This is a genomic window from Azospirillum canadense, from assembly GCF_025961225.1.
GTDB classification, from domain to species: Bacteria; Pseudomonadota; Alphaproteobacteria; order Azospirillales; family Azospirillaceae; genus Azospirillum; species Azospirillum canadense.
On the sequence record NZ_JAOQNG010000001.1, the window covers coordinates 2,445,197 to 2,502,660 of the forward strand.

Here is a 57,464-nt window from a genome sequence, read left to right on the forward strand (position 1 = left end):
TGTTCGACGCCCGCCGGCACCTGGGATCCTTCAAACAGCGGGTCGTCGAAAGCCGGCGCGTGCTGATGGCGCGGTTGCAGGAGGGCCGGATGGGGCGATTAGGCGGAAACCGGAACGTTCCGGATGCGGAAATGCCGGCGGCACCACGGCCGTAGAAAAATCCCCTCGCCCCTCTGGGGCGCGTAGCCGACGGCCGAAGGCCGGACGGGCACCGAAGGTGACCGTAGGTGGAGCGAGGTCGCGAGACTTGCGAGCGACCGGGTTAGGGTGAAGGGGCGGCCGAAGGCCGAAAACGCAGCCTCATTGCAGTGGTTTTCCGCCCTGCGGGCGCCCCCTCACCCTAACCTTCTCCCCGGAGGGGAGAAGGGACTAGGTCACCCCTCCCCGAACCCGCCGCCGCCCGGGGTTTCCACCACCAGCACGTCGCCCTCGCCCATGGCGGTCTTGTCCTGGGGACCGAGTTCCTCGACGGAGCCGTCGGTGCGCTGGACCCAGGTGCGGCCGATCTGGCCGGGGGCGCCACCCTTCAGGCCGAAAGGCGGGATGCGGCGGTGGTTGGACAGGATGGCTGCGGTCATCGGCTCCAGGAACTTCAGGCGCCGCACCACGCCATCGCCACCGCGCCAGCGCCCCGCCCCGCCGGAGCCGCGGCGGATGCGGAAGCTGTCCAGCAGGACCGGGAAGCGCCATTCCAGCACCTCCGGGTCGGTCAGGCGGGAGTTGGTCATGTGGGTGTGCACCGCGTCCGTCCCGTCGAAGCCGGGGCCGGCGCCGGAACCGCCGCAGACCGTCTCGTAATACTGGTAGCGCTCGTTGCCGAAGGTCGTGTTGTTCATCGTCCCCTGGGCCGAGGCCAGCACCCCCAGCGCGCCGTAGAGCGCGTCGGTGATGCACTGGCTGGTTTCCACGTTGCCGGCGACCACCGCGGCGGGGTAGCTCGGCGACAGCATGGTGCCGGGCGGGATGATGATGTCGATGGGCTTCAGGCAGCCCTCGTTCATCGGGATCTCGTCGTCCACCAGCGTGCGGAAGACGTAGAGGACGGCGGCGCGGCAGACCGCGGTCGGCGCGTTGAAGTTGCTGGTCAGCTGCGGGCTGGTGCCGGTGAAGTCCACGATGGCGGACCGGTTCCCCTTGTCGATGGAGATGCGGACCTTGATGACCGCGCCGTTGTCCAGCTCCTGCGTGAATTCCCCGTCGGTCAGCACGTCGATGGCGCGGCGGACCTGCTCTTCCGCGTTGTCCTGGACGAGGCGCATGTAGGCGCGCACGACATCCAGGCCGAACTGGGCGACGATGCGGCGCAGTTCCTGCGCGCCCTGCTCGTTGGCGGCGATCTGGGCCTTCAGGTCGCCCAGGTTCTGCTGGACGTTGCGCGCCGGGTGCTGGCCGGCGGTAAAGAGTTCGACGACGGCCTCCTCCAGGAACTCCCCGCGGTCGACCAGCTGGACGTTGTCGAGCAGGACGCCTTCCTGGTCAATGGTCGTGCTGTCCGGCGGCATGGAGCCCGGCGTGATGCCGCCGACGTCGGCGTGGTGGCCGCGCGACGCGACGTAGAACAGCACCTCCTCGCCGGCTTCGTCGAAGACCGGGGTGACGACGGTGATGTCCGGCAGGTGTGTGCCCCCATGGTAGGGGTCGTTCAGCATGTAGACATCGCCGGGGCTCATCCCGTCCTGGCGCTGCACCATGATGGCGCGCACGCTCTCGCCCATGGAGCCCAGATGCACGGGCATGTGCGGCGCGTTGGCGATCAGCCCGCCGTCGGCGTCGAACAGCGCGCAGGAGAAGTCCAACCGTTCCTTGATGTTCACAGAATAGGCGGTCTTCTCCAGCGTGAAGCCCATCTGTTCCGCGATCGACATGAACAGGTTGTTGAAGACCTCCAGCATCACCGGATCGGCCTTGGCGCCGACGGCGACGCGCTGCGGCAGTTCTTCATAACGGGTGAGCACGAGGTGGTTCTTGCGCGTCACCTCGGCGATCCAGCCCGGTTCGATGACGGTGGTGGCGATCTTTTCGCGGATCACCGCCGGACCGGTGATGCGGTTGCCGGGCTGCAGCAGGTCGCGGTCGTAGACCGGGGCCTCGCGGTCCTCCCCGCCGCTGTGGATGGTCAGCGTGGCAAGGCGGCGCGGCAGGGCGCCGGTGACGTTGGGCAGGTCCAGGTCGTCGGCGCTTTCCGTGCGGCCCACAGCCTCGACGGACACGGCCTCCACCACCAGGGCCTTGCCCTCCATCATGAAGCCGTAGCGCTGGCGGTGCGCTGCCTCGAACGCCGCCTTCATGGCGGCGAGCGGGCCGAAATCGACGATGAGCGGGCTGTCGGAGCCCTCCACCTTGATGTGCGCCTTGCGTAGGACGGACAGCCGGTCCTCCGGCACACCCTGGCGGGCGAGTTCGACGCGCCCCTCGGCTTCAAGGGTGGCGAGGGTTTCGGACAGCTGGCCGACCAGCGCCTCGTCCAGGCGGGCCTCCACCGCGCGTTCGCGGATGGCGACGGTGTCGGCCAGCCCGATGCCGTAGGCGGACAGCACGCCGGCGTGCGGGTGCAGGAAGACCTTCGTCATGCCCAGCGCGTCGGCGACCAGGCAGACATGCTGGCCCGCCGCCCCGCCGAAGCCGTTCAGCGTGTATTGGGTGACGTCGTAGCCGCGCTGGACCGAAATCTTCTTGATGGCGTTCGCCATGTTGTCCACGGCGATCTTCAGGAAACCTTCCGCCACCTGTTGCGGAGTCATGGCGGTGCCGAGCGCGGCGTTGACCTCCTCGGCCAGGGCTGTGAACTTCGCGCGGACGACGGCGGCGTCGAGCGGCTGGTCGGCCTCCGGACCGAAGACGCGGGGGAAGAAGTTGGGGTGCAGCTTTCCAACCATGACGTTGCAGTCGGTCACGGTCAGCGGGCCGCCACGGCGGTAGCAGGCCGGGCCGGGGTTGGCCCCGGCGCTCTCCGGGCCCACGCGGAAGCGCGCGCCATCGAAGAAGCAGACGGAGCCGCCGCCGGCCGCCACGGTGTGGATGTGCATCATGGGTGCGCGCATGCGCACGCCGGCCACCTGGGTGTCGAAGGCGCGCTCATACTCCCCGGCGTAGTGCGACACGTCGGTGGAGGTGCCGCCCATGTCGAAGCCGATGACCCGGTCGAAGCCGGCCATGCGCGCGGTGCGCACCGCCCCGACGATGCCGCCGGCCGGGCCGGACAGGATGGCGTCCTTGCCCTGGAACCAGCGCGCGTCGGTCAGCCCGCCGTTCGACTGCATGAACATCAGGCGGATGCCGTTCAGCTCCCCCGCCACCTGCTCCACGTAGCGGCGCAGGATCGGGGAGAGGTAGGCGTCCACCACCGTGGTGTCGCCGCGCCCGACGATCTTCATCAGCGGGCTGACCTGATGGCTGACCGACACCTGGGTGAAGCCGATGGTGCGCGCGAGTGCGGCCACCTGCCGTTCATGCTCCGGGTGGCGGTAGCCGTGCATCAGCACCACCGCGGCGGCGCGGAAGCCGTCGTTGAAGGCCTCCTCCAGCTGAAGCCGCACGGCGCGGATGTCCACCGGCTTCAGCACCGTGCCGTCGGCCTTGATGCGCTCCGGCACCTCGGCCACGCGCTCGTAGAGCAGTTCGGGAAGCACGATGTGGCGGGCGAAGATCTTGGGCCGCGCCTGGTAGCCGATGCGCAACTGGTCGCCCAGCCCTTCGGTGATGAGAAGCAGCGTCCGCTCGCCCTTGCGCTCCAGCAGCGCGTTGGTGGCGACGGTGGTGCCCATCTTCACGGCCTCGACGTCCTCCGCCGGGATCGGCTGGTCGGGAGCAAGGCCGAGCAGGTCGCGGATGCCCTGGATGGCCGCGTCCGGATAACGCTCCGGATTTTCCGACAGCAGCTTGTGCGTCGCGACCGAGCCGTCAGGCCGCTTGGCCACGATGTCGGTGAAGGTGCCGCCGCGATCGATCCAGAACTGCCACCGGCCCGGCTGTTGGGGCGCCATAAACCACTCCCTGATTTTTTACCTTTGAAGACGGGAGTGTGACCATACGACACCGCAGGTCAAGCCGGGGTGCGCGAAAGGGTGGGATGCACGGAGGTGCAGGGAGCGACTTGCCCTGACCTTTTCCTTGGGTCTAAGCGGCGGCCCTAAGCGGCGGCTTTGAGGATGGCCGGCAGGGTGTCGAGCATCGCGTTGACGGCGCTCGCCCCGTCCTCCAGCGCCTCCAGGGCGAGGGAGAATTGCGTCAGGTGTGGCAGGTCGAAGGCGACGGCGATCTCCCCGTCCTCAAGGGACATGCGGCCGCCGAACTTGCGCGACAGGGCGCGCATGCGGACGTTGTCGGACAGGCACATCATGTGCACGCGCTTGATTCCGCGATTGGTGGCGACGGCCAGCGCGCGGCGAACCAGCGTGGTGCCGACCCGGCGCCCCTGGAGCCCCTTTTCCACGCTGATGGCCAGTTCCGCCTCGTGCGGCCAGATCAAGCGGTCGGTGCACAGCTCTACCGCACCGCGCAGCTCGCCCTGGTCGAAAACGCCCAGCAGGATGGTGCGGCCCCAATCCAGTTTCGCACAGTGCTTCGCGATGGTTTCATCCGACACGGTGCCGGTGAAGCGGGCGTAGCGGTCGGCCCGGTCCAGCCGCAGCAGATGGGCCCGGTACTGGGCGAGTTCCGCGGGGAGAAGCTTGCGGATGACGGACATGGCGAGGGCTCTCGGTGCGTGAAGGTCATCGTGTTCGCACTGCGCAGAGCGTTTGATCCCGGTCGGTCGCCCCTTCTGTGATGGGGCCACTTCGGCCGTTGGCTCGGCCATAAGTCATACTGCACTGCAACATGGGCATAGGCCAAGCACAGACAAGGGCGCTGTGCGCACTGCGGCCGAGCTTGTGGCGCCATCGCAACAGTGGCGGGTGCCGGATGCTGCCGCTATGCTGCGCCACCTTCGGTCAAGGGGCGGAATCCATGAGCATTTGGGGCAAGATCCTGGGCGGGGCCGCAGGCTTCGCCATCGGCGGGCCGCTCGGCGCCCTGATCGGGGTCGCCGCCGGCTATGCTGTGGACCGCGGCGTCGAAAGCGGCTTCGCCGGCAACCTTCTGGGGCTGTGCGGCCCGGCGGACGCCACCAAGTCCGTTGCGTTCACCATCGGCGTGATCGCCCTGTCGGCCAAGATGGCCCGCGCCGACGGCGTGGTGAAGCGGGTGGAGGTCGACACCTTCAACCGCCTGTTCCGCGTGCCGCCGGAGGAGTTGCCGAACGTCGGCCGCGTCTTTGACCTCGCCCGCAAGGACAGCCACGGCTTCGAGGAGTACGCCCGGCAGATCGCCGCCCTGTTCGAGGACCGCCACGCGGTGCTGGAGGAGCTGCTGGACAGCCTCCTGCTGATCGCGGAGGCGGATGACGAGCTGCACGAGACGGAGGTCGCCTACCTGCGCGAGGTCGCCCGCATCTTCGGATTCGCCGACGCCGACTTCGAACGCATCCTGGCCGGGCACCATGTGGCGGGCACCACCGACGACACGGATCCGTACGGCGTGTTGGGCGTGTCGCGTCGTGCCAGCGACGACGAGATCAAGGCCGCCCACCGCCGCTTGGTCCGCGAGCACCACCCCGACGTGCTGATCGCCCAGGGTCTGCCGCAGGAATTTGTGGACCTCGCCACCCAGAAGGTCGCGGCCATCAACGCGGCGTACGACCGGATCGGCAAGGAGCGGGGACGGTAAAGCCTCTCTCCCGCCTTTCGCGCCCGCTCGCGGGCGCTGACGGCGTCAGGCGGCCTTTGGCCGCTGAGAGCCCCGGGAGAGGGTTTGTCGGACGCATCCCCGCCCCGGCGCAATCGGGTGTCGCGGGGGTGGGGGGAGCGCGCTATATAAGCAGCCTTCCGCACACCGATTCGTTGGGTCGCCCCGTCCGTCATGGCTCCTCCTGCTCCGATCACCGCGCTCCAGGGCGTGTCCGTCACCTTCGGCGGCCGGCCGCTGTTCGAAACCATCGACCTGTCCATCGGGCGAGGCGACAAGGCTTGCCTGGTCGGGCGCAACGGCTCCGGCAAATCCACGCTGATGAAGGTGCTGGCCGGCATGATCCAGCCGGACGGCGGGACCGTCTTCACGCAGCCGGGCGCACGCATCGCCTACCTGCCGCAGGAACCGGACTTCACGGGCTGCGCCACGGTGCACGACTACGTCGCCGCCGGCCTGCCCGCCGACGAGCAGGACGAGGCGCACCGGGTCGACGCGGTGCTCGACCGGTTGCAGCTGCAAGGCCACCTGGACCCCGGCACACTGTCGGGCGGCGAGGCGCGCCGCGCGGCGCTGGCCCGCACGCTGGTCGGCAACCCTGACGTGATGCTGCTGGACGAGCCGACCAACCACCTGGACCTGCCGACCATCGAGTGGCTTGAGGAGGAACTGCTGGCCTACCGCGGCGGGTTGCTGCTGATTTCGCACGACCGCAGCTTCCTGAACCGGCTGGCGAAGCGCACGCTGTGGCTCGACCGCGGCACGGTGCGCGCCACCGACCGCGGCTTCGCCGAGTTCGAGACTTGGCAGGCCGAGGTGTTCGAGTCGGAGGAGATCGCCGCCCAGAAGCTGGACCGCAAGATCGAAGGCGAAATGAAGTGGCTGCGCGAGGGCATCTCCGCCCGGCGCACCCGCAATATGGGCCGCGTGCGCGCCTTGTTGCAGCTCCGCACCGATCGCGCGGAGCGGATCAAGGGTGGCCAGCAGGCCAAGCTCGCCATCGCGGAGGCCGAGCGCGGCGGCCGTATGGTGATCGAGGCCGATCGCATTTCCAAGGGATTCGACACGACGGAGGGCCGCAAGCCCATCGTCCGGGACTTCTCTACCCGCATCCTGCGCGGCGACCGGGTCGGGCTGATCGGGCCGAACGGGGCCGGCAAGTCCACCCTGCTGAAGATGCTGACCGGACAGATGGATCCCGACAGCGGAACGATCCGGCTCGGCACCAATCTTGAGACCGCCTACTTCGACCAGCGTCGCGTCGGGCTGGACCCGGAGGAGACGATCCGCCAAGTGCTGTGCCCCTTCGGCGGCGACAGCGTGATGGTCAACGGCCAGTCGCGCCACGTCGCCGGTTACATCCGCGACTTCCTGTTCGACACGCGCCAGCTGGACAGCCCGGTGAAGGCCCTGTCGGGCGGGGAGCGCAACCGGCTTCTGCTCGCCCGGCTGTTCGCGCGGCCCAGCAACATGATGATCCTCGACGAGCCGACCAACGACCTCGACATGGACACGCTGGACCTGCTGGAAGACGTGCTGGGCGACTACCAGGGCACGCTGCTGCTGGTCAGCCACGACCGCGACTTCCTCGACCGGCTGGTGACCTCGACCATCGCCCTGGAGGGCGACGGGGTGGTCATGGAATACGCCGGCGGCTATGCCGACTACTTGGTGCAGCGCCCGCAGACGCAGGCCAAGCCCGCCGCGGCGCCCAAGGCGAAGCCCGCCGCAGCACCGGCCGCCGCGCCCAAGGCGAAGGCCAAGCTGAGCTACAAGGACCAGCGGGAGTTGGACGATCTGCCGGCCCGCATGGAGAAGCTGACCACGGAAGTGGCGAAGCTGGAAGCGACGCTGGCCGACCCCGACCTGTTCGCCCGCGACGCCGCCAAGTTCCAGAAGACCTCGGACCAGTTGCAGGCCAAGCAGATGGAACTGGCCGCCGCCGAGGAGCGCTGGCTGGATCTGGAGGCCCTGCGTGAGGAGTTGGAAGGCGGCCGGGCATGAGCCTGCGCGATTCGCTGCTGACGCTCCTGGTCATGGCGATCTGGGGGCTCAACTTCGTCGTGGCGAAATGGGGGCTGTCGGAATTCCCGCCGCTGTTCATCATGGCGCTGCGCTTCGTGCTGGTGGCGGCGCTGGTGATCCCCTTCGCCCGCATCCCGCGCGGCAAGATGCTGCCCATCGCCGCCCTGTCGCTGACGTTGGGGAGCATCCATTTCCCGCTGATGTTCACCGGGCTGAACGGCATCGACGCGGCCACCGCCTCGCTGGCCGCGCAGGCGCAGGTGCCCTTCTCCTCCCTGTTGGCGTCGATCCTGTTCAAGGACAAGCTGGGCTGGCGCCGGGCGCTGGGTATGGCGACGGCTTTCGCCGGGGTGGTGGTCATCGCCGGCGAACCGCGGCTGGCCGGATCGCTGACGCCGATGGCGATGATCCTAGCGGCGAGCTTCGCCTTCGCCATCGCCAGCATGCAGATGAAGACGATCATCGGCGTGGACGGCTTCGCGCTGAACGGCTGGATGGCGCTGTTCGCCGCCCCGCAACTGCTGGTCCTGTCGCTGATCCTGGAAGACGGGCATGTAGCGGCGCTCGGCAACGCCAGCGCCTGGGGCTGGGGGTCCATCGCCTACATGGCCATCGGGGTGACGATCATCGCCTACGGCCTGTGGTACCCTCTGCTGCGCAAGTACGAGGTGAACCAGACCATGCCCTACCTGCTGACCGTGCCGGTGTTCGGGGTGGCCGCGGGGGTGATGCTGATGGGCGATCCCTTTACGCTGCGGCTGGTGCTGGGCGGTTGCCTGACGCTGGGCGGAGTCGCCTTCATCGTGCAGCGCCGCCCGAACGTGGTCGGCGACAAGGTGACGAATCCGACATGATTCTGGACCACCCCTCCCCCAACCATGGTCCCCGGGCGGACGGCGCGGGGGTGGAGCTTCTGATTCTTCATTACACGGGCATGCCGACCGCGACCTCGGCGCTTGAGCGGCTGTGCGACCCGGCGGCCCAAGTCAGCGCGCACTACACGGTGGACGAGGACGGCACCGTCTACGCCCACGTCCCGGAGGACCGGCGCGCCTGGCACGCGGGCGTGTCGAACTGGCGCGGGCGCGGCGACGTGAACAGCCGCTCCATCGGCGTGGAGATCGTGAACCCGGGCCACGAGTTCGGCTACCGCCCGTACCCCGCCGTCCAGATGCGGGCAGTCGCGGAGCTGTGCCGGGCCATCGTGGGACGGCATGGGATCGCACCAGCCGACGTGATCGGCCACAGCGACATCGCACCCGATCGCAAGGAAGATCCGGGCGAGTTGTTCGACTGGCGCGGTCTGGCGGCGGATGGGATCGGGATCTGGCCGGAGCCGCGGGCGGAGGATGAGGGCCCGGCGGACGAGGCCGAGGTGGCGGCGCTTCTGGGACGCTATGGGTACGACTCGGCGGCCCCCCGCGCGCTGCTGTCCTTCCAGCGCCATTTCTACCCGGAAGCGATGACCGGCACGGCGGACGCCGAGACGGTGCGGCGCCTGCGCGCCCTGGTCCGGATGACGGGACGGTAGGCGTTCCTATACTCCTTATATTTGGGATCGGGCTCCACCGGGGTGGCGCCGGGCTGATGTCCGGAGGGGATTCACCACAGAGACACGGAGACACAGAGAGGTCGGGGCGGCGCCGGCCTCCACGCCGCGAATCGGCTGTGGAAAAGGATATCTCCGTGTGTCCGTGTCTCCGTGGTGACACTGCACCCTTCCACCATTGCGGTTTTCCACACATCTCTATACACAGTGCCCCGCCAGATGGCCGGATGGCCGCCTTCGACTCCGTCGGGGGAGGAAAGTCCGGGCTCCACGGAAACACGGTGCCGGCTAACGGCCGGCGGGGGCGACCCTAGGGAAAGTGCCACAGAAAGCAAACCGCCGTTGGCGTCCAGGCTTTTGCCATGGGGGCCGCGGTAAGGGTGAAAGGGTGCGGTAAGAGCGCACCGCGCCCCTGGCAACAGGGGCGGCACGGTAAACCCCACCGGGAGCAAGACCGAATAGGGGCGGCACGGCCCGCTATCCCCCCTGATCAACGATCGGGTTGGGATGGTATGGGGCCAAGCGCGTTTCCGCGCCGCCGCCCGGGTTGGTCGCGAGAGGCGTCGGGCAACCGGCGTCCCAGATGAATGGCCATCCATCGGGGAAACCCGAAGACAAAACCCGGCTTACAGGCCATCTGGCGTTTATCCACAGCCCAGCCACCCCCTCCGGCGTAGCGCCCTACTCCCTTGTTGCGGGGCTGGGGATGCTTGCGCCCATCTTTCCCCAGCTTCATCCACAGGCGGTGGATAACTGTGGGGCGAATTCCCATGCCATCCCATGACTGACCAGTCCCGGCTACCCCCGCAGGGTAGGCCTTTTGGTGGGTGCGATTCGCCTTTTTGCAGAACCACTTCACGAGTCACGGAAACGGATTGTTAGGAACATCCAGGCAACTCTGCCCCTGGACCGCAGCGTTACGCCCGATAAGGCGCTGAAATGTTGCTGGATCTCGCCGAATCCGCTCACCTATTTGCGCCCTTGCAACACATAGGGCGATAAGTCTTGACAGTCCTGTCTGAATACTGGCGGGGGCGTTGACGCCCATGTTGTCCCATGCTATCCCATGAAAGCCCAGTTCGGGGGGAGACCTACCCAACCAAGGTAGTCGGGTTGGACGGGTTTAGCGGATCGGGCGGATAGGGGCCTCGCGGCGGCGGGTCCCGAACAATGGGGAAGGGGGGCGTTCGTCGGGCCGATGGCCATTTTCCTGTCCACATACGTCAACAAAGTTGACAGGAAAGGTCGCTGCTCCATCCCGGCGCAGTTCCGGCAGTCGCTTGCCAAAAGCTCGGCGCCCGGCACCGTCTACCTGTGGCCCTCGCTGAACCATCAGGCGCTGGAAGGCGCCGACCAGGACTACCTCGACGTCCTCTCCGAAAGCCTGGAGTCCCCCGACCTGGACGCCGACGAGCGGGACATGATCGAAACCTTCATTTTCGGCAAGCTGATCCCCGTCTCCCTCGACAACGAGGGCCGAATCGTCCTGCCCAAGGAACTGGCCGAGTTCGCCGGCATCGGCGAGGAAGCCTCCTTCATCGGCCGCCGCAAGACCTTCCAGATCTGGGAGCCGAACGCCCTGAAGGCCCACGAGCAGACACTGCGCGACCAGGTCGTGCGCAAGGACATCTCGCTGAGCCAGATCGTCGCCAAGGCGTCCCGCGGCGCCGCCAACCGGGCCGGGGAGGGCTGATCCGCCATGACCGCCCCCGCCGCGTCCAACGCCCCGCACATCTCCGTCCTCCTGAACGAGGTCGTTGACGCGCTGTCCCCGCGCGACGGCGGCGTCTATGTGGACGGCACCTTCGGCGTCGGCGGCTACAGCCGCGCCCTTCTCGAGTCGGCCGACTGCCGCGTCTGGGGCATCGACCGCGACCCCGCCGCCATCGAACGCGGCCGCCAGCTCGCCCTCGCCTACCCCGGGCGGCTGGAGGTCATCGAAGGCCGCTTCGGCGACATGGACGCCCTGCTCGCCGAGCGCGGAGTCGAGTCGGTGGACGGCGTGGCGCTGGACGTCGGCGTCTCCTCCCCGCAGATCGACGTGCCGGAGCGGGGGTTCTCCTTCCGCTTCGACGGCCCGCTCGACATGCGCATGGGACGGGATGGGCCGACGGCCGCCGACGTGGTCAACACCACCGACCAGGATGAGCTGGCCGACATCATTTACCACTACGGCGAGGAGCGCATGGCCCGTCGCGTGGCCCGCGCCATCGTCGCCGCCCGCAAGGCGGCACCCATTGAGCGCACCCGCCAGTTGGCCGAGATCGTCCGGTCCGTGGTGCCGAAAGGGAAGGGCGACGCCATCGACCCGGCGACCCGCACCTTCCAGGCGCTGCGCATCCACGTGAACGATGAACTGGGCGAGCTGCGCCGCGGCCTGTCCGCCGCCGAATCGCTGCTGAAGCCCGGCGGGCGCCTTGCCGTTGTCTCTTTCCATTCGCTGGAGGATCGGGAAGTAAAGACGTTCCTGAAGGAACGCTCTTCGCCTCCCCCCTCCCCGTCCCGACACGCGCCAAGCCTCGCGGCCGACGCGCGGTCCCCGTCCTTCCGCCTTCTGTCGCGCAAGCCGATCCTGCCGACCGAAGCGGAATCCCACAGCAACCCCCGCGCGCGCTCCGCCCGGCTGCGCGCGGCCGAACGCACCACGGCGCCGGCATTCCCGGCGCCGGGCAAGGAGGCGGCATGAAGGGTAAATCCGCGCTGTTCTGGCTCGGCCTGGCCGCTGCCGCCGGCGGCGTGCTGTTCCAGACCAGCTACGAGGTTCAGGAGCTTGAGGACAAGCTCGGCTCCCTGAACCGTCAGATCATGGACGAGCAGGAAGCGATCCAGATCCTGAAGGCGGAATGGAGCTATCTGAACGACCCGACGCGCCTGGAATCGCTCGCCTCCCAGCATCTTCAGCTGCAGCCGACCGAGGCGCGGCAGTTCGTCGCCATGGACGTGGTGCCGATGCGCCCCGTCCCGCCGCCCGATGCCCCGAAGGCCGGCGACGGCCTGAAGAACGACGGGAAGCGCGACGGCGTCGCCCCGCTGCCGCCCATGGTCCGTCTGGCGCCGTCGGCGCCGGGCACCGCCGTCGCCGCCGGAAGCAATGCAACCAATAATGGTGGCATTATCCCGGCGTCGCTGCCGTCCGGCATGGGCACCCCGGCCAAGCCGGCCCCGATCAAGCCGTCCGCCCTGATCCCCGGCGCGGGCAAGGCCCCTGCCCTGCCCACCGCCAAGGCGGCGCCCGCGTCGGCGCCGACCGTCAAGCAGGTCGACGTCGCCGCACGTCCCATGCCGTCCCAGCCTGTTCAGACGGCGTCCGTCCCGTCGACGGTGAAATCCTTGGCCGTGCCGAAGCCGCCGGCCGCCCAGCCGGCTGCCGTTGCCGCCGCCCCGGCCCCGAAGGCCACCGACAGCATCGGCGTCCTCGTCGCCCGCCTGGGGGCCAATCGATGAACGACCAGCCGCCCGGCTTCGAATCGGCTCCCGGGGGTTCGGCTCCCGGCCTGACGCCCGGGGGCCCGGCCCCCGGCGCCTACGGCGTGCCGCCCCCGGCCTCCAAGCCGCGGACGTCGCTGTCGGTCGCGCTGGAGCGGAGCCGGAACCGGCTGATGGTCACGGCCGCCATGGTGACGCTGGTCTTCACGGCCATCGGCATCAAGCTGGTGGACGCAACCCTGCTGAGCCACGCGTCGGAGCCGCGCCAGCGCATGGCGGCGGAGATCGACGCGCCGCCTGTCAACCGCGCCGACATCGTCGACCGGAACGGCAATCTGTTGGCGACCTCGCTCGCCACGCAGTCGCTCTACGCCGACCCGAAGTTGATCAGCCGGCCGGACGAGGTGGCCAAGAAGCTGTCCGTCGCCCTGCCGGAACTGGACTACAAGGAGTTGTACGGCAAGCTGAGCGGCGAGAAGCGCTTCGTCTGGATCAAGCGCAACCTGACGCCGAAGCAGCAGGCCGCAGTGTTCCGGCTGGGCCTGCCCGGCGTCTATTTCGAGCGCGAGGAGCGCCGCTTCTACCCGGCCTCCAACCTGACCTCGCACATCGTCGGCTTCACCGGCGTGGACAACAACGGCCTTTCGGGGTTGGAGCAGTCCATGAACAAGCGGCTGGTGAACGAGCCGAACAAGCCGCTCCAGCTGTCGATCGACCTGCGCCTGCAGCACATCCTGAAGAAGGAACTGGCGGCGACCATCCAGGAATTCAGCGCCATCGGCGCCACCGGCATCATCTTCGACGTGCGCAACGGCGAGGTGCTGTCGATGGTCTCGCTGCCCGATTTCGATCCGCATGATCCGCCCGCGCTCAACGACAAGGCGGGCCAGGACGCGCTGTTCAACCGGGCGACGCTCGGCGTGTACGAGATGGGCTCGACCTTCAAGATCTTCAACACGGCGATGTCGCTGGACTCGGGCAAGATCAAGGTCACCGACGTCTTCGACACGACGCACAACGTCTCGGTCGGGCGCTTCACGATCCGGGAATACCACCCGTTCCACCACAACCTGAACGTGGCGGAGATCTTCCAGGAGTCGTCCAACCTCGGTTCGCTGCACATGGCGCTGACCGTGGGCGTGGCGGCGCAGAAGGCGTTCCTGACCAAGCTGGGCCTGACCCGCCCGACCGCGCTGGAGCTGCCGGAGAACGGCTGGCCGCTGGTGCCGAACCCGTGGCGCGAGGTCAACACCATGACCATCGCCTTCGGCCACGGCATGTCGGTCAGCCCGATGCATACGGTGACCGCTGCCGCGTCGGCCATCAACGGCGGCGTGCTGCACCCGCCGACCCTGATGAAGCGCGACCCCGTGGCCGAGGTGCCCGGCGAGCAGGTCATCGCGCCGCAGACCTCCGCGATGATGCGCCGGCTGTTCCGCTTCGTGGTCACCGACGGCACGGCCAAGGCGGCCAACGCCAAGGGTTACGTCGTCGGCGGCAAGACCGGCACGGCGGAAAAGCAGAAGGGCCGGCATTACGAGCGCAACTCGCGCATGTCGTCCTTCCTCGGCGCCTTCCCGATGAACGACCCGCGCTACATCGTCTATGTGCTGGTCGACGAGCCGAAGGGCACCAAGCAGACCTACGGTTTCGCGACCGGCGGCTGGGTCGCCGCCCCGGCGGTCGGCCGCGTCGTGAAGCAGATCGGGCCGCTGCTCGGCGTTCCGCCGGTGGACGACGGCTCGCCCGAGGTCATCAACGCCACCTACATCAACGCCGCGGGTCAGACGACCCCGCCTGGACCGCCGCCTCCGCCCGCGCAATCGAAAGGCAGCACCGTTGCTTCTGTCCCGCCTCCTTCCGGAAAGCAGCGCTGACGCGCCTGCCGGATTCTCCTCCATCGAGGTGACCGGGCTGACCGCGGACAGCCGCGCGGTCAGGCCCGGTTTCGTCTTTGCGGCCCTGCCCGGGGCCAAGGTGGACGGGCGCGCCTTCATCGCCGACGCGCTGGCCAAGGGGGCCGTCGCGGTGGTGGCGCCGCATGGGACCGCCCTGCCCGCCGGCAGCGCCGCCGTGCTGGTGGAGGACGCTGAGCCGCGCCGGCTGTTCGCGCTGATGGCCGCCGCCTTCCACGGCCGGCAGCCGGACACGGTGGTGGCGGTGACGGGCACCAACGGCAAGACCTCCACCGTGCAGTTCGCCCGCCAGATCTGGGAGCGGCTGGGCCACCGGGGCGCCAGTCTGGGCACGCTGGGGCTGATCGGGCCGGGGCTGGACAGCTATGGTGGGATGACGACGCCGGACCCGGTGTCGCTGCATCGCGACCTCGCCGCCGTCAAGGACGCGGGCATCGAGCGGCTGGCTATGGAGGCCTCCAGCCACGGGCTGGAGCAGGCGCGGCTGGACGGCGTGGCCCTGAAGGCCGCGGGCTTCACCAACCTGACCCGCGACCACCTGGATTACCACGGCAGCATGGAGGCCTATTTCGAGGCCAAGGCCATGCTGTTCGGCCGGCTGCTGCCGCCGGGCGGGACCGCCGTGCTGAACGCCGACAGCGACGTCTTCGCACAGCTTTCCGAGATTTGTTCACAACGCGGTCACCGCGTCTTCGGGTACGGTCTGGCCGGCCGCGAGATACGGGTGAACGGGGTCGAACCGCTGGCGCACGGCCAGCGCCTCGCCCTCTCCGTCCTCGGCCGCGACACCACCGTGGACCTGCCGCTGGCGGGCCGCTTCCAGGCGTGGAACGTGCTGTGCGCGCTCGGCCTGGTAATCGGCTCGGGAGAAGACCGCGACGCCGCTTTGGACACCCTGGCGAGCCTTGACGGCGTGCCGGGACGCCTGCAGCACGTCGCGACGCACCCCAGCGGCGCCACGGTCTACGTCGACTACGCCCACACGCCCGACGCGCTGGAGACGGTGCTGCGGGCGCTGCGGCCACACGCCGAGCGCCACCTTGTGGCGGTGTTCGGCTGCGGCGGGGACCGCGACCGCGGCAAGCGGCCGGTGATGGGGGAACTGGCCGGCCGCCTGGCCGACCGCGCCATCGTCACCGACGACAACCCGCGCACCGAGGTGCCGGCGGCCATCCGCAAGGAGGTGCTGGCGGGCCACCCGGGCCTGGAGGAGATCGGCGACCGGCGCGAGGCCATCCGCGCCGCCGTCAAGGGCTTGCAGGCCGGTGACGTCCTGGTCATCGCCGGCAAGGGACACGAGCATGGGCAGACCGTCGGCACGGTGGTTCTGCCCTTCGACGACGCGACCGAGGCAAGGGCCGCCGTAGCGGAGGTTGGAGCATGAGCGACGAGAAGGCCGTTCTTTGGACCGCCGAGGATGCCGCCGCCGCCACCAATGGGCAGGCGACCTGCCCCTGGACGGCCACCGGCGTCACCATCGATAGCCGCAAGGTGGAGCCCGGCGACCTGTTCGTCGCGATCAAGGGGCCGAACTTCGACGGCCATGACTTCGTCGCCAAGGCGCTGGAAGCCGGGGCCGCTGCCGCCATGGTCAGCACCGTGCCGCCGGGCGTGCCCGGCGACGCGTCGCTGCTGGCCGTGGAGCAGGACACGCTGGCGGCACTCGCCGACCTCGGCAACGTCGCGCGGCTGCGCAGCAAGGCAAAGGTGATCGGCGTCACCGGTTCGGTCGGCAAGACCGGCACCAAGGAGGCGCTGCGCCACGTCCTGTCGGCGCAGGGCCTGACCTTCGCCACGGAAGGCAGCCTGAACAACCATTGGGGCGTGCCGCTGTCGCTGGCCCGCCTGCCGGCCGACCGCGAGTTCGCCATCTTCGAGCTGGGCATGAACCACGCCGGCGAGATTGGCCCGCTGTCGCGTCAGGTCATGCCGGACGTCTCCATCATCACGACGGTGGAACCCGCGCATCTGGAGTTCTTCAGCTCCGTCGAGGCCATCGCCGACGCGAAGGCCGAGATCTTCGAGGGCATGAACCCCAACGGCGTCGCCGTGCTGAACCGCGACAACCCGCATTTCGGCCGCCTGCTGGCCGCCGCGCGCACCCAGGGCCTCAGCCGCATCTGGAGCTTCGGCACCCACGAGGACGCGGAGGCGCGGCTGCTCGACTGCTCGCTGCACGCCACCTGCAGCGCGGTCACTGCGGTCATCCTGGGCGAGCGCATCCAGTATTGCCTGGCGCTGCCCGGCAAGCATTGGGTGATGAACAGCCTGGCCGTGCTGCTGGCCGTGAAAGCGGTGGGCGGCGACGTCGCCGCGGCGGCGCGGTCGCTGTCCTCCATCCAGCCGGTGAAGGGCCGCGGCACGCGCAAGCGCATCCACGCCGCGCGCGGCGCCCTGACCCTGATCGACGAGAGCTACAACGCCAGTCCGGCGGCCATGGCCGCGACCTTCGAGGTGCTGGGCAAGATCGACCCCGGCGCCGGCGGGCGCCGCATCGCGGTGCTGGGCGACATGCGCGAGCTGGGGGAGCGCGCCGACGCGTTGCACGCCCAACTGGCCGAACCGCTGAAGGCCGCGCATGTGGACGCGGTCTACGCCTGCGGGCGGCACATGCGCGCCCTGTTCGACCGGCTGCCCGCGGCGATGCGCGGCGGCTGGGCGGAGACGAGCGCGGAGCTGGCCCCCATCGTGACGGGCGCCATCAAGGGCGGTGACGTCGTGCTGGTCAAGGGATCGCTGGGCAGCCGCATGGCGGTGGTGGTGGAGGCGCTCTCCGCGCTGGACACCCGACAGAACAAGAATGACAGCACGCCGGAGGCCTCGACGCAGGCCGCGGCGAACGGACAACGAGGCTGACCGGTTCATTATGCTCTACAACCTGCTCTTCCCCCTGGCGGACGTCTTCACGCCGTTCAACCTGTTCCGGTACCTGACCTTCCGGACGGGCGGCGCGGTGCTGACGGCGCTCGTCATCAGCTTCATGTTCTTCCCGCGCCTGATCGCGTGGCTGAAGAGCAAGCAGGGCGAAGGCCAGCCGATCCGCGCGGACGGCCCGGAAAGCCATATGAAGAAGAAAGGCACGCCCACCATGGGCGGCCTGATGATCCTGATCGCCGTGACGATCAGCACGCTGCTGTGGGTCGACCTGACCAACGCCTACACGTGGATCGTGCTGCTGGTCACGATCGGCTATGGCCTGATCGGCTTCGGCGACGACTACCTGAAGCTGACCAAGCGCAACACCAAGGGCCTGTCGGGCCGCTTCCGCCTGACGTGGGAGATCATCATCGGCGTTGCCGCCGCCGCGGCGATCATGTTCGTGTCGAACCCGCCGCTGTCCGGCGGGCTGGCGGTACCCTTCGTGAAGGACTTCCTGATCCAGCTGTCCTGGTTCTTTATCCCGCTGGGCGCTTTCATCATGGTCGGCGCGTCCAACGCGGTGAACCTGACGGACGGGTTGGACGGCCTCGCCATCGTGCCGACGATGATCGCGGCGGCCTGCTTCGGCCTGATCAGCTACCTGACCGGCAACGCGATCTTCGCGAACTACCTGCAGATTCATCATGTGCCCGGCGCGGGCGAGCTTGCCGTTTTCTGCGGGGCTCTGGTCGGTGCGGGCATCGGGTTCCTCTGGTACAACGCGCCCCCCGCCATGGTCTTCATGGGCGACACCGGGTCGTTGGCTCTCGGTGGCGCACTCGGCGCCGTCAGCGTGGTCACCAAGCATGAGATCGTGCTGGCGATCATCGGCGGCCTGTTCGTGTTGGAGACCGTGTCGGTGATCGTCCAGGTCGCCTCCTTCAAGCTGACCGGCAAGCGGGTGTTCCGCATGGCCCCCCTGCACCATCACTTCGAGAAGAAGGGATGGGCGGAATCCACCGTGGTCATCCGCTTCTGGATCATAGCCTCCATCCTGGCCCTGGTCGGGCTGTCCACGCTGAAGCTCCGCTGAGGGTCCGCTTCCCGATGATCAACCTTTTCTACATGGACGGGCTGCCGGTGGCGGTGATGGGGCTGGGCAAGTCCGGCCTCGCCACGGCCGAGGCGCTGGCCCGCAGCGGCGCCGACGTGTGGGTCTGGGACGACAAGGACGCGTCGCGCGAGGCCGCCGCGGCCAAGGGCTACAAGGTCGTGGACCTGATGACGGCGGACCTGTCGGAGCTGACGACCATCGTCTGGTCGCCGGGCATCCCGCACAGCTTCCCCAAGCCCCACCCCGTGGCCGAGCGCGCCCGCGCCGCCGGGATCGAGCTGGTCTGCGACATCGAGCTGCTGGCCCGCGCGGAACGCGACAGCGCCTATCTCGGCATCACCGGGACGAACGGGAAGTCCACGACGACGACCCTGGTCGGCCACGTCATGGAGGCCGCCGGGCGCCGCATCGCAGTGGGCGGCAACCTGGGCACGCCGGTTCTGACCTTCCCCAGCCTGGGCGGTGGCGGCACCTACGTGCTGGAGATGTCGAGTTACCAGCTGGAGCTGACCGTCTCCATCACCTACGACGTGGCGGTCCTGCTGAACATCACGCCGGACCATCTGGACCGGCACGGCGGCATGGACGGCTACATCGCCGCGAAGACGCTGATCTTCCACCGCCAGACCAAGCCGCGCACCGCGGTGATCGGCGTGGACGACGCGCATTGCCGCAAGATTTATGACGACCTCGTCGCCAAGGGTGACCAGATCGTCTGGCCGATATCCGCCGAGGGGGCCGTCGCCGGCGGCGTCTACGCCGCGGACGGCTGGCTGGTCGACGACACGGACGGCAACGCAGAGCGCGTGGCGGAGCTTTCCCGCTTCCCGGCGCTGCTCGGCAAGCACAACTGGCAGAACGCCGCGGCGGCCTATGCGGCCTGCAAGGCGGCGGGCGTGCCAGTCCCGGCCATCGTCGCCGCCATGACCACCTTCCCGGGCCTCGCCCACCGGCAGCAACTGGTGCGGACCATCGACGGCGTGCGCTTCGTCAACGACAGCAAGGCGACCAACGCCGACGCCACCGAGAAGGCGCTGGCGACCTTCGACCCGATCTACTGGATCCTGGGTGGCCAGGCGAAGGAGACGGGGCTCGACGGGCTGGAAGGCCTGATGGGCCGCGTGCGGCACGCCTTCCTGATCGGCGAGGCGTCAGACCGCTTCGCCGCCTGGCTGGAGGCCAACAAGGTTCCGCACACGCGTTGCGGCACGCTGGACGTCGCGGTGAACGTGGCGGCGGAGCTGGCGTTGGCGGAGCGGCTGCCCAAGGCTTGCGTGCTGCTGTCGCCGGCCTGCGCATCCTGGGACCAGTTCGCGAATTTCGAGAAGCGCGGCGAGGCCTTCGCCGCGGCGGTAGAGGCTCTGGAGGGGGAAGCGGCCTGACATGATGACGTTCGACCGTACCGACCAATCCGTCTTCGGCCGCTGGTGGTGGACCGTGGATCGCTGGCAGCTTCTGGCGCTGGCGGTGCTGATGGCGGTCGGCACGGTGCTGATCACCGCGGCCAGCCCGCCGGTGGCCGAGCGCATCGGCATCCAGGACACCTTCTACTTCGTCGAACGCCACCTGATGATGCTGGTCCCCAGCATCGCGCTGATGTGCGCGGTCTCGCTGCTCAGCCCGCGCGGCATCCGGCGCACGGCGCTGGTCGTCTTCCTGATCGCGGTGGCGCTGGTCTACGCGACGCTCGTGGTCGGGGTGGAGATCAAGGGCGCCCGGCGCTGGATCCACATCCCCGGCCTGTCGATCCAGCCGTCGGAGTTCGTGAAGCCCGCCTTCGCGGTGGTCGGCGCTTGGCTGTTCTCGCTGTCGCGCACCAACCCCGGCTTTCCCGGCGCGCTGCTGTCGATCGTTCTGTACGTCTTCACGGTCGCCGGCCTGCTGATGCAGCCGGACCTGGGCATGACGGTGGTCGTGTCGGCGGTGTGGTTCTCGCAGTTCTTCCTGGCTGGCCTGAACGTGTTCCTGGTCGCCATCCTGGGCGCGCTCGGCGGCGTCGGGCTGGTTGGGGCCTATTTCACGCTGCCGCACGTGCACAGCCGCATCAACCGCTTCCTCGACCCCGCCGCCGGCGACAACTACCAGGTCAGCCGCTCGCTGGAGGCCTTCGCCAACGGCGGGCTGCTGGGCACCGGCCCCGGCCAGGGCACGGTCAAGTTCTCCCTGCCGGACAGCCACGCCGACTTCATCTTCGCCGTCGCCGGCGAGGAGATGGGGCTGATCTTCTGCCTTCTGATCATCATCCTGTTCGCCTTCATCGTGCTGCGCGGCTTCGCCCGCGTCTTCAACGACAGCAACTACTTCGTTCTGCTGGCGGCCAGCGGGCTGCTGATCCAGTTCGGGCTGCAGGCCGCGATCAACATGGGCTCCGCCCTGCACCTGATGCCGACCAAGGGCATGACGCTGCCCTTCATCTCCTACGGCGGTTCGTCGCTGATCGCGCTGGGCTTCGGCATGGGCATGGTGCTGGCGCTGACGCGCAAGCGCTTCGGCCCGACGGAGTGACACGCGCCATGGCGAAGCCCCCCGAAAAGCCCGGGTCCGAAAAGCCCATCCTGCTGGCCGCCGGCGGCACCGGCGGGCACTTCTTCCCGGCGGAAGCCCTGGCGCGGGAGCTGCTGGCCCGCGGCCGTAAGGTGGAGCTGGTCACCGACAAGCGCGGCCAAGCCTTCGGCGACAGCCTGCCGGAGGTGCCGGTCCACCGCATCCGCGCCGCCGCCCCCGGCGGCAGTGTGGTCGGCAAGCTGAAGGCGGCCTGGCAGATGGGCCTCGGCCTGCTGTCGGCCAACGCGCTGATGCGCCACCTGGAGCCGGCGGCGGTCGTCGGCTTCGGCGGCTACCCGTCGGTGCCCACGGTCTACGCCGCGGCGCAGGCCCGCGTGCCGGTGCTGCTGCACGAGCAGAACGCCGTGCTCGGCCGCGCCAACCGCATGCTGGTCGCCGCCGCCCGGCGGCTGGCCGTCGCCTTCCCGGAGATTTCCGCGGTCAAGGACGACCACCGGTCCAAGATCTTGCGCACCGGCAACCCGGTCCGCCCGGCCGTCGCCGCCAAGCGCGACGCGGCCTATGAGCCTCCGCTCGCGGGTGGCCCGATCCGCATCCTGGTCATGGGCGGCAGCCAGGGCGCCCGTGTCTTTTCGGAGGTGATCCCGGCGGCGCTCGGCAAGCTCCCCGCGGACATGCGCGCCCGCGTCCATCTGGCGCAGCAGTGCCGGCCGGAGGATCTGGAGGCCGCGCGCGCCGCGTACGCCGGCATGGGCCTCGGCGGGCTGGAGCTGGAGAGCTTCTTCCGCGACGTGCCGGAGCGGTTGGCCGGCTGCCATCTCGCCATCACGCGGGCCGGCGCCTCGACCATCGCGGAGCTGACCTGCATCGGCCGGCCGGCCCTGCTGGTCCCCTACCCGCATGCCATGGATGATCACCAGACCGCCAACGCAAAACAGCTTGCATCGGCCGGTGCTTCGTGGCTCATGCCGCAAACCGATTTCACCGCCGACGCGCTGGCCGCGCGCTTGACCGACCTGCTGGGCTCCCCCGACGTATTGGCGAAGGGTGCGGAGGCCGCGCGGGCCTGGGGCATGGCCGACGCCGCACGCCGGCTGGCCGACGCGGTACTGGACATGATTGGCGCCAACGGAAATACGAACAGCAGCACCAGGGAGGCCGCGGAATGATCAAGGCAACGCGCAGCTCCATCACGCGCCGCCGGGCTTCCAAGCCCCTGCGGGACTGGCCGGCCGCCACGACCCGGACCGAAGGCGCCTGGAGCGACCGCCCCACCTGCCCGCTGCTTCCCCGCGCGGTGGCCGACCACGGCTTCCTGCGCGACCGCCTGCACATCGTCACCGGGGCCCAGCCCCTGCCCATCGGCCTGTCGGATCCGGCCGTGGACGCCACCCTCAGCCTGATGCTCCGCCGCGGAAAGTAAAGTCACATGCGCGCCCTCCCCCTCTCGATCGGCACCATCCATTTCGTCGGCATCGGCGGCATCGGCATGAGCGGCATCGCCGAGGTGCTGAAGAACCTCGGCTATTCCGTCCAGGGCTCCGACCTGTCCGAAAGCGCCAACGTCAAGCGTCTGCGTGAGCTTGGAATCTCGGTTTCCATCGGCCACCGGGCGGAGAACATCGCCGGGGCCGCGGTGGTCGTCGTCTCCTCCGCCGTCAAGCGCGACAACCCCGAGGTCGTCGCCGCCCGCGCCGCCCTGGTCCCGGTCGTCCGCCGCGCGGAGATGCTGGGCGAACTGATGCGCCTGAAGTGGGCCATCGCCATCGGCGGCACCCACGGCAAGACCACGACCACCTCGATGGTCGGCAACATGCTGGAGCACGCCAACCTCGACCCCACGGTCATCAACGGCGGCATCATCAACGCCTACGGCACCAACACGCGGTTGGGCTCCGGCGACTGGATGGTGGTCGAGGCGGACGAGAGCGACGGCACCTTCGTGAAGCTGCCGGCCTGCATCGCGGTCGTCACGAACATGGATCCGGAGCATCTGGACTTCTACGGCACCTTCGACAACGCGCGGGCCGCCTTCGACAGCTTCGTCCAGAACATCCCCTTCTACGGCTTCGCGGCACTCTGCATCGACCATCCGGAGGTGCAGGCGATGATCCCCCGCGTGTCGGACCGCCGCATCATCACCTATGGCTTCAGCCCGCAGGCCGACGTGCGCGCCGTCAACGTGCGGCTCGGCACCGAGGGTGCCGACTATGACGTGGTGATCGACGACCGCCACACCGGCGAGACGCGCACCATCGCCGGCGTGCGCCTGCCGATGTACGGGCCGCACAACGTACAGAACTCGCTGGCCTGCTTCGCGGTGGGCAACGAGATGGGCCTGCCTGACGTCGTGATGCGCGACAGCATGTCCAAGTTCCAGGGCGTGAAGCGCCGCTTCACCAAGACCGGCGTGTCGAACGGCATCACCGTCATCGACGATTACGGCCACCACCCGGTGGAGATCGCCGCGGTGCTGAAGGCCGCGCGCACCGCCGGCACCGGCCGCACCATCGCCGTGGTCCAGCCGCACCGCTACACGCGGCTGGCCGCCCTGTTCGAGGATTTCTGCACCTGCTTCAACGACGCCGACGCGGTGATCGTGGCCGACGTCTACGCCGCCGGTGAGCAGCCGATCGAGAACGTCAACCGCGACGCCCTGGTGGAGGGCCTGCGCATGCACGGCCACCGCCACGTCATGGCGCTGCACGGCGCCGAGGAGCTGCCGCAGTTGGTGCGCGAGGTCGCGCGGCCGGGCGACCTCGTGGTCTGCCTGGGCGCCGGCAACATCACCCAGTGGGCCAACGCGCTGCCGGGCGAGTTGGACAAGCTGGCCGGCGCGGCGAGCTGAGCGCTGGCTGAATGATGGCGGTTGCCGCGATGACGACTCCTCACCTCATTGACCGGATGCCGGCCTGCCGCGGGCGGCTCAGCGCCGACGCAGCCCTGGCGAACGTCACCTGGTTCCGCGTCGGCGGCCCGGCGGAGGTCATGTTCCGCCCGGCCGACGCCGAGGATCTGGCGGACTTCCTGGGCGCGCTGCCGGAGGACGTGCCGGTGACCGTGCTGGGCGTCGCCTCCAACCTGCTGATCCGCGACGGGGGCATTCCCGGCGTGGTGATCCGGCTTGGCCGCGGCTTCACCGACATCGTCGCCGACGGGCTTGACCTGACGGTGGGCGCTGCGGCGCTGGACCTGAACGTCGCCAACGTCGCGCGCGACGCGGGCATTGCCGGGCTGGAGTTCCTGTCGGGCATTCCCGGCACCATCGGCGGCGCCTTGCGCATGAACGGCGGCGCCTATGGGCGCGAGATCAAGGATGCGCTGGTCGAGGCCCGGGGCGTGACCCGGCGCGGCGAGCGCGTGTCCTACGACAACGCGGCCATGGGGTTCACCTACCGCCACGCGGGCGTGCCGGAGGACGTCATCTTCACCGGCGGCATCCTGCGCGGCGAGGCCGGCGAGCCGCTGGAGATCGGGCGGCGCATGGCGGAGATCTCCGACAAGCGCGCCGACACCCAGCCGGTCCGCTCGCGCACCGGCGGTTCCACCTTCAAGAACCCGCCGGGCCACAAGGCGTGGGAGCTGATCGACAAGGCCGGCTGCCGCGGCTTCAGCATCGGCGACGCGCAGGTATCGGAAAAGCACTGCAACTTCCTGATCAACCAGGGCGGCGCCACGGCGGCGCAGCTGGAGGCGCTGGGCGAAGAGGTCCGGCGCCGCGTGTTCGAAACCTCCGGCGTCACGCTGGAGTGGGAAATCAAGCGGGTCGGCGTCCCGGCCGCGCCAGAGGGAGGAGCGTCCGCATGACGACGCACAAGAAGCACGTCGCGGTCCTGATGGGCGGCTGGTCGGCCGAGCGCGAGGTATCGCTGGTCAGCGGCGCCGGCGTCGCCAAGGCGCTGGAGGAGGAAGGCTACACGGTCACCGCGGTGGACGTGCAGCGCGACCTGACCGGGCTGATCCAGGCGCTGAGCAACCCGCGCCCCGACGTCGTCTTCAACGCGCTGCACGGGCGCGGCGGCGAGGACGGCACCATCCAGGGCGTGCTGGAGTTCCTGGGTCTTCCCTACACCCATTCCGGCGTGCGGGCGGCCGCCGTCGCCATGGACAAGGCGATGACCAAGCAGGTGCTGTCCACGGTCGGCGTGCGCTCCCCCAAGGGCATCGTGCTCACCCGCGGCGAGCTGACCGGCGGCGCGCACCCGATGCCCGCCCCCTACATCGTCAAGCCGGTGGACGAAGGTTCCACCGTCGGCGTCACGCTGGTGCGCGAGGGGCAGAACAGCCCGGTCGGCGACGCCTGGACCTTCGGCGAGCGCGCGCTGGTCGAGGAGTTCATCCCCGGCCGCGAGCTGACCGTCGGCGTGATGGGCGGGCTCGACGACGATTGCCGGGCCCTGACGGTCACCGAAATCCGCTTTGAAGCACAGGTGTATGACTATACGGCCAAATACAGCGCCGGTCATGCCGTGCATACTGTGCCCGCGCAGATCCCCGATGACATCGCGGAGGAAGCCAAGAGAATGGCGATCCTCGCGCATAGGACTTTGGGCTGCCGCGGCGTTTCGCGCAGTGATTTTCGTTGGGATGATAGTAAAACGGGAACCGCCGGTTTGTACTTCCTGGAGATCAACAACCAACCCGGCATGACCCCGCTGTCGCTGGTGCCCGAACAGGCCGCGTCGGTCGGGATCTCCTATGGTGCCCTCGTCGCTTGGATGGTGGAGAACGCCGCATGTCAGCTCGACTGAGCATCGATCCGCAGTTCCGCCCGACCTCTGGCATGGCGATGGGCGCCCGGCCGCGCGACGAGATGCCGGTGCCGCCGCGCGCCATGGCGCAGTCGGCACAAAAAGGCAACCGCCGCCGCGCTTGGCCGCGCTGGACGCGCCCCGCCGTCAAGGCGGCGATCCTGCTGACTCCGGTGCTGGTCATGGGCGGCTTCGCCGGTTCCGCCTGGAAGCGCGGCACCTTCGCGGAGACGGCGGCAGCCGTTCAGGACAGCCTGATCGCGGTCAGCGCCTCGGCCGGCTTCGCCATCAGCGACGTGATGGTCGAGGGCCGGACGGAGACGGACAAGAACGCCATCCTGCGCACGCTGGGCGTGCAGCGCGGCGACCCGATCCTGGCCGTCAACCTGGCCGAGGCCAAGGAGAAGCTGGAGAGCCTGCCCTGGGTGTCCGGCGCCGCCGTGGAGCGCCGCCTGCCCGACGTCCTCTACGTCCGCCTGTCGGAGCGCCAGCCGATGGCGATCTGGCAGCATGACCGCAAGTTCACTGTCATCGACCGCGAGGGACGCCCGCTGGCTGACGCGACCGAATTGGCCCGCCGCGGCAACGAGCGAATTGAGACGCTGCCCCAGGTTCTGGGCGCCAACGCGCCGTTCCAGGTGCCGAAGTTGCTGGCCGCGCTCGACAACGTGCCGTCGCTGCGCGACAAGGTGAGCGCCGCCAGCTGGCTGGGCGACCGCCGCTGGGACCTGAAGCTGAGCAACGGCGTCGTCGTGAAGCTGCCCGAGGCCGGGATGCACACAGCACTTCGCCAACTGGCCGAGATGGACAGCACGGGCAAGGTGCTGGACCGCGACATCGTCGCGATCGACCTGCGCCAGCCCGACCGCGCGGTGCTCCAGACCTCCACCACCGCCGTCCTGCCCTGGACGGAGGAGGACAACAAGAAGAAGCCGGGCAAGAAGACGTGATCCGTCCCCACCACCCACAACCCCACCATCATCCGCATCGCCGTTCGCATCTGGGCGAATGACCGGCCACACAATGATCGGACGCACGAGGCCATAGGGTGTCGAAAATGGGCTTGAACGGCGCGAAGAAGGCGAAGCGCCCCACCCGGGGCGGGATGATCGCCGCGCTGGACGTCGGTTCCACCAAGGTGTGCTGCTTCATCGCGCGCGTCGAGGACGCGGGGGCTGTGCGCATCCTGGGCATGGGCCACCAGATCGCGACGGGCGTGCGCGCAGGCTCCATCATCGACATGGAAGCCGCGGAAACCTCCATCGGCGCCGCCGTTCACGCCGCGGAGCAGATGGCCAACGAGACGATCCGCGACGTGATCGTCAACGTGGCGAGCCCGATTTCCCACGGGTTCAGCGCGGAGATCCCGGTCCCCGGCACGGAGGTGACGGAGGCCGACGTGCGCCGCGCGCTGGCCCACGCCCGCACGTTGCAGGTCGGCCCTGACCAGGCGCTGGTCCACGCCATCCCCGTGGGATTCTCGCTGGACGGCAGCCGCGGCATCCGCGACCCCAAGGGCATGTACGGGGAGAAGCTGGGCGTCCAGGCCCACGTCATCACCGCCCCGGCGGGCGCCGTGCGCAACCTCCAGACCTGCGTCGCCCGCTGCCACCTGGACATCGACACGCTGGTCGCCAGCCCCTACGCCTCCGGCCTCGCCTGCCTGGTGGAGGACGAGATGGAGATGGGCTCCGCCTGCATCGACATGGGCGGCGGCACCACCACCATCTCCGTCTTCTTCGAAGGCAAGCTGATGTGGTCGGACTGCATTCGGCTGGGCGGCAACCACGTCACCAACGACATCGCCCGCGGCCTGACCACGCCGGTCGTCCACGCGGAGCGCATGAAGACGCTGCACGGCAGCGCCATGACCAGCCCCGCCGACGAGCGCGAGATGATCGACGTGCCGCAGGTCGGCGAGGAGGACCGGCTGGGGTCCAACAACCTGCCCAAGTCCTACCTGGTGCGCATCATCCAGCCGCGGCTGGAAGAAATCTTCGAGCATGTGCGCTCGCACCTGGAGCATTCCGGCTACGCCAAGCTGGTCGGCCGCCGCGTCGTGCTGACCGGCGGCGCCAGCCAGCTGCCGGGAACGCGCGAGCTGGCGCAGCTCATCCTCGACAAGCAGGTCCGCATCGGGCGCCCGACGCGGATCACCGGTCTGAACGAGGCCAACGGCGGTCCGGCCTACGCCACCGCCGCGGGTCTCCTTCTGCACGCCGTGCGCAACCCGACGGAACTTCCGGTCGCGAGCCATGAGGCTGGCTCCGGTTCGGGGTTCTTCGGGCGCGTCGGCCTGTGGCTGCGGGAGAACCTTTGACGGGTTCCCAAAAAAGGCTCCTGCCGCAGCGCGTCATTCGTGCCTAAAACGCCCCCGGATCCAACCGTGGGCACCCTTGCTCGCCCAAAGCGTGAACCAATCAAAAGGTTGTGGAGGCCAGTATGATCAACGTGACCATCCCCAGCATCGAACCCGAGCTGAAGCCCCGCATCACCGTCTTCGGTGTCGGCGGCGCCGGCGGCAACGCCGTCAACAACATGATCAAGTCGAACCTGGAAGGCGTGGACTTCGTCGTCGGCAACACCGACGCGCAGGCGCTGAAGGGGTCGATGTGCGAGAAGCGTGTCCAGCTCGGCACCACCATGACCCGCGGCCTGGGCGCCGGCTCCAAGCCGGACGTCGGCCGGGCTTCGGCCGAGGAGCAGCTTGAGGAGATCATCGGTCACCTCGAAGGCGCCAACATGGTGTTCATCACCGCCGGCATGGGCGGCGGCACCGGCACGGGCGCTGCCCCGGTCATCGCGCGCGCGGCCCGCGAGCGCGGCATCCTGACCGTCGGCGTGGTGACCAAGCCCTTCCACTTCGAGGGCGCGCACCGCATGCGCCTGGCGGAATCGGGCATCGCCGAGCTGCAGCAGTATGTCGACACGCTGATCATCATCCCGAACCAGAACCTGTTCCGCATCGCCAACGAGAAGACGACCTTCGCGGACGCCTTCAAGATGGCCGACGACGTGCTGCATTCCGGCGTGCGCGGCGTGACCGACCTGATGGTGATGCCCGGCCTGATCAACCTGGACTTCGCCGACATCCGCTCCGTCATGACCGAGATGGGCAAGGCGATGATGGGCACCGGCGAGGCCGGCGGCGACCGCCGCGCCATCGAGGCTGCGGAGGCCGCCATCTCCAACCCGCTGCTGGACGACGTGTCGATGAAGGGTGCCCGCGGCGTCCTGATCAACATCACCGGCGGCTACGACATGACCCTGTTCGAGGTCGACGAGGCTGCGAACCGCGTCCGTGACGAGGTCGACCCCGACGCCAACATCATCTTCGGCTCGACCTTCGACAGCACGCTGGACGGCGTGATGCGCGTGTCGGTCGTCGCTACCGGCATCGACGCCGCCGCGATGGCCAACCCGCGCGGCCTGCACCCGGTCAACCTGTCGCTGGTGTCCGACCGCAACGGCGGCAAGAAGCCGGGTGGCCCCACCGGCCTGACGCAGGCTGCCCCGACGGGGTTGAGCCAGCCGGCGCCGACCGGCCTGACCCAGGCCGCCCCGGTGTCCCCGGCGATTCCGGGGGCCATCCCGGGCACCATCCCGGCCGGCGGCATCCCGCGCGCCATGGGCAACGCCGCCCCGCAGATGAACGCGCAGCCGCAGCACGTCGCCCACCATATGGAGGCCCCGGCCCCGATGGCGGCGCACGCGGTCGAGCCGGCGCTCCAGCACGCTCCGGCCCACCACCAGGATCTCGGCGCCCACGCGATGGAGACCGCGCCGATGCGCACCGCCGCCACCGGCCCGCTGCACAGCGAGCGCCGCGACGGCCACTTCATCGCCCCGAAGCCGGCCGACCCCGGCCCGCGTCAGCCGATGAACGCGCCGGGCATGCCGCAGACGATGCCCCAGGGCATGCCGATGTCCAGCCAGCTGGCCAACGCCGCGCAGGAGCCCGCCCCGGCCCGCAAGCCGAACTTCCTGTTCGGCCTGGTCACCGGGCTGGCCGGCCGCAAGGCCGAGGCCCCGGCCCCGCAGCCGCAGCCGGCTCCGCAGCCGATGATGCAGCAGCCGGTGATGCAGCCGGTCCACCAGCAGCCCGTCCACCAGCAGTCGCCCCAGATGCCGCCGGCCGCCCCGCAGGCGATGGCCCCCGCGCCGCGTCCGCAGGCCATGGGCATGGACGGCGCCCCGCAGCAGAAGATCGACGAGGAAGCGCTGGACATCCCCGCTTTCCTGCGACGTCAGGCCAACTGACGCGCCAAACGAGGCTGGCCCAATTGATCTGAGGGCAACAGCAACCCGCCGGTTGCCGCCGCCTCTTTGAAGCGGTATCGGCGGGTTTATCCACAACCTGTTCGACTTCAACCGCCTCCGGAATTCCTTCGGGATACTCCGGGGGCGGTCTTTTCGCGTCTGCGATCGGCCCTCCGCCGCCCTGCAACAAACGGTAACAAAGAGTGATTTGTCCTCCACAGGGCCGAATGATACCTAGCATATGTGGTCATAAGCGACGGCGGGTCCCCACCGAACGGAACCCGGACGATCGGCCGACGGACCACAGAAGAAAGACCAAGGCGGGAAGAGATCGTGGCTCATAACCGGATCAAGACTGAAGGCATGCTGCAGCGGACGGTGAAGAAGCCGGTGCGCCTCCAGGGCATCGGGCTGCACACGGGCGCTACGGTCACGCTGACGATTTCCCCCGCGGAGCCGAACACCGGCTTCGTCTTCCTGCGCACCGACCTGACCGGCCCCGCGTCGGTGATCCAGGCCCGTTGGGACCATGTGGTCGACACCAAGCTCTGCACGGTGATCGGCAACTCCCACGGCACCACGGTCGGCACCATCGAACACCTGATGTCGGCGCTTGCCGGCTGCGGCGTCGACAACGCCCTGATCGCGCTCGATAACATCGAGGTTCCGATCATGGACGGCAGCGCCGCGCCCTTCGTGGACGCGATCGAGCGCGTCGGCACCGTGTCGCAGAACGCGCCGCGCCACGCCATCCGCATCCTGAAGCCGGTCACCGTGACCGAGGGCGGCAAGAGCGCCACCTTCACGCCGGATGACGTGACCACCTACAGCTTCGAGATCGATTTCGACAGCGCCGCCATCGCCCACCAGGCCCACACGGTGGAACTGGACGCCGAGAGCTTCAAGGACGAGATCAGCCGCGCCCGCACCTTCGGCTTCCTGCACGAGGTGGAGGGGCTGCGCAAGATGGGCCTCGCCCGCGGCGGCTCGCTGGACAATGCGGTGGTCGTCTCCGGCGACACGGTGCTGAACGAAGGCGGCCTGCGCTTCGACGACGAGTTCGTGCGCCACAAGATCCTGGACGCCGTCGGCGACCTGTACCTGGCCGGCGCCCCGATCATCGGCCACTTCCACGGCTGCCGCGCCGGCCACGCGCTGAACAACAAGCTGCTGCGCGCCCTGTTCGCCGACCACAGCGCCTGGTGCTACGAGACCCCGGCCTCCACGGTCCCGGCCAGCTGGCGCGCGGTCAAGCAGCTCGCCGTCGCGTAAGCGTCATCGCGCAACACGAGTCGTCATCGCCGGCTTCGCACCCTGCCCTCCCCTTCCGGGGAGGGCAGTTTCGTTTTGCGCACCCCCCTCCCCTTCCGGACTCGCGTTGCGCGAGTCTCGCGACCACTCCCCTCCCCTTCCGGGGGAGTCGGATGAGGTGTGTCGTGGCGCGATGGGGTGAATTTGTTTGATATTTGAACTGAATCAAACGGTTGTAGAGGTTTGTTCAGTGGGGGTGTGAGGTGGAGTGGGGAAAGTGATCCCGTTGCCCCCTCCCCCAAACTGCGACCTTACTGCGCGGCAACCCCCGGCCCCGTCGCATACTCACCAAACCGCGTGTCTTCCTTCAGGATGTGCTTGCCCAGCCAGTCGGCGCAGAAGTTGAAGACCTCGTCGCCGGGGATGGTGTCGCGGCTGGCGTGGAAGCGCTCGCGGTAGGTTTCCACTTGGCGGGTCAGGGCGTCGTGCAGGGCCTTGTGCGCCGTGAAGGTCGGGTAGTTGGCCCGCTGCATGTACTCCTCCTCCCGCGCGAAGTGATCCTTGGTGTAGTGGATCAGCTCGTCGAGGATGGCCTCGATCACGTCAGGGGAATTGCGGCTGTCGTCAGCGGAAAGCTTGTTGACGATCTCCACCAGGACGCGGTGGTCGTCGTCCAGCTCTTGGATGCCGACGCTCATCCAGCGCGACCACTGGATCGAATCGATGTGCATGACGGTCCCCCTTCGTCTCGTTCTTGCGACGTTTAGGAAATTTATGGAACCGCCCGCGGTGAAGCGTCAACGCGGCCAAAAGGCGGTGCGACAATGTGCCGACCGCCCTTCGCCATTCCAACTTACCCGGCGATGAGGTCCGACCACTCCTGCTCGGTCAGGATGGCGACGCCCAGTTCGCGCGCCTTGGTGGCCTTGCTGCCGGCGTCCGCGCCGCACACGACATAGTCGGTTTTGGCGGAGACGGAGCCCGCGACCTTGGCGCCCAACGATTCGGCGCGGGTCTTGGCCTCCGTGCGGGTCATGGTTTCCAGCGTGCCGGTGAAGACCACGGTCTTGCCGGCCACGGGCGATCCGGTGGCGGCCTTGGGCCGCTCCGCGTCCACCACGGTGACCCCGGCGGCGCGCAAGCCGCCGATGATGGCGCGGTTGCGCTCCTCCCGGAAGAAGCCGGCCAGTTCCTCCGCCGCGACCGGGCCGACGTCGGGGATGGCGACCAACTCGTGCCAACCGGGCGCGGGCTGCGCGCCGACGGCCGCGATCATCGCCTCTTTCCAGGCGGCGAGCGCCCCATAGCGCTCGGCCAGCGCCTGGGCGGCGCGGCTGTCCACCTTCTTGATGCCGAGCAGTTTGACCACGCTGTCCAGGCGCAGCGCCTCCTGCCCGGCGTAGAAGTCCAGCTTCGACAGGTTCTCGGGATCGGCGAACCAGGCGAGCAACGCGTCGGCCTTCACGGGACCGAGGCCGCTCAGCCCGTGCAGGTCCAGCCACGCTTGGCCAGGCATCGCGGCGATGGCGCGGTCCATGCCTTGGAGCCAGTCATCCATACTGCCGTAGTGGCGGGCCAGCGCCTTGGCCGTCACCTCGCCAACGTGGCGGATGCCCAGCGCGAAGATGAAGCGGTGCAGGTCGATGCGTCGGCGGCGTTCGTTGATGGCGTTGAACAGGTTCTCGACCGACTTCTCCTTCCAGCCCGGCCGGCCGAGGATGGTGTCGCGGTGGCCGTCCAGGGTGAAGATGTCGACGGGGGAGCGGATCAGGCCGATCTCCCAGAACTCCTCGATGGTCTTCTCGCCCAAACCTTCGATGTCGAAGGCGTTGCGGGAGACGAAGTGGCGCAGCCGCTCCTTCGCCTGGGCGGCGCAGATCAGGCCGCCGGTGCAGCGGCGCACCGCCTCGTCCGGCTCGCGCACCGCAAGGCTGCCGCAGACCGGGCAATGGTCGGGGAAAACGTAGGGCACGGCGTCGGCCGGGCGTTGACCCTCCACCACGCCGACGATCTGCGGGATGACGTCGCCGGCCCGCTGCACGGTGACGAGGTCGCCGACGCGGATGTCCTTGCGGGCGATCTCATCCTCGTTGTGCAGGGTGGCGCGGCTGACCACCACGCCGCCGACGGTGATGTCCTCCAGCTCGGCGACTGGAGTCAGGGCGCCGGTGCGGCCGACCTGGATGGTGATGGCCTTCAGGCGGGTCTGCGCTTGCTCCGCCGGGAACTTGTGAGCGATGGCCCAGCGCGGCGCGCGGCTGACGAAGCCGAGCCGCTGTTGCAGCTCCAGACTGTTGACCTTGTAGACCACGCCGTCGATGTCGAAGGGCAGCGAGGAGCGGCGCTGGCCGATCTGGCCGTAGTAGGTCAGCAGCTTTTCCGCCCCGTCGCACAGCTCCGCCGGGCGGTTCAGCGAAAAACCCCAGCCCTTCAGCCGCTCGCGGATGCCCCACTGGCTGTCGGCGATAGGCTCCGACAGCTCGCCCAACGCGTAGCCGAAGAAGCAGAGGGGACGCGACGCGGTGATCTTCGGGTCCTTCTGGCGCAGCGACCCGGCCGCCGCGTTGCGCGGGTTGGCGAACAGATCCTCGCCCTTCTCCGCGTAGCCCCGGTTCATCTCCAGGAAGTCGTCCCGGTTCATGTAGACCTCGCCGCGCACCTCCAGCACCGCGGGGTAAGGCGCGGTCAGGGCCTGCGGCACATCCTTGATGGTGCGGACGTTGGCGGTGACGTCCTCCCCCTCCGCCCCATCGCCGCGGGTGGCGGCGAGCACGAGTTTACCGTTCTCGTAGCGGAGCGAGCAGGACAGGCCGTCGATCTTCGGTTCGGCCACGAACTCCACGGGCGCGCCGTCGGCGAGGCCGAGGAAGCGGCGCACGCGGGCCACGAACTCCCGCGCGTCGTCGGGCTCGAACGCGTTGCCGAGCGACAGCATGGGCACGGCGTGCCGCACCTTCTTGAAGCCGGCCGCCGGGGCGGAACCGACGCGGAGGCTTGGCGAATCGGACCGGCGCAGCTCCGGATAGCGGGCCTCGATGGCGTTGTTGCGGCGGACCAGCGCGTCGTAGTCGGCGTCGGAGATCGACGGCTTGTCGAGCTGGTGGTAGAGCCGGTCGTGATGGGCGATCTCGGCGGCCAAGGCGGCCAGTTCGGCCTGCGCCTGCTCGACCGTCAGCCCCTCCGGGGGGATCTTACGGAAGCTGGCGGGGGTTTCGAACAGGTCGGTCATCGCGGGTCTCTTCTGTCCCTTGCTCTTTGGAGGCGCAGCATAGCGCCCCGGGACCGCAGGGGGGAGTCGAGACTGGCGATGCCCGAGGCCTGGCTTTTCCATGCTGGCTTTTCCCAGGAGGTGCGCCAACCTTGAGAGGTACGAAGGGATGCGGGTTGCGTGTATGATGGCGCCGCACCCGCGAACGGAAGTGCCGCATGACCGAGCCCGCCAACAGCCTCAGCCCCAACGCCTTGAGCATTGATGACCGGTTCGTCATCGCCGCCGCACTCGACCGCATTCTCTACGACGATCCCGACCAGTTCGCGGCGGAGGACGCCCGGCTGCTGCGGCGCATGATCCCGCGCACGCGCACGGCGTGGCTGCGGCTGGGCTTCCGCGCGGAAAGCCAGGGGCCGTCCATGACCGGCCGCGCCGCCGGAGTGGGCGACGTGAAGATGGACGGCGACAAGAAGGTGACGGAGGGCGGAGTCGGCGAATCGGCGGTGTGGCGCTGCGGCCAGTACAAGATCTCCAACCACGGCGACGACCTGGAGATCTGGCAGGTGATGAGCGACGAGTTCGCCGAGGAACCCAAGGGCGCCCGCCTGGAATTCGGCCCCACCGGCACGCCGGAACGCCTGACCTTCTTCCAGCCGAAGGACTTGGAACTGCGCATCCCTTTCACCGGGATCGCGGTCGGGCTGCGGCTCGGTGGCTGGCAGCCCTGGAAGAAAGCGGCGTAGGTAAAGTCACCCTCTCCCGCCCCCGGCGGGAGAGGGGCTATTTGCGATTACGCCGCGTCGTAGTGGTGCAGGTGCGACGCGTCGAGGTGGTGGTCCATCCCGGCCAGATGACCGTACAGGTCGGCCGCGCCCGTGTGGTCGATCGAGGCCGCGGCGAGGTGGTCGGCATGGGCCGCGGCAGTTTCCAGACCCTGGGTGACCAGATGCTGGTAAACGGCGCCCTGCCCGTCCTCGGCCTGCGCGGTCGCCGTGGCGGCGGTCGCGGACGGGAACCAGGACTTGTCGGCGGCGACCTGAAGCGTGCCGTTCCACCACATCCCGGACTGGCCCTTCACCACATCCTGGCCATCGAGCGCGCCCTTGTCGTAGGTGACGTTCGATGCGGTGGACGCCACGGCGTGGCCGTTGATGGTCACCTTGTTGACGAACAGCGTGCGGTCCTGGCCGTTGACGACGGCGTCGTTGTCGTACTGGACCTGCACCTTGTGCGCCTGATCGGCGGTCAGGTTGGTGGTGTAGGTGAAGTCCTTGGCCGTGCTGCCGGCAACGCCCTCGCCCACCTTGTGGCCGTCGACCAGCAGGTTGAAGTGGGCGTTCACGCCGCCAGCGGCGGTTCCCGACGCGTTGACCGTGATGGTCGAGGCGGCGGACGCCACCGGGGAAGCGTTGCCCGACGGGAAGTCGCCGGCCGGGGCCGCGACGACCAGCGTGCCGCCCCACCACATCGACGACTGGCCCTTCGCCACGTCCAACCCGTCCAGCGCGCCCTTGTCGTAGGTCACGGCGGAGTCGGTCGGGGCGAAGGCGTGGCCGTTGATGGTCACCTTGTTGACGAACAGGTTGCGGTCGACGCCGTTCACGCTGCCGTCGTTGTCGTACTGGATCTGCACCTTGTGGGCCTGATCGGCCGTCAGGTTCGTCGTGAAGGTGAAGTCCTTCGACGCGGTGCCGACCGTGGCCTCGCCCACCTTCTGGCCATCGACCAGCAGCTTGAAATGCGCGTTCACGCCGCCAGCCGCGGCACCGGACGCGTTGACCGTGACGGTCGTGCCGCTGGTCTCCGCCGTCGGGGTCGGAGTCGGGGTGGCGTTCTGCGCGATCTTGGCCAGCAGGGCGTCGGTGTTGATCTCGAAATAGCCGGTGGAGCCCATGGCCGTGCCGGTGCTCTTGGCCAGATCCAGGAACTGCTGCTGGGTCAGGCGCTGGCCCGTCAGTTCCATCGACTCTTGCTGGGCAAGCGCCACCGTGGCAGTCACCGTCGGGGCGGCGAAGGAGGAGCCGTTGGCCGCATAGGAGGTGCCGGCGAGATTGGTCAGCTTGATGTCCGTGCCATCCGCGCAGACGTCCGTCAGCAGCGGGCTGCGCTGCGACCAAGTCGGGAAGTCGCCGCTGCCGGTGGTGGCGGACACGCAGATCTGGTTGGGATCGGCCGCGAAGCTCGACACGCCCTGGGTAGCACCACCATCGCCGGAGTTGCCGGCCGCCGCCACGGTCAGGACGCGCTTGGCCGCCAGCGCCGCCAGTTCGTCCGACATGGATGTGGTGGTCACCGACGTCTGGTTGCCGCCGCCGAGCGACAGGTTCACCGCCGTGACGTTGTAGGCGTCGGCGTTGGCGACGACCCACTGCAGCGCCTTTTCAATCGTCGCCTCGCTGGTGGCGCTGCCGTCGTCGGGCATGACCTTCAGCATGACGATGTTGGCGTTGGGATCGGCCGCCGCGATCTCCGACGTCACCATGGCCCCGTGCGTGTTCGCGTTGGAGACGGTGACGTTGTCGTCGTTGTCGTAGAAGTCATGCTGGTAGACGAGATTGCCCGAGTTCCAGGCCGAGGACAGGCCGCTGTCGATCACGACGATCGTGCCAGCCTTGTTGCCAGTGCTTGTGGAGGTGCTCGACATCTTGCCAACCTTGTTCTTTTTACGAACCGACGCCCGGAACCGGACGCGACAAGGCTGGACTATGCGGGTTTTGCTGTGGCCGCCGTGAGACCGCTGTGGGCGAATGCTGTGACTTTGGTGCGTTTGCGGTGGGAATCCGCGGTTGCGCGGGGCGCGACATTATGCACGTCGATAAGCGTAATTTCCTTCAAATACAAAGCGTTTCGACAGCCCCGCCCCGACGCACCCGGTGCCCGCCATGTTCACCATCCTTCTGGTGGAAGACAGTTCCGCCATCCGCGCCATCGTCCGCCAGCAGCTGCTGGGCCTGAAGATGCGGGAGGTCGTGATGGCCGCCAACGGGCAGGAGGCGCTAAACATCCTGAAGAAGCGCGACGACATCGACGCGGTGATCAGCGACTGGCACATGGAGCCAATGGACGGCCTGTCCTTCTGCACCGCCGTGCAAAAGAACCCGCGGCTGAAGGGGCGCCAGCTGCCGGTGATCTTCATCACCGCCGACCCGAAGCTGGCCGACGACGACACCCGGGACAAGGTGATGGAGTCGGCCCGCCGCCTGGGCATCGTGGACATCGTGACCAAGCCCTTCACCCAGGACGCCCTGCGCGCCGCCCTGTCGAAGGGATTGGGGTTCCAGGTGTAGGCAAATCGTTGATGGTTGGTAGGTTGGGTTCCGGCTGCGACTGCACCCAACCTACGTCAACTTCTTCCCCTACCCCCGCCCAGCGATCAGGCTGTCCGCGGCGGCGCGGGCTTCGGCGGTGATGGTGGCGCCGGACAGCATGCGGGCGATCTCCTCGCGGCGGTCGTCGCCGTCCAGCTCGATCACACCGGTGGTCACCTGTTCGCCCTTCACCGACTTCTGCACCTTCAAGTGCGTGGAACCGCGGGCGGCGACCTGCGGGCTGTGCGTCACCACCAGGACCTGGAGCCCATGGCCGAGCGTTTTCAGCCGCTCGCCCACCGCTGCGGCGACGGCGCCGCCGATGCCGGTGTCCACCTCGTCGAACACCAGCGTGCCGACGGTGGAGGTCTGGGCCAGCACCACCTTCAGCGCCAGCATGAAGCGCGCCAGCTCACCGCCGGACGCGATCTTGTTCAGCGCCCCCGGCGGGGAGCCGGGGTTGGTGGCGACCTGGAAGGCCACGCGGTCCAAGCCCGCGGCGGTCCAGTCGGCCTCGTCGGCCAGCGGCTCGACCAGCGTGCGGAACTTGGCCTTTTCCAGCTTCAGCGGGGCGAGTTCGGTGGCGACGGCCTTGTCCAGGCGGCCGGCGGCCTCCTGGCGGGCCGCGCTCAGCGCCTCCGCGGCCTTGCGGTAGGCGGCGCGGGCGGCCTCCGCCTCGCGGGCGAGGCGGCTCAGCAGGTCGCCCTGGTCCTCGATCAGCAGCAGCCGGTCGGCCATATCCTTGCGCAGGCCCGCCAGCGCGTCCACGTCCACGCCGTGCTTGCGGGCGGCGGCGCGGAGCGCGAACAGCCGCTCCTCCAGCTTCTCCAGCGCCTGCGGATCCATGTCCACGTCGGCGGAGACGGCCTGGAGCCCGGCGATGGCCTCCGACGCCTCGGCCGCGGCGCGGTCGAGCCCGGCGATGACCGGGTCCAGCTTGCCGCCGGCCTTGTCGGCGATGCGACTGAGCGTGCGGATGGCCGAGGACAGGGCGCGCTCCACCCCGCGGTCGCCGGACAGGTCGCCGAAGGCGGCGTTCAGGGCGTCGACCAGCTTCTCGCGGTGCATCAGCACGGCGCGGGTCTCCGCCAGTTCCTCCTCCTCGCCCTGCTTGGGGGCGAGCGCGTCCAGCTCGGCCACGGCGTGGCGGAGGTATTCCTCTTCGGAGCGGGCGCGGGCGATCTCCGCGGCGGCGTTGGCGCGGGCGTCCTCCACCTGCCGCCAAGCGCGGTGCGCTGCGGCCACCTGGGCGGCCTGGGCGTCGAGCCCGGCATAGGCGTCGAGCACGCTGCGGTGGGTCTGCGGGTTCAGAAGGCCATGGGTGTCGAACTGGCCGTGCACCTCGACCAGTTCCTCGCCCAGGCGCTTCAGCAGGCCGACGCCGACCGCCTGGTCGTTGACCCAGGCGCGGCTGCGCCCATCGGCGCTGACGGTCCGGCGGACCACCAGACGTTCCTCCGGGTCGAGGCCCTGCTCCTTGAGGATGGCAAGCGCCGGGTGGTCGCCCGATAGCTCGAACTCCGCCGTGACCGAGGCCTGGTCGGCGCCATGGCGCACCAGCCCCGAATCGGCGCGCGCGCCGAGCGCCAGGCCCAGCGCGTCGAGCAGGATCGATTTGCCCGCACCGGTCTCGCCGGTCAGGACGCAAAGCCCCTTCTGGAAGCCCAAGGCGAGGCGTTCGATCAGGACGACGTCCCTGATCGTCAGCGAAGCCAGCACGGATCGGCCTAGAACAGGGAGCTCCAGGCTTTGCTGATCCAAGACTTCTCGTTTCGCTCCGGACGCACGTTGGCGTCCACCAGCAGTGCGTAGCTGTCCGTGTACCATTCGCTGCCGGGGAAGTTGTGGCCGAGCACGGCGGCGGCGGTCTTCGCCTCGTCCGTGATGCCCAGCGCCAGATAGCACTCCACCAAGCGGTGCAGAGCTTCCGGCACATGGGAGGTGGTCTGGTAGTTTTCAATCACCGTGCGGAACCGGCCGATGGCCGCGGTGTACTGACCCTGCTTCAGATAGAAGCGCCCGACCTCCATCTCCTTGCCGGCGAGGTGGTCGTTGGTCAGGTCGATCTTGATCTTGGCATCGCGTGCGTACTGGCTGTCCGGGAAGCGGCGCACGACCTCCGACAGCGCGTCGAGCGCCAGGCGGGTCATGCGCTGGTCGCGCCGCACGTCGGTGATCTGCTCGTAGTAGCACAGCGCCCGCATGTAGTAGGCGTAGGCCACGTCCTGGCTGCCGGGATGGAGCTGGATGTAGCGGTCGAGCGCCAGGATGGCGTCGTCGTATTTCAGGTCCTGGTAATGGGCGTAGGCGGCCATGATCTGCGCCTTGCCGGCCCATTCGGAATAGGGGTGCTGGCGCTCCACTTCGTCATACAGCTTGGCCGCGGTCTTGAACCGCTCCTCCTGCATGGCGGCGTCCGCATCGCGGTAGATGCTTTCGGCCGGACGCTCGACGTATTTGTCTTCGTCCTTGGTCGAGGAGCAGGCGGAGAGGGCCGAGGCGAGGAGAAGGGCCGCGAGCGGCAGACGGGTAAGACGGGAGGGCATGGTCGTCACGATGCTTTCGGAATTGCCCCTGTATAGCACGCCCTGCCACGGACGCGGCAAGTCGCTTGGGCGGACGAAATTTCGGATGCGTGGAGAAAATCCCCTCTCTCCGGGGAGAGAGGGCTTGAGGATCACGCAAACAGGGCGTCGATGTCGGCCTGGCTGATGTTGCCCATTTCCTGGTGGTCGCCGGGGCCGTGCAGTTCCAGGCTCTCGTCCATCTTGGTGACGGTGGGCGGCAGGGGCATCGCTTCGAACTCGCGCTTGTTCCAGTGGCCCATCATGGCGTCGACGCGCTCCTCGATGAAGGTCAGGGCGCGGACGACCTTGGTGATGCGCTGTCCGGTCAGGTCCTGGAAGTTGCAGGCCTCGTAGATGCGGACGATGATCTCGTTCATGTCGTTGACGCGGTCGTTGTGGTAGCCCTCCGGCAACGACGACTTCAGCTCGTGGACGACCTCCTCCAGCTCTTCCGCGCAGGCCATGATGGTGTTCGTCGCGGCCTCCGTCGCGGAAACGACGGCGCTCAGCTCCTGCGAGGCCTGCTGGAACTTGTCGTCACCGGCCAGCGGGTGGCGGATGGCCGCCATTTCCACCTTGGTCGCCTTGATCCGGCCGGAGATGTCGGCGATCTCGACCTGGATCTGGTCGATCTGCTGCGCGTCCATGGTCAGGAAGCGGTCGAGCTTCGAGCCGAGATGGTCGATGGCGCGCATCACCTCGCTGTGGTCCACCTGCAACGGGCCGGCCGGCAGGGCCACGGGTGCCGCCACCGCCTCGTCCGCCGGCGCTTGGTAGGGATGGCCGTTGCGGCGGGCCTTCTGGATCTCGGCCATGAAGGGCTTCGAGGAATTCCTCATGCAGGCTCCGCCTTTCCGATCACGCGGCCAATGGGCCGTCAGGTGGGCACAGCCCGCCGAAGCGTCGAACCGGGTTTGCGGCGACCCCGGCGGGCGGTGATAGGATTACCAAGCTTTTCGTAAAATTTTGCCTACGGTTTCGTGACGGTTGCACGCTCCCACATCCTGGCCGGTCCGTCACCCGAAGAGGGCGTCGATGGCGGCTTGGTCGAGCGGAGTCGGCGGTTCGTCGGCGGCCGGGGGCGGCGGTGCCGCCGGCTTCGCGGCCGGCTTGGGCGGCGGTTTGGGAACCGGCTTCGCCGCCGAGGGCGGCTTGGGCACCGGCTTCTTCGCCGGCGCCGGCGCCGGGGCGTCGAACATGCTGTCGATATCCGCCTGGCTCGCCTGCACCGGAGCGGCGGCGGGGGCCGGGCTGTCGAACAGGCTGTCGATGTCCGCCTGACTGGACTGCACGGGCGCCGGGGCCGGTTCCGGCGCTGGCGGAGGCGGCGGGGGTGCCGCGGCCGGGGCGGGGCTGTCGAACATGCTGTCGACGTCCGCCTGGCTGACGCCGAGCCCGTCCAGCTGCGGGCCGTTGAGCAAATGCGCGTCCGGCCGGTGGTCGGTGACCTCCGCCTGGATCTTGAAGTCGGCGAGCCCTTCCGCGCCCCAGATGCCGATCATCGCGTTGACGCGCTGCTCGATGTAGCGGAGCGCGTTGACGACCTTGCTGGTGCGCTGGCCGGTCAGGTCCTGGAACGAGCAGGCGGTGAAGATGTTGGTCACCTCCCCCTCGATCTCGCCGCACAGGCCCGCGTTGGCGCCTTCCGCCCGCAGCTTCCCGGAGAGGTCCATCAGCCGTTCCGCGGCGTTCAGGATCTCGAAGGAGGCCCGTTCGGTGGAGATGACGATGGCGTCAAGCTCGTTGGTGGCCGAGGTGATCTTGTCGCTCGACCCGTCGGGCGGGCGGAGTGCCGCCACCTCGCGCCGAGCCTGCTCGATGGAGGCAGCCATCTCCATCAGCTCGCGCCGAAGCACCTCGACGTGCTTGGCGGCCTCGACCACCTGGTTCTGCCGATGCCAGGAGTCGCGGAACTCCACGAGCATCTTGCGCACCTCCTCCGCCGCGGCCCCGTGGGCCCGGCGGTGGAAGCGGCGGAGGAAGGCGCGCCCCTTGGTGGAGCGGGCGATCGCTTCCTCGATCTGGTCGAACTCTTCCTCGGAAAGCTGCGGAAGCTGGTCCAAACCGGACTCTCCTTAACCGCCGATACCGGCTTGGCCTTACCCGCCGATGACGGCCTGGATCTTCTGCTTCAGCGTGTCGGCGTTGAAGGGCTTGACGATGTAGTTGTTCACGCCCGCCTGCTTGGCGGCGATCACGTTCTCCGTCTTGCTTTCCGCGGTCACCATGATGAACGGGGTCGGCGCGAGCTTCGCGTCGGCGCGGATTTCCTTCAGGAGCTGCAGGCCGGTCATCGGCTCCATGTTCCAGTCGGAAATGATGAGGCCGAACTTGCTCTCGCGCAGCTTGGCCAGCGCCGAGACGCCGTCGCCGGCTTCGTCGATGTCCGTGTAGCCGATCTGGGTCAGGAGGTTCCGCACGATGCGCCGCATGGTGGCGTAGTCATCGACGACAAGGATCTTCATCTACGCGTCTCCGCATTCTTCCGTTGCTAGGCCCCGGCCCGGCGCTCATCCCGACCGGCCCCTGGGTGCGGCCGGTGCCGCCGCCACGCGCCGATCGTCGAGGACTGGTTCCGACTGTGATACCTCAAGGACTCTGTGCCCTAAGTCTGCCGAAAAGTCATCCCTCTGCGGCACAGTGAAGCACGCTCGTAAATTTCGGGTTACCAACCGCGCCGAAACGTCGCGAATCGTCGGTGGATCGGCAACGGTCACGACCGGGGCAACCCGTACGGGCAGGCAATGCGCCGGGTGCGGACCTTGCCAGATTTCACGCCCGAACGCACGGGATGTTTTGCCGCTCCAGGCTTTACGATGCGTGATATATCAAACCGATGCGCACCCCGGCGGTCACAGGATGATCGGAGAGGTTGCCTGCCCCAGCCACTCTGCCACCACAGGGTCGAGACGGGGTGTCAACGCCTCGCGCACGCGGGCGTGATAAGTGTTTAGCCAGACGACCTCCTCCTGGGTCAGCAGAGTCGGTTCGATCAGGTTGCGGTCGATCGGCGCCAGCGTCAGAACCTCGAACTCCAGCATCGGCCGCTCCGCCATGGGCAGGTCGAGCGGCCGGACGACGACCAGGTTCTCGATGCGGATGCCGTAGGCGCCGGTCTTGTAGTAGCCGGGCTCGTTCGACAGGATCATGCCGGGCTGGAGCGCCACGGTGTTCGGCACCTTGGAGACGCGCTGCGGCCCCTCGTGCACCGACAGGAAGCTGCCGACCCCGTGGCCGGTGCCGTGGTCGTAGTCGAGCCCCGCCGACCACAGCGGCCGGCGCGCCAGCGCGTCGAGCTGCGACCCTGTGGTGCCGCGCGGGAAGCGCGCGGTGCTGAGCGCGATGTGCCCCTTCAGCACCAGGGTGAAGCGCTCCTTCATCTCCGGCGTCGGCGTGCCGATGGCGATGGTGCGCGTCACGTCCGTGGTGCCGTCCCGGTATTGCGCGCCGCTGTCCAGCAGGAAGAGGCTGCCCGGCTCCAGCCGGCGGTCGGTCGCCTCCGACACGCGGTAATGGACGATGGCGCCGTTCGGCCCGGCCCCGGAGATGGTCTCGAAGCTGAGACCGCGGAAGCGGTCGTTGGTGCGGCGGAAGTCGTAAAGGCGCTCGGCCGCGGCGATCTCCGTGACGGTCCCCTTGGGCGCCTCCTCCGACAGCCAGTGCAGGAAGCGGACGAGGGCGGCGCCGTCACGGGCGTGGGCGGCGCGGGTGCCGGCCAGTTCCGCCTCGTTCTTGCAGGCCTTGGGCAGGGCACAGGGGTCCGGCTCGCGCTCGATCTTCGATCCGGCCATGTGCAGCCGGTCGAAGATCCAGGCCGACGTGGAGGCCGGGTCGGCCATCACCTTGCGCCCGCCCCGCCCCAGCGCGTCGAGCGCGGCGCCCAGCTCCTCCGGCGCGCGCACGGCGACTTGGTTGCCGAGGTGCAATTCGACGCCGGGCGCCAGCTTGCGACGGTCGATGAACAGGTCCACCGTCCCGTCGTCCTTCAGGATGGCGAAGGACAGCGGCAGCGGCGTGCAGGGCACGTCGGCGCCGCGGATGTTCAATAGCCAGGCAATGGAGTCGGGCTGGGTCAGCACGACGGCGCCGATGCCGTTGCGCGCCAGATCGTCGGCGAGGCGCGCGCGCTTGTCCGCCGCGGACACGCCGGCGAAGGGAAGGTCCTGCGCCTCGACCGGGGCGAGCGGCGGGGGTGGCTGGTCAGCCCAGACGGAGTCCACCGGGTTGTCTTCGCAGGCGACCAGCGTCAGCCCGGCGCGCTCCGCCTGCTGGCGGGTGCGCTCCACCCAGCCGGCGGTGTGCAGCCAGGGGTCGTAGCCGAGCCGCCCGCCAACCGGCAGCACCTCGGCCACCCAATCCAGCAGCGGGTCTTCGACCAGATGCTTGTATTCATAGAGGTCGCGCGACACCTCGGCCTGGACCTGGAGCGTGTAGCGGCCGTCCACGAAGATCGCGGCGCGCTCCGCCGCCACCACGGCCTGGCCGGCGGAGCCGGTGAAACCGGTCAGCCAGGCGAGGCGCTGGGCGCGCGGCGGGACGTATTCGCCCTGGTGCTCGTCGCCGCGCGGGACGACGAAGCCGTCCAGCCCGCGCCGCTTCAGCGCGGCGCGCAAGGACGCGAGGCGGGCGGCGTGGTCGGGCGCGTGCGTAACCACGTGCGCGGCGGCGACCTCCGCCTTCAAGGCGCGGAGCTGGCCTGCGAGGTCGTCCGGGAACTTGCCCGGGAGCTTGCCGCCTGCCAGCACGAGCCAGGCGTCGGGATCGGTGCCCTCGGGAGCGGCGAGCACGCCCGCCACGAGGTCGCGGATCCCGACGGGGGTCTGCGCGAGCCCCGCCCCCGCCAGAAGTTGCGCCAGAGTTTCGTCGCCGCGGTACGCGCTGGACACGGGCCCTTATCCTCGTCCGGTGAAGCCGATGTGGAACAGGCTAGGCAGGGACGCCGCGGGGCGCAAGCGCGGGAAAGGGCGTAGGCGGGGTGCGGGGTATCGGTTGGGGAAGCGATTCACCACAGAGACACGGAGACACAGAGGGATTTTAAGAAAACCCTACGCTCTTTGACCGCCGGGCGGGTGGCCGGAACGTGTCTCGGAAGAAGACTCTGTGTCTCCGTGTCTCTGTGGTGAAAACCTCCAGCCGGCGCTACAACCCCGTGTCTTCCGGCAGGCCCAGCCGTTCCAGCACGCGCTTGCGGGCCTCGCCGCGTTCGACGTCGGAGACGTGCAGAAGGCCGCCGATGCGGCGCAGCAGGTTGGCTTCCAGGTCGTTCAAGGTGCCGTCGGCGTAGGCCACCTCCCACAGCATCTCGATGATCCAGAGGCGCTTGTCGGGCGGGCAGCGGTCGTTGATGACGCTGACGTAGCGGTAGTAGGGGGAGGCGCCCTCCGTGTCGAACACGGCGGTGGAGAGAAGCTCCTGCGCTTCCTCCTGGGTCAGGTTGAAGTGGCGGCGCGTCACGTCGATGATGCGGTTCCGCTCCGGCGCCGAGATGGTGTTGTCGGTGCGCGCCGCCTCGACCAGCAGGGCCGCGGCAGCGGCCTGCAAGGTCTCGTGGTCGGCGTCGCCGGAGTCGGTCTCGTGGAACAGCGCCCTGATCCGGTTCAGCATCGGTCCTCCGCAAGCTTGTCCTTGGTGCTGGGGACATAACGCTTGTCCCCGGCAAGAGGCGCGGAGGCGCGACGGCAAAAAGCGAATCAGCCCTTCCCGACTTTTCGCTTCGGCCGCTTCATGACGAGCGTGGTCCATTCGCCGATGGGGATGCGGGAGACGAGGTGCAGGCCCTGGGTGCGGTGGGCCTGGATGACGTGGCGTTCCTGCCGGTTCAGCAGGCCGGCCAGCACGCAGACGCCGCCGCGCTTCAGGTGGCGGGTCAGCTTGGGCGCCATGCGGGCGAGCGGGCGGGCCAGGATGTTGGCGGTGATCAGGCCGTAGGGCTTGTGCTTGCCCACGACCGGTGTGTGATAGCCGTCGCCGCCCTGCGCGCGGATGCGGGCCTTCACGCCGTTCAGCGCGGCGTTGACGCGGGTGACGCGCACCGCCTCCGGGTCGATGTCCACCGCGGTGACCGGGATGCCCCAGCGCTTGGCCACGGCGAGCGCCAGGATGCCGGAGCCGCAGCCCATGTCGAGCGCCCCGCCCCGCCCGCCGCGCGGCAGCGCCATGCGCCGCGCCAGCCGGTCGAGCGCCAGCAGGCAGCCCTTGGTCGAGCCGTGCTCCCCCGTGCCGAAGGCGGTGGCGGCGTCCACCAGCAGCGGGATGCTGCCGGCCGGCACGACGCCCTCGTGGTGGGAGCCGTGCACGAAGAAGCGCCCGGCCTGGATCGGCGGGAAGCCCTGGTAACTGTGCGAGACCCAGTCGATGGCCGGCAGTTCCTCGATGGCGAGCGCCGGCTCGGGGATGCCCATGGCCTCCGCCAGCACGGCGACGCGCGCGTTCAGCCGCGCCTCGTCCGGCTGGCCGTAGAGCGTCGCCTCGACCAGCCAGTTACCGCCCTCCTCCAGCTCGAAGGTCGAAACCGCGTCGGCGTGGTCGCCGACCGCGTCGGCGAAGGCGGGGGCATGGGCCTCGGGAACGACGAGCGCGATGCGCCAGAGCTTGGTGGGGGACATGGGGACGGGTCGCTGGTGGTGGGAGATGTCGGATGCCGTGCCGGGGGTTTACCACCAAGACACCAAGGCACCAAGAAGTTCCAAGGTGGATAGGGGCTGGCTTCCGGTGCGGGGGCTACAAGGCGATCCGTCGGAGACCATCCTTGATTTGGGCCACGTTGAAATTGATGAGGAAGCCGAGGCGCAGGCGAGTCAACTTCAGATAGGTCAGGAGTTGCGCTTCGAACACAGGCAGTGCGCGTTCCGCGGCTTTGATCTCGACGACGATCTGGTTTTCGACCAGCAGGTCGATGCGGAATCCCTCGTCGATGCGGATGTCGTCGTAGACCACGGGCACCGTCACTTGGCGGCGGATGGTCATGCCACGCTTGCGCAATTCGTGTTCCAGGCACGCCTCGTAGACAGATTCGAGCAATCCGGGACCGAGCGTGCTGTGCACGCGGAACGCCGCATCCACGATCGTTTTCGCGATCCGGTCAGCTTCCAAGGAAATGGGTGTCGGCATGGCGACCTTGGTGTCTTGGTGCCTTGGTGGTGAATCCTCTTACCACGTCTGGGGCTTCGGCTCACCGCCCCGACAGGCGGTCCGCGATGTCGTGCATGCCCTGTTCGCGCAGGATGGCTTGGCGGTGGCGGATCAGGCGCCGGGCGAGCGCTTTTTCGGAGTCGGGGCTGCCCAGCATCCGTCCCTGCCCGTCGCGCAGGTGGGTGGCGAGATGGTCGGCCAGCAGGGCTTCCTTCTTCGGGTCGCGGCGGTCGAGCGGCTGGGCGCCGTTGAGCGCGTGGCGGATGCGGTCCACCAGCACGGCGCGGCAGCAGGGCGCACGGCCATGCACGATCAGGTCGCCGACGCGGGCCAGCAGCGCGCTTGCCGGCTCCCCCTTCGGGTCGGGGTCGCGACCCACGATGTGGTCGGCCAGCACGCACAGCCCCATGGCGAGGTTCGGCTGAGCGCCCAGCAGGTCCTTCACCACGTCGGCCGAGCCCAGCGTGTCGGCCATCACCCCGTCGATCAGGGCGAGGTGGCGCGGTTCGCTGTCGTCCCCGATCAGCCCGAGCAGCAGGTCGAGCTTGCCGCCCAGCGAGTTGCGGTCGGCCAGATGGTGGGTGAGCTGGCCGAGGAAGACCGCGTCGTGCCCGGCCTCCCCCACCGCGGCGTCGATGGCCCGGCTCGTGGCGGAAAGGTCCTTGGGGTCGAAGACCGGCAGGCGCTTGCGCTCCGCCTGGAAGTCACGGGCGCGGGTCATCACGACGTCGGCGAAGCCGCGCAACTCCCGCGCCCGCGCCGGGACGGCGAAGCCGTGCAGGTCGGCGTGGTGGCGCGCCACCGCCTGGATGGCCGCGCCCAGCAGGATGCCCTGCTCGTCCAGCTTGCGCAGGTAGGTAAAGGAGTAAAGGAGTTCGGTCGGGGTAATGCGGAACTTGTCGAGGAAGGCGCGCAGCAGCCGGTTGATCACCACCCGCGATTCAAAGCTGTAGAGGTCGTCGGGGCCGGTGCAGACCGGCGCCCCTTCCGCCGTGCCGCCCAGCAGCATCGGCTTGTCCTTCACCACCGGCACCGTCTTGTGGAAGAGCAGCGTTTCCAGCGACAGGCCGGCGAGCGAGCGGTGCTTGAAGACCTTCACCTCCTCCACGCCGCCGCTGGTCATCTGCACCCGGGCGCAGGACATCGCCGCGGTCTCCTCCAAGAAGGAGCCCTCGATCACCCAGCGGCCCTCGCGGCGGACCTGGACCTCGAACGCTGTGCTGCTCTTGCCGAACACCGGTTGGGTTCCCGACCAATCTTTGCAACTCGGAAACCCATATTTACCGGTTGGAAAGCCTTTGGGGTGTGATGGCCGTCACCGCAGGCCAGGCTGCGTCAATTTGACAGCATCGAGAGGGTACTTTCGTTGGGGCCCCACCCAACTCCCGACGCTTCCCTCACCCCGCCTTCTCGGCGGGCACCACGAAGCTGTCCATCACCTTCTTCACGCCGGCGTGGTCGAAGTCGATCTCCAGCTTGTCCTGCTCCACCGCGGTGACGGTGCCGTAGCCGAACTTCTGGTGGAACACCCGCGCCCCCTTGGGGAAGGGAGCGTTCGGCCGGGCGCGCGGCTCCACATGGTAGGAGCCGCCGTCGAGCGTGATGGTGCGCGGGGCCGGGGGCTGTTGGCGAGAGGCGCTGCGGAAGGCGGAATAGGCGGAGGATTCGCGGAAGCCGCCGCCACCAAAGCCGCCGCCGTAGGCGTTCCCGCCGCCACCGCCGGGGTAGAGGCCGCTGGCGGCCTCCGCATCGACGTGGTCGTTCGGGATCTCCTCCACGAAGCGGGAGGGGATGGCGCTGACCCAGTTGCCGTAGAGGCGCCGGTTGGCCGCGTGGCTGATGGTGGCGCGCTTGCGGGCGCGGGTCAGCCCGACGTAGGCGAGCCGCCGCTCCTCCTCCAGGCCGGCGATGCCGGTCTCGTCCAGCGCGCGCTGGTTTGGGAACACGCCCTCCTCCCAGCCGGGCAGGAAGACCATGTCGAACTCCAGCCCCTTGGCGCCGTGCAGGGTCATCACGGTGACCTGGTCGGTCCCGGCGGCCTCCGCGTTCTCCATCACCAGCGCGACGTGCTCCAGGAAGCCTGGCAGGTTCTCGAACTCCGCCATGGCGGTGATCAGTTCCTTCAGGTTCTCCAACCGGCCAGGGGCCTCCGGCGTCTTGTCCTGCTGCCACATGCGGGTGTAGCCGGATTCGTCCAGGATCGTGCGGGCGAGGTCGGTGTGCGGGACCGTCGCCATCATGGTGCGCCAGCGGAAGAAGTCCTGGAGCAGAGCGCGCAACGTCGCGCGCACCTTGGGCTTCAGTTCGTCCGTCTCGGTCAGCGCCCAGCCGGCCTCGGTCAGCGACACGCCGCGCCCACGCGCCGCCTGATAGAGGCATTGCAGCGCCGCCGGGCCGATGCCGCGCTTGGGCAGGTTGATGATGCGCTCGAACGCCAGGTCGTCGTCGGGCGAATGCACCACGCGCAGGTAGGCCATGGCGTCGCGGATTTCCTGCCGCTCGTAGAAGCGCGGGCCGCCGATCACCCGGTAAGGGAGGCCCAGCGTGATGAAGCGCTCCTCGAACTCGCGGGTCTGGAAGCCGGCGCGGACCAGCACGGCGATCTGGGAGAGCGGGGTGCCCTGGCGCTGCAGGGCCTCGATCTCGTCGCCGACCCAGCGCGCCTCCTCCTCGCCATCCCAGACGCCGCGCACGCGCACCGGGTCGCCGCCGTCGGCCTGGGTCCAAAGCGTCTTGCCGAGCCGCCCCTTGTTGTTGGCGATCAGGCCGGAGGCGGCGGCCAGGATGTGGCCGGTGGAGCGGTAGTTCTGCTCCAGCTTGATCACCTTGGCGCCGGGGAAGTCGGCCTCGAACCGCAGGATGTTGCCGATCTCCGCCCCGCGCCAGGCGTAGATCGACTGGTCCTCGTCGCCGACGCAGCAGATGTTCTTGTGCGCCTGGGACAGGATGCGCAGCCAGAGATACTGCGCCACGTTGGTGTCCTGGTACTCGTCGACCAGGATGTACTTGAACTTGCGGTGGTACTCGGCCAGCACGTCCGGGTGCTTCTGGAAGACGGAGAGGTTGTGCAGCAGCAGGTCGCCGAAGTCGCAGGCGTTCAGCGTGCGCAGCCGCTCCTGGTACTGGCGGTACAGCGCGACCACCCGGCCGCCGGCCACGTCGCCGCCATCGGCCTCGCCCAGCTTGTCCGGGGTCAAGCCGCGGTCCTTCCAGCGCTCGATCACGCCCAACACCTGGCGGGCCGGCCACTTCTTGGAGTCGATGTTCTCGGCCTCCAGAAGCTGCTTGATCAGGCGGATCTGGTCGTCGGTGTCCAGGATGGTGAAGTTGGACTTCAGCCCCACCAGCTCCGCATGGCGGCGCAGGATGCGCGCGGCCAGCGCGTGGAAGGTGCCGAGCCACCACCCCTCCGGCTCGATCCCCACCAGATGGGCGACGCGCTCGCGCATCTCGCGCGCGGCCTTGTTGGTGAAGGTCACCGCCAGGATCTGGAAGGCCGCCGCCCGGCGCGTCATCAGCAGGTGCGCCAGCCGCGTCGTCAGGACACGCGTCTTGCCCGTGCCGGCCCCGGCCAGCACCAGGACGGGGCCGTCGAGCGCCTCCACCGCCTCGCGCTGGACCGGGTTCAGGCCGTCCAGATAGGCGAAACGCTGCATCGGCGTGGGTGCCGGCGGAGCGGCGTGGCTCAGCGGGTCGTCATAGGCGTAGGGGTCGGACATGAGGCACCGGATTCCTGAAGAGCCCCCGTATATAGCACGCGCGACGGCGCATCGAACCCCTTCGCTGGATGAAACGGGCGCTGGATGAAACGGGCCCTGGATGAAACGGACCGGATCCACGCCGAACGGCCGACCATACGTATGCTTAGCGTCAGTCGGCCGAATCTCCATCGCGGTTAGGCTGTGCGACCTCGGTCTTACATCGACAGCCGCAAATCGCTTCGAGACATGTTCCCAAAAACGCGCCAACGTCACAAGAAAATCACAGGTTTCTTCATCGGTTTGTCTCAGTCATTATTCCACATCTGAAACGCAACGATCAACCGATGAGCGTTTTGTCTTATTTTGGCTTATGACATATGCCCATTGCGAGACACGACTTCTCCTTTGGGGAAATTTTAGTTTCCGCAAATCCGAGGTAAGGTGCATTCAAATCGTGGCACCCCGAAGCCGAACGGTCAGCCGCCCGAAGCGGTCCATCGGCGGAGTGGGTGTCCACGGACGAGACATAAGCGCAATCGACTTGAACCAAACAGAAGGCGGGTTGGAACAATGGATCCCGTGAACGTTTTCCTCATCGATGCGAACAAGCTCTTCCGCGAAGGCATGAAGCGCCTGTTCGAGACCACGCCTTTCCACGTGATCGGCGAGGCCGGCAGCCTGCGTGAAGGCGTTCCGGCGGTGGAAGCGGCCGGCACCCGCCCCGAACTGATCCTCATCGATCTCGCCAACGGCAGCGACGACGAGGTGGAGTTGATGCGCGAACTGCGCACCGAGCACCCGGACATCCGCATCGTCATCCTGACCACCGACCTGTGCACCCGCCGCCTGTCGGGCGCGCTGGGCGCCGGCGCCGACGGCTACCTGATGAAGGACATCGCCTGCGAGGCGCTGATGCAGTCGCTGAAGCTGGTGATGATGGGCGAGAAGGTGTTCCCGACCCATCTGGCCGAGCTGCTGGTCAGCGGCCGCACCGAGGAGCTGGCGACCGAGGTCCCCGCCCGCCGCAAGGGCCTGTCCCAGCGCGAGATCCAGATCCTGCGCTGCCTGCTGAACGGCAACTCCAACAAGATGATCGCCAATCACCTCCACATCACGGAGGCGACGGTGAAGGTCCATCTGAAGAGCCTGCTGCGCAAGATCAACGCGTCCAACCGCACCCAGGCGGCCATCTGGGCGCTGAACAACGGCATCGGCGACCAGCCGGCCGAAGCGGCGGGGGTCAGCGCCAGCGTGGTCTGACGCACCGCTCCCCCTCTCTCCATCCGGTGATCCAGGACGCCGGCCGCGCCATCCCGCGGCCGGCGTCCTGCCGTTTTGCAGCACCCCCCGTGCGGGGCGGCATCCATAGGAGGTGCGTCATTCCCGACGTAGGTGGTGCGCCATAAGACCAAAGACACTCTTCCACGCTGGCGTTGCTTGGATATCCTGCGCAAGACGGCGCAATTTGTTTCTATCTTGCGGCGCAGCAGCAAGGAAGACCATGGACAAAACCTTGGATAAGCCCGCCTTGAACGTTTTGCTCGCCGACGATCATCTTCTTTTTCGTGACGGCTTGCGCCGCCTGCTGGCTCAGTCGAACGAGAACATGACCTTTTTCGAGGCGAGTTCTTTTGACGACGTACGGCGGATGTGCGACGGCGAAACCGCCTTCGACCTGATCCTGCTCGACCTCGGCATGCCCGGCTGGACGGGATTCGAAACGCTGGGGGAGATCCACGCGCGGCTGCCGCGCACCCTGCTGGTGGTGGTCTCGGCGTCGGAGAAGCGGTCCGACTTGCTGGCGGCGCTGGAGAACGGGGCGGCCGGCTTCATCCCGAAGTCGAGCAGCGCCAAGGTCCTGCTGGGTGCGCTTCAGCTCGTGCTGGCCGGCGGCGTCTACCTGCCGGAGCAGGCGATCCGCGGCGAGCGCATGACCGACCACGGCGCGGCCTACAACGTGGGTGGCGGAGGAGCCGGCGAGGACGACGCGCTGGGCCAATTGGCCGGCAGCGAGCAGCTGACGCCGCGCCAGCGCGACGTCCTGAACCGCCTGCGCGACGGCAAGTCGAACAAACAGATCGCCCACGAGCTGGGCCTGACCGAGGGCACGGTGAAGGTGCACGTCACCGCCATCCTGCGGCAGCTCGGCGTGCGCAACCGCACGCAAGCGGCGATCACCGCAAACGGGTTGTGATCGCTTGGAACCGTAGGTTGGGTGCAGCGTCAGCGGAACCCAACATCGCCGTAATCGCGGGGTGTGTTGGGTTTCGCTGACGCTGCACCCAACCTACAAGGCAACCAAGCTTACGCCCCGCCGCGTTCCACCGCGGCGACCAGGGCGGACAGGGCGGTGCGGACGGCGGGCTCGTGCTTGGTGGGCTGGACATGGTCGCCGGGCACGGTGACCACGGTCAGGTTGCGGCAACCCGACAGGGCCTGTTCCAGGAAGGGCGTGCCGAGCACGCCGGGCGGTTCGTCCTTGCCCTGCACCAGCGTCACCGGCACGCGGATGGACGCCAGCAGCGGCCCCATGGACTGAAGCTCCGCCGCGGTGCTGCGGATGGCTGGCGGCATCAGCCGGGCGGCGAGGCGGCGCAGGACGCTGGGCCGCACGGCCTCGGCGACCGTCGGGTCGATCAGCAGCAAGCCGCCGACGAGATCCGGGAAATCGAGCGCAGCCCGCAGGGCCACCGAAACGCCCGTGCCGCAGCCGACCAGCAGCGGCTTGCGCGCCCGCCGCAGCGTCAGGAGCGGACGCAGCGCCGCCGCCTGCAGGCCGGGGTCACCGCCACGCACCAGGGATGCCCCGGAGGTCGGCGCCGGATCGGGACGGGCGACCGACACCCACTCCTGCCCCGCCGGAACGGCGCGCAGAAGGCGGTTCCAGGCCCGCGCCTCGCTGGAATTGGCGTGCACCAGCACGATCCGGCGACCCGCCGGGTCGCCCGCGACGATGCAGCCGGCCCCGGTGTCGCGGGCGCCGCAGCGCGCCGCACCGTCGCCCGACGGCATGATGCCGAATCCGGCACTGGCGTGCCCATCGGCGCTGCTGTGAATGGTCAAGGCCTCGCCCCCGGTTGGCTTCCTCTTGGGCGGGGCTCACCCCCGCCTTTGAGTCCGAAGGTAACGATCCGTTCACATCCTGTCCCGTACCATAAAAAGGCCTGAAAAGGCGCGAACTGTGGCCAGGAACACAGGAAAAATCCGTTTTAAATCCCCTTTATGGGCTCTTTCCGCCGAAAATCGACGCGATGACCGGCGGAAAGTCTTATCAACGGATCGTTCAGGGCACCTCTAAAGCGAACTTCCGTTCGCTTTAGATTCATATGGCCTCACTCGCCGGCTCTCAGCGGATGCCTATGGCATCCGCCTGCCGCCAGCGGGAACGAAGTTCCCGCGAGAGGCCGGGCTTCGACCGCCAATCTCTGAACAGAAAGCTGGCGGCCGGGACCGCGGTCGCGGTCCAAAGCGGATCGCAATCCACTTCAGTGGATCGTCGCTCCACCGGCCGGCAGGACCGTTTCCGGCGCCTCGTCGCGCGGCTCGGTGGGGCGGTGCAGTTCCCGCATCAGGGTGCGCCATTCCGGCACGCCGCCCAGCTGCTGGATCAGCTGCGTGGAAAAGGCGAAGACGGCCAGCTCCAGCGGCGTGTTGTCCTCCGCGTGTGCGTTCACGGTCAGGCAGGACTCGGCCGCGCTGACGAAGATGGCGGCGGAGATGGCGAGGTTGGGCCCCGGGGCCGGCAACGGCACCGGATCAGGCTCGTGCCCGGTGGTGCGCAGGGACGACATGTTCTCCACCAGCAGGCGGGTGCGGATCGCCGTGTCGATGGCCGCGGCCATGGTGTAGCCGGCCTCCGCCTCCGCGGCGGAGCGCAGCAGGCGCAGGCCGGCGACGATGCCGTGCACCACGTCGGCGGTGGCGGCGCGCTTGGTGGCGGCGACGACGGCCGTGCCGAGGATGGCGTTGACCACGGGCGCCATGGTGGCGGTTTCACCCGCGATGGCCGCGACTTCCGTGGACTCGTCGTGGATCTGGACCTCGTTCATGCGGCCTCTCCTCCGATCGTACCGTGGTTGGCGTGCAGCGCGGACTCCGCTCCTTCGAAAACCAGGCGTCCTGGTTCAAGAATCCGTTTCGGGTGAGAGCGTTTTTTGCTCAAAACTTCCCCTTTCGAACTGTGGCGCGCGGGACCGTCCTTCAAGGGGCCGAAGGTCTGCGCCGGGTGCCTCTTTCGATGCGCCACTTTCCGCGACCCCACCCCTGGGCGCACCGGCCCCGCATCCCCACATCTGCGGGCAGAAGGAGATAGACCCCATGCCCCTGATCAACCTGCTTCTCAACGTCCTGTGGGTGGTGACCGGCGGCATCTGGATGGCCGCGGGATGGCTCCTCGCGGCCGTGCTGATGGTCATCACCATCGTCGGCATCCCGTGGGCGCGATCGGCGGTTACGATCGCGTGGTACACGTTGTTGCCTTTTGGTCAAACCGCCGTCCGACGGGATGAGTTCCGCGGCCGCGAGGATATCGGCACCGGCGGGCTGGGCCTCATCGGCAATGTGATCTGGTTCGTGCTGGCCGGCTGGTGGCTGGCGATCGGCCATTTGCTGGCTGCGGCGGCGCTCGCCGTCACCATCATCGGCCTGCCCTTCGCCTGGGCGCACCTGAAGCTGGCGCTGCTGGCGCTGTGGCCGATCGGCACCGAGATCGTGCCCGTGGACGAGGCGGAGACGCGCCGCCGGATGATGGGGCGCGCGTAAGAACTCACCACAGAGGCACGGAGACACAGAGAAGACACCCCTCTGTGTCATTGTGTCTCTGTGGTTGAAAATCTTCAGGACGCTTCTTTCGCCTTCATCCCCTTCAGCATGACCGAGGCGCGCCAGAAGCCGAGTTCGGCGCCGTCGACGAAGTGAACGTGCCTATCGGCGGCGAAGTCGCCGACGAGGCAGGTCACGGTCGTCGACGGCGCCCGCGCCGTGCCGTAGCGGATCAGCCCGGCGTCGGCTTGGGCGCGCAGCAGGGCGTCGATGGCCGCCGCCTCGGCCTCCGTCACGTCGAGCACGAAGCGCGGGCCGCCGGCCGACTTGCGAAAGTCCGACCGCTCCGCCAGGGAGCGGCGGTAATGGTCCGGGTCGAAACGGGATGAGTGCAACCCAAGTTTCAGCATCGTCGCGAGCACCGCCGATTTGGCGAGCGCTGCCGCCATGCTGGCGATCCGGCGCCCGCGCGGGCGGGTCCGCGATTCCAGCCACAGCGACCGCCAGGAGGGCGGCCAGCAGACCTCCAGCCGCTCCCCCATGCCGAGGGGGGCGGCAACGGCCGTGGGCACGATCCGCTCGATGTCCGCCTGGACGCGGGCCAGCGTCGCCAGCCCCTCCGCCCCGCCGGACAGCGGGTCCACGATGACGCACAGGATGGTGCCGCGCCCGGCGCGCACTGGGTTCCAGCGGCAGGACAGGGCCTCCAGCCCGGTCAGGGGGCCGGGCGCGGGCGTCACGCTCCAGCGCGGGTCGGCCTTCACCCAGGCGTCGGCGGCGGCGACCCCGCTGCCCAGGAACAGGCCGAAGGCGTTGCCGTTGCCGAAGTCGTGCAGCGCCGCCAGCACCTCCAGCCCCTGGTCGAGCAGAGCGGAGACGGGCACCAGCCCGACGCGGAGCGGCACGTCCATGTCGGTGGCCGCCCAATGGGCGAGCGCCGCCAGCGCCGCGCGCGCCGCCGCCTCCCGCCCGGGGGGCACGGCGGCGATGGCGCCGTCGCCGCCGAACTGGCAGGCAGCGGGCTCCGGCGCGTCGCGCACCGCCTCCGACAGGACGGCGACCACAGCCGCAGCCACGAAGTTCACGTCGCGGTGACGGCCTTCGGCGGCGAGCCGCGTGCTGGCCACCACGTCGGCAACCGCCAGCGACCAGTCGGCGCCCAGCGCCGCGTAATGGCCGGGGTCCGTCGCCTCCGCGGCGAAATCATGGATGGACGGCAGGCGCATTGCTGGGGTCCGGCAGGGGGCAGACGATGGCAATGTACGCCCGCGGCGGTCCCGGGCGGAGCGCAAAAACGCCGCCCCACGAAGACGTGAGGCGGCGTCCGCCGTCTGTGAACGGCGCGTGCCCAGTCACATGATGACGTCTCACATGATGACTTCTCACATGATGACTTCGGTCAGGC

Annotated in this window: 48 protein-coding genes and 1 other RNA gene (2 of these 49 running past the window's edge); 29 read left to right on the top strand and 20 right to left on the bottom strand. The window is 68.7% G+C overall.

Features of this window, described 5'->3' with window-relative positions; translation table 11 throughout:
• On the top strand, positions 1-155 hold the end of the coding sequence (locus M2351_RS11655) for a GNAT family N-acetyltransferase (protein WP_264656226.1). It extends 853 nt beyond the left edge of the window; the window shows 155 of its 1,008 coding nt (coding positions 854-1,008); the start codon falls outside the window, past its left edge; it ends in the stop codon at positions 153-155.
• Positions 156-374: 219 nt separating this feature from the next.
• Here M2351_RS11655 and M2351_RS11660 read toward each other — a convergent pair whose 3' ends face one another.
• Both M2351_RS11660 and M2351_RS11665 read right to left on the bottom strand, forming a co-directional pair.
• Positions 375-3,983 (bottom strand): hydantoinase B/oxoprolinase family protein, encoded by a 3,609-nt coding sequence (locus M2351_RS11660; RefSeq protein ID WP_264656227.1) that lies wholly within the window; start codon positions 3,981-3,983, stop codon positions 375-377.
• Between the two features lie 146 nt (positions 3,984-4,129).
• Entirely contained in the window at positions 4,130-4,687 is a 558-nt protein-coding gene (locus tag M2351_RS11665; RefSeq protein ID WP_264656228.1) for a GNAT family N-acetyltransferase, read from the bottom strand.
• Between the two features lie 260 nt (positions 4,688-4,947).
• On the opposite strand from M2351_RS11665, the gene M2351_RS11670 reads away from it, so the two are divergent.
• The 23 genes from M2351_RS11670 to lpxC all read left to right on the top strand — a co-directional run bounded on the left by M2351_RS11670 (position 4,948) and on the right by lpxC (position 31,401).
• Positions 4,948-5,706: a TerB family tellurite resistance protein gene (locus M2351_RS11670; RefSeq protein ID WP_319801881.1), complete on the top strand. Its 759-nt coding sequence runs from the start codon at positions 4,948-4,950 to the stop codon at positions 5,704-5,706.
• A 192-nt stretch (positions 5,707-5,898) separates the two neighbouring features.
• Positions 5,899-7,728, top strand: coding sequence for an ATP-binding cassette domain-containing protein (locus M2351_RS11680; protein ID WP_264656229.1), 1,830 nt, complete (start codon positions 5,899-5,901; stop codon positions 7,726-7,728).
• Positions 7,725-8,603, top strand: coding sequence for a DMT family transporter (locus M2351_RS11685; RefSeq protein ID WP_264656230.1), 879 nt, complete (start codon positions 7,725-7,727; stop codon positions 8,601-8,603). Before M2351_RS11680 ends, M2351_RS11685 begins: the two co-directional genes overlap by 4 nt.
• Positions 8,600-9,280 carry an N-acetylmuramoyl-L-alanine amidase gene (locus M2351_RS11690; protein WP_264656231.1) on the top strand — a complete coding sequence of 227 codons (681 nt, stop codon included), beginning with the start codon at positions 8,600-8,602 and terminating at the stop codon, positions 9,278-9,280. The genes M2351_RS11685 and M2351_RS11690 overlap by 4 nt, the downstream gene beginning before the upstream one ends.
• 233 nt (positions 9,281-9,513) lie before the next feature.
• An RNA gene (gene rnpB, locus M2351_RS11695) (RNase P RNA component class A) lies at positions 9,514-9,943 on the top strand.
• A gap of 553 nt (positions 9,944-10,496) precedes the next feature.
• Positions 10,497-10,991, top strand: coding sequence for a division/cell wall cluster transcriptional repressor MraZ (locus M2351_RS11700; RefSeq protein WP_264656232.1), 495 nt, complete (start codon positions 10,497-10,499; stop codon positions 10,989-10,991).
• Positions 10,992-10,997: 6 nt separating this feature from the next.
• Entirely contained in the window at positions 10,998-11,984 is a 987-nt protein-coding gene (gene rsmH, locus M2351_RS11705) for a 16S rRNA (cytosine(1402)-N(4))-methyltransferase RsmH (RefSeq protein WP_264656233.1), read from the top strand.
• Positions 11,981-12,742: a cell division protein FtsL gene (gene ftsL / locus M2351_RS11710; RefSeq protein WP_264656234.1), complete on the top strand. Its 762-nt coding sequence runs from the start codon at positions 11,981-11,983 to the stop codon at positions 12,740-12,742. Before rsmH ends, ftsL begins: the two co-directional genes overlap by 4 nt.
• The gene (locus tag M2351_RS11715; RefSeq protein ID WP_264656235.1) at positions 12,739-14,601 is read left to right on the top strand and encodes a peptidoglycan D,D-transpeptidase FtsI family protein; all 1,863 of its coding nucleotides are present in this window, start codon (positions 12,739-12,741) and stop codon (positions 14,599-14,601) included. The genes ftsL and M2351_RS11715 overlap by 4 nt, the downstream gene beginning before the upstream one ends.
• Entirely contained in the window at positions 14,564-16,024 is a 1,461-nt protein-coding gene (locus M2351_RS11720) for a UDP-N-acetylmuramoyl-L-alanyl-D-glutamate--2,6-diaminopimelate ligase (RefSeq protein ID WP_264656236.1), read from the top strand. Before M2351_RS11715 ends, M2351_RS11720 begins: the two co-directional genes overlap by 38 nt.
• A complete protein-coding gene (locus M2351_RS11725) occupies positions 16,021-17,496 on the top strand; it encodes a UDP-N-acetylmuramoylalanyl-D-glutamyl-2,6-diaminopimelate--D-alanyl-D-alanine ligase (protein ID WP_264656237.1) in 1,476 nt (491 codons plus the stop codon). The genes M2351_RS11720 and M2351_RS11725 overlap by 4 nt, the downstream gene beginning before the upstream one ends.
• Positions 17,497-17,506: 10 nt before the next feature.
• Entirely contained in the window at positions 17,507-18,592 is a 1,086-nt protein-coding gene (gene mraY / locus M2351_RS11730; RefSeq protein WP_264656238.1) for a phospho-N-acetylmuramoyl-pentapeptide-transferase, read from the top strand.
• Positions 18,593-18,606: 14 nt separating this feature from the next.
• Complete coding sequence (gene murD / locus M2351_RS11735; RefSeq protein WP_264656239.1) at positions 18,607-19,995, top strand: UDP-N-acetylmuramoyl-L-alanine--D-glutamate ligase; 1,389 nt, start codon at positions 18,607-18,609, stop codon at positions 19,993-19,995.
• Position 19,996: 1 nt separating this feature from the next.
• Positions 19,997-21,118: a putative lipid II flippase FtsW gene (gene ftsW, locus M2351_RS11740; protein ID WP_264656240.1), complete on the top strand. Its 1,122-nt coding sequence runs from the start codon at positions 19,997-19,999 to the stop codon at positions 21,116-21,118.
• Positions 21,119-21,126: 8 nt separating this feature from the next.
• Positions 21,127-22,287 (top strand): undecaprenyldiphospho-muramoylpentapeptide beta-N-acetylglucosaminyltransferase, encoded by a 1,161-nt coding sequence (murG, locus tag M2351_RS11745; RefSeq protein WP_264656241.1) that lies wholly within the window; start codon positions 21,127-21,129, stop codon positions 22,285-22,287.
• Positions 22,284-22,541 (top strand): hypothetical protein, encoded by a 258-nt coding sequence (locus M2351_RS11750; RefSeq protein ID WP_264656242.1) that lies wholly within the window; start codon positions 22,284-22,286, stop codon positions 22,539-22,541. The genes murG and M2351_RS11750 overlap by 4 nt, the downstream gene beginning before the upstream one ends.
• Positions 22,542-22,547: 6 nt before the next feature.
• A complete protein-coding gene (gene murC, locus M2351_RS11755) occupies positions 22,548-23,966 on the top strand; it encodes a UDP-N-acetylmuramate--L-alanine ligase (RefSeq protein WP_264656243.1) in 1,419 nt (472 codons plus the stop codon).
• 11 nt (positions 23,967-23,977) lie between these two features.
• Complete coding sequence (gene murB / locus M2351_RS11760; RefSeq protein WP_406567377.1) at positions 23,978-24,925, top strand: UDP-N-acetylmuramate dehydrogenase; 948 nt, start codon at positions 23,978-23,980, stop codon at positions 24,923-24,925.
• A complete protein-coding gene (locus tag M2351_RS11765) occupies positions 24,922-25,869 on the top strand; it encodes a D-alanine--D-alanine ligase (protein WP_264656245.1) in 948 nt (315 codons plus the stop codon). The genes murB and M2351_RS11765 overlap by 4 nt, the downstream gene beginning before the upstream one ends.
• Entirely contained in the window at positions 25,854-26,819 is a 966-nt protein-coding gene (locus M2351_RS11770) for a cell division protein FtsQ/DivIB (RefSeq protein ID WP_264656246.1), read from the top strand. The genes M2351_RS11765 and M2351_RS11770 overlap by 16 nt, the downstream gene beginning before the upstream one ends.
• Before the next feature lie 107 nt (positions 26,820-26,926).
• A complete protein-coding gene (ftsA, locus tag M2351_RS11775) occupies positions 26,927-28,189 on the top strand; it encodes a cell division protein FtsA (RefSeq protein ID WP_264656247.1) in 1,263 nt (420 codons plus the stop codon).
• A 122-nt stretch (positions 28,190-28,311) separates the two neighbouring features.
• Complete coding sequence (ftsZ, locus tag M2351_RS11780; RefSeq protein WP_264656248.1) at positions 28,312-30,129, top strand: cell division protein FtsZ; 1,818 nt, start codon at positions 28,312-28,314, stop codon at positions 30,127-30,129.
• Positions 30,130-30,462: 333 nt separating this feature from the next.
• Positions 30,463-31,401 (top strand): UDP-3-O-acyl-N-acetylglucosamine deacetylase, encoded by a 939-nt coding sequence (gene lpxC, locus M2351_RS11785; protein WP_264656249.1) that lies wholly within the window; start codon positions 30,463-30,465, stop codon positions 31,399-31,401.
• A 290-nt stretch (positions 31,402-31,691) separates the two neighbouring features.
• Here lpxC and M2351_RS11790 read toward each other — a convergent pair whose 3' ends face one another.
• Together M2351_RS11790 and ligA are read right to left on the bottom strand one after the other, a co-directional pair.
• Positions 31,692-32,111: a bacteriohemerythrin gene (locus M2351_RS11790; RefSeq protein ID WP_264656250.1), complete on the bottom strand. Its 420-nt coding sequence runs from the start codon at positions 32,109-32,111 to the stop codon at positions 31,692-31,694.
• A gap of 122 nt (positions 32,112-32,233) precedes the next feature.
• Positions 32,234-34,609, bottom strand: a complete 2,376-nt coding sequence (ligA, locus tag M2351_RS11795) for an NAD-dependent DNA ligase LigA (protein WP_264656251.1) — start codon at positions 34,607-34,609, stop codon at positions 32,234-32,236.
• A gap of 197 nt (positions 34,610-34,806) precedes the next feature.
• On the opposite strand from ligA, the gene M2351_RS11800 reads away from it, so the two are divergent.
• Complete coding sequence (locus M2351_RS11800) at positions 34,807-35,334, top strand: hypothetical protein (protein ID WP_264656252.1); 528 nt, start codon at positions 34,807-34,809, stop codon at positions 35,332-35,334.
• A gap of 47 nt (positions 35,335-35,381) precedes the next feature.
• On the opposite strand, the gene M2351_RS11805 is transcribed toward M2351_RS11800, so the two are convergent.
• Complete coding sequence (locus tag M2351_RS11805; protein WP_264656253.1) at positions 35,382-37,235, bottom strand: carbohydrate-binding domain-containing protein; 1,854 nt, start codon at positions 37,233-37,235, stop codon at positions 35,382-35,384.
• Between the two features lie 238 nt (positions 37,236-37,473).
• Here M2351_RS11805 and M2351_RS11810 point away from each other — a divergent pair, with 238 nt between their 5' ends.
• Positions 37,474-37,878 (top strand): response regulator, encoded by a 405-nt coding sequence (locus M2351_RS11810; protein WP_264656254.1) that lies wholly within the window; start codon positions 37,474-37,476, stop codon positions 37,876-37,878.
• A gap of 69 nt (positions 37,879-37,947) precedes the next feature.
• On the opposite strand, the gene recN is transcribed toward M2351_RS11810, so the two are convergent.
• The 11 genes from recN to M2351_RS11865 form a co-directional block, all read right to left on the bottom strand.
• Positions 37,948-39,618, bottom strand: coding sequence for a DNA repair protein RecN (gene recN / locus M2351_RS11815; RefSeq protein ID WP_264656255.1), 1,671 nt, complete (start codon positions 39,616-39,618; stop codon positions 37,948-37,950).
• 8 nt (positions 39,619-39,626) lie between these two features.
• Positions 39,627-40,445 carry an outer membrane protein assembly factor BamD gene (locus M2351_RS11820; RefSeq protein ID WP_264656256.1) on the bottom strand — a complete coding sequence of 273 codons (819 nt, stop codon included), beginning with the start codon at positions 40,443-40,445 and terminating at the stop codon, positions 39,627-39,629.
• Between the two features lie 131 nt (positions 40,446-40,576).
• Positions 40,577-41,305, bottom strand: a complete 729-nt coding sequence (locus M2351_RS11825) for a protein phosphatase CheZ (RefSeq protein WP_264656257.1) — start codon at positions 41,303-41,305, stop codon at positions 40,577-40,579.
• A 177-nt stretch (positions 41,306-41,482) separates the two neighbouring features.
• The gene (locus tag M2351_RS11830) at positions 41,483-42,529 is read right to left on the bottom strand and encodes a protein phosphatase CheZ (protein ID WP_264656258.1); all 1,047 of its coding nucleotides are present in this window, start codon (positions 42,527-42,529) and stop codon (positions 41,483-41,485) included.
• A 36-nt stretch (positions 42,530-42,565) separates the two neighbouring features.
• Entirely contained in the window at positions 42,566-42,931 is a 366-nt protein-coding gene (locus M2351_RS11835; protein WP_085557122.1) for a chemotaxis response regulator CheY, read from the bottom strand.
• Positions 42,932-43,318: 387 nt separating this feature from the next.
• On the bottom strand, positions 43,319-45,352 hold the full coding sequence (locus M2351_RS11840; protein ID WP_264656259.1) for an aminopeptidase P family protein: 2,034 nt from the start codon (positions 45,350-45,352) through the stop codon (positions 43,319-43,321).
• A 253-nt stretch (positions 45,353-45,605) separates the two neighbouring features.
• Positions 45,606-46,070 (bottom strand): tellurite resistance TerB family protein, encoded by a 465-nt coding sequence (locus M2351_RS11845; RefSeq protein WP_264656260.1) that lies wholly within the window; start codon positions 46,068-46,070, stop codon positions 45,606-45,608.
• 86 nt (positions 46,071-46,156) lie between these two features.
• A complete protein-coding gene (locus M2351_RS11850) occupies positions 46,157-47,071 on the bottom strand; it encodes a 50S ribosomal protein L11 methyltransferase (RefSeq protein ID WP_264656261.1) in 915 nt (304 codons plus the stop codon).
• Positions 47,072-47,186: 115 nt separating this feature from the next.
• Positions 47,187-47,576 carry a GxxExxY protein gene (locus M2351_RS11855; RefSeq protein ID WP_264656262.1) on the bottom strand — a complete coding sequence of 130 codons (390 nt, stop codon included), beginning with the start codon at positions 47,574-47,576 and terminating at the stop codon, positions 47,187-47,189.
• A 61-nt stretch (positions 47,577-47,637) separates the two neighbouring features.
• The gene (locus M2351_RS11860) at positions 47,638-48,834 is read right to left on the bottom strand and encodes a hypothetical protein (protein WP_264656263.1); all 1,197 of its coding nucleotides are present in this window, start codon (positions 48,832-48,834) and stop codon (positions 47,638-47,640) included.
• A gap of 160 nt (positions 48,835-48,994) precedes the next feature.
• The gene (locus M2351_RS11865) at positions 48,995-51,316 is read right to left on the bottom strand and encodes an ATP-dependent helicase (protein ID WP_264656264.1); all 2,322 of its coding nucleotides are present in this window, start codon (positions 51,314-51,316) and stop codon (positions 48,995-48,997) included.
• A gap of 552 nt (positions 51,317-51,868) precedes the next feature.
• Here M2351_RS11865 and M2351_RS11870 point away from each other — a divergent pair.
• Together M2351_RS11870 and M2351_RS11875 are read left to right on the top strand one after the other, a co-directional pair.
• The gene (locus tag M2351_RS11870; RefSeq protein WP_264656265.1) at positions 51,869-52,558 is read left to right on the top strand and encodes a LuxR C-terminal-related transcriptional regulator; all 690 of its coding nucleotides are present in this window, start codon (positions 51,869-51,871) and stop codon (positions 52,556-52,558) included.
• 268 nt (positions 52,559-52,826) lie between these two features.
• A complete protein-coding gene (locus M2351_RS11875; protein ID WP_264656266.1) occupies positions 52,827-53,492 on the top strand; it encodes a response regulator in 666 nt (221 codons plus the stop codon).
• Between the two features lie 110 nt (positions 53,493-53,602).
• On the opposite strand, the gene M2351_RS11880 is transcribed toward M2351_RS11875, so the two are convergent.
• Together M2351_RS11880 and M2351_RS11885 are read right to left on the bottom strand one after the other, a co-directional pair.
• Positions 53,603-54,361, bottom strand: a complete 759-nt coding sequence (locus tag M2351_RS11880) for an alpha/beta fold hydrolase (RefSeq protein ID WP_264656267.1) — start codon at positions 54,359-54,361, stop codon at positions 53,603-53,605.
• 422 nt (positions 54,362-54,783) lie between these two features.
• Positions 54,784-55,347 (bottom strand): hypothetical protein, encoded by a 564-nt coding sequence (locus M2351_RS11885; RefSeq protein WP_264656268.1) that lies wholly within the window; start codon positions 55,345-55,347, stop codon positions 54,784-54,786.
• Positions 55,348-55,615: 268 nt separating this feature from the next.
• On the opposite strand from M2351_RS11885, the gene M2351_RS11890 reads away from it, so the two are divergent.
• Entirely contained in the window at positions 55,616-56,059 is a 444-nt protein-coding gene (locus tag M2351_RS11890; RefSeq protein WP_264656269.1) for a YccF domain-containing protein, read from the top strand.
• A 74-nt stretch (positions 56,060-56,133) separates the two neighbouring features.
• Here M2351_RS11890 and M2351_RS11895 read toward each other — a convergent pair whose 3' ends face one another.
• The gene (locus M2351_RS11895) at positions 56,134-57,285 is read right to left on the bottom strand and encodes a DUF3095 domain-containing protein (protein WP_264656270.1); all 1,152 of its coding nucleotides are present in this window, start codon (positions 57,283-57,285) and stop codon (positions 56,134-56,136) included.
• Positions 57,286-57,441: 156 nt separating this feature from the next.
• A protein-coding gene (locus M2351_RS11900; protein WP_264656271.1) for a CBS domain-containing protein crosses the window boundary here: on the bottom strand, positions 57,442-57,464 show its final stretch. Its footprint extends 418 nt past the window's final position; the window shows 23 of its 441 coding nt (coding positions 419-441); its start codon lies off the right edge, out of view; the stop codon is at positions 57,442-57,444.

What these genes read in the sequence shown, in the direction of transcription:
- M2351_RS11660 (WP_264656227.1), bottom strand. Translation starts at nt 3,983, where the DNA reads ATGGCGCCCCAACAGCCGGGCCGGTGGCAGTTCTGGATCGATCGCGGC.
- M2351_RS11665 (WP_264656228.1), bottom strand. Translation starts at nt 4,687, where the DNA reads ATGTCCGTCATCCGCAAGCTTCTCCCCGCGGAACTCGCCCAGTACCGG.
- M2351_RS11670 (WP_319801881.1), top strand. Translation starts at nt 4,948, where the DNA reads ATGAGCATTTGGGGCAAGATCCTGGGCGGGGCCGCAGGCTTCGCCATC.
- M2351_RS11680 (WP_264656229.1), top strand. Translation starts at nt 5,899, where the DNA reads ATGGCTCCTCCTGCTCCGATCACCGCGCTCCAGGGCGTGTCCGTCACC.
- M2351_RS11685 (WP_264656230.1), top strand. Translation starts at nt 7,725, where the DNA reads ATGAGCCTGCGCGATTCGCTGCTGACGCTCCTGGTCATGGCGATCTGG.
- M2351_RS11690 (WP_264656231.1), top strand. Translation starts at nt 8,600, where the DNA reads ATGATTCTGGACCACCCCTCCCCCAACCATGGTCCCCGGGCGGACGGC.
- M2351_RS11700 (WP_264656232.1), top strand. Translation starts at nt 10,497, where the DNA reads ATGGCCATTTTCCTGTCCACATACGTCAACAAAGTTGACAGGAAAGGT.
- rsmH (WP_264656233.1), top strand. Translation starts at nt 10,998, where the DNA reads ATGACCGCCCCCGCCGCGTCCAACGCCCCGCACATCTCCGTCCTCCTG.
- ftsL (WP_264656234.1), top strand. Translation starts at nt 11,981, where the DNA reads ATGAAGGGTAAATCCGCGCTGTTCTGGCTCGGCCTGGCCGCTGCCGCC.
- M2351_RS11715 (WP_264656235.1), top strand. Translation starts at nt 12,739, where the DNA reads ATGAACGACCAGCCGCCCGGCTTCGAATCGGCTCCCGGGGGTTCGGCT.
- M2351_RS11725 (WP_264656237.1), top strand. Translation starts at nt 16,021, where the DNA reads ATGAGCGACGAGAAGGCCGTTCTTTGGACCGCCGAGGATGCCGCCGCC.
- mraY (WP_264656238.1), top strand. Translation starts at nt 17,507, where the DNA reads ATGCTCTACAACCTGCTCTTCCCCCTGGCGGACGTCTTCACGCCGTTC.
- murD (WP_264656239.1), top strand. Translation starts at nt 18,607, where the DNA reads ATGATCAACCTTTTCTACATGGACGGGCTGCCGGTGGCGGTGATGGGG.
- ftsW (WP_264656240.1), top strand. Translation starts at nt 19,997, where the DNA reads ATGATGACGTTCGACCGTACCGACCAATCCGTCTTCGGCCGCTGGTGG.
- murG (WP_264656241.1), top strand. Translation starts at nt 21,127, where the DNA reads ATGGCGAAGCCCCCCGAAAAGCCCGGGTCCGAAAAGCCCATCCTGCTG.
- M2351_RS11750 (WP_264656242.1), top strand. Translation starts at nt 22,284, where the DNA reads ATGATCAAGGCAACGCGCAGCTCCATCACGCGCCGCCGGGCTTCCAAG.
- murC (WP_264656243.1), top strand. Translation starts at nt 22,548, where the DNA reads ATGCGCGCCCTCCCCCTCTCGATCGGCACCATCCATTTCGTCGGCATC.
- murB (WP_406567377.1), top strand. Translation starts at nt 23,978, where the DNA reads ATGATGGCGGTTGCCGCGATGACGACTCCTCACCTCATTGACCGGATG.
- M2351_RS11765 (WP_264656245.1), top strand. Translation starts at nt 24,922, where the DNA reads ATGACGACGCACAAGAAGCACGTCGCGGTCCTGATGGGCGGCTGGTCG.
- M2351_RS11770 (WP_264656246.1), top strand. Translation starts at nt 25,854, where the DNA reads ATGTCAGCTCGACTGAGCATCGATCCGCAGTTCCGCCCGACCTCTGGC.
- ftsA (WP_264656247.1), top strand. Translation starts at nt 26,927, where the DNA reads ATGGGCTTGAACGGCGCGAAGAAGGCGAAGCGCCCCACCCGGGGCGGG.
- ftsZ (WP_264656248.1), top strand. Translation starts at nt 28,312, where the DNA reads ATGATCAACGTGACCATCCCCAGCATCGAACCCGAGCTGAAGCCCCGC.
- M2351_RS11790 (WP_264656250.1), bottom strand. Translation starts at nt 32,111, where the DNA reads ATGCACATCGATTCGATCCAGTGGTCGCGCTGGATGAGCGTCGGCATC.
- ligA (WP_264656251.1), bottom strand. Translation starts at nt 34,609, where the DNA reads ATGACCGACCTGTTCGAAACCCCCGCCAGCTTCCGTAAGATCCCCCCG.
- M2351_RS11800 (WP_264656252.1), top strand. Translation starts at nt 34,807, where the DNA reads ATGACCGAGCCCGCCAACAGCCTCAGCCCCAACGCCTTGAGCATTGAT.
- M2351_RS11805 (WP_264656253.1), bottom strand. Translation starts at nt 37,235, where the DNA reads ATGTCGAGCACCTCCACAAGCACTGGCAACAAGGCTGGCACGATCGTC.
- M2351_RS11810 (WP_264656254.1), top strand. Translation starts at nt 37,474, where the DNA reads ATGTTCACCATCCTTCTGGTGGAAGACAGTTCCGCCATCCGCGCCATC.
- M2351_RS11820 (WP_264656256.1), bottom strand. Translation starts at nt 40,445, where the DNA reads ATGCCCTCCCGTCTTACCCGTCTGCCGCTCGCGGCCCTTCTCCTCGCC.
- M2351_RS11825 (WP_264656257.1), bottom strand. Translation starts at nt 41,305, where the DNA reads ATGAGGAATTCCTCGAAGCCCTTCATGGCCGAGATCCAGAAGGCCCGC.
- M2351_RS11835 (WP_085557122.1), bottom strand. Translation starts at nt 42,931, where the DNA reads ATGAAGATCCTTGTCGTCGATGACTACGCCACCATGCGGCGCATCGTG.
- M2351_RS11845 (WP_264656260.1), bottom strand. Translation starts at nt 46,070, where the DNA reads ATGCTGAACCGGATCAGGGCGCTGTTCCACGAGACCGACTCCGGCGAC.
- M2351_RS11850 (WP_264656261.1), bottom strand. Translation starts at nt 47,071, where the DNA reads ATGTCCCCCACCAAGCTCTGGCGCATCGCGCTCGTCGTTCCCGAGGCC.
- M2351_RS11855 (WP_264656262.1), bottom strand. Translation starts at nt 47,576, where the DNA reads ATGCCGACACCCATTTCCTTGGAAGCTGACCGGATCGCGAAAACGATC.
- M2351_RS11865 (WP_264656264.1), bottom strand. Translation starts at nt 51,316, where the DNA reads ATGTCCGACCCCTACGCCTATGACGACCCGCTGAGCCACGCCGCTCCG.
- M2351_RS11870 (WP_264656265.1), top strand. Translation starts at nt 51,869, where the DNA reads ATGGATCCCGTGAACGTTTTCCTCATCGATGCGAACAAGCTCTTCCGC.
- M2351_RS11885 (WP_264656268.1), bottom strand. Translation starts at nt 55,347, where the DNA reads ATGAACGAGGTCCAGATCCACGACGAGTCCACGGAAGTCGCGGCCATC.
- M2351_RS11890 (WP_264656269.1), top strand. Translation starts at nt 55,616, where the DNA reads ATGCCCCTGATCAACCTGCTTCTCAACGTCCTGTGGGTGGTGACCGGC.
- M2351_RS11895 (WP_264656270.1), bottom strand. Translation starts at nt 57,285, where the DNA reads ATGCGCCTGCCGTCCATCCATGATTTCGCCGCGGAGGCGACGGACCCC.